Annotated in this window: 46 protein-coding genes, 1 tRNA gene and 2 other annotated features; of the genes, 40 read left to right on the top strand and 7 right to left on the bottom strand. The window is 28.2% G+C overall.

Annotation, left to right across the window (positions count from 1 at the left end; genetic code table 11):
• Positions 1-635: 635 nt before the first annotated feature.
• The 4 genes from AYC61_RS02485 (at position 636) to AYC61_RS02470 (ending at position 6,067) form a co-directional block, all read left to right on the top strand.
• Complete coding sequence (locus AYC61_RS02485) at positions 636-1,046, top strand: hypothetical protein (protein ID WP_066496419.1); 411 nt, start codon at positions 636-638, stop codon at positions 1,044-1,046.
• A 327-nt stretch (positions 1,047-1,373) separates the two neighbouring features.
• Positions 1,374-1,895, top strand: coding sequence for a transcription repressor NadR (locus tag AYC61_RS02480; RefSeq protein ID WP_066496416.1), 522 nt, complete (start codon positions 1,374-1,376; stop codon positions 1,893-1,895).
• Positions 1,896-2,082: 187 nt separating this feature from the next.
• Positions 2,083-3,102, top strand: coding sequence for a PTS sugar transporter subunit IIC (locus AYC61_RS02475; RefSeq protein WP_066496411.1), 1,020 nt, complete (start codon positions 2,083-2,085; stop codon positions 3,100-3,102).
• A gap of 199 nt (positions 3,103-3,301) precedes the next feature.
• Positions 3,302-6,067, top strand: coding sequence for a UPF0182 family membrane protein (locus tag AYC61_RS02470; RefSeq protein WP_066496407.1), 2,766 nt, complete (start codon positions 3,302-3,304; stop codon positions 6,065-6,067).
• Between the two features lie 193 nt (positions 6,068-6,260).
• Here the strand turns inward: AYC61_RS02470 and AYC61_RS02465 are convergent, their stop codons facing one another.
• Positions 6,261-6,452 carry a hypothetical protein gene (locus AYC61_RS02465; protein WP_066496404.1) on the bottom strand — a complete coding sequence of 64 codons (192 nt, stop codon included), beginning with the start codon at positions 6,450-6,452 and terminating at the stop codon, positions 6,261-6,263.
• A 487-nt stretch (positions 6,453-6,939) separates the two neighbouring features.
• On the opposite strand from AYC61_RS02465, the gene AYC61_RS22235 reads away from it, so the two are divergent.
• Positions 6,940-7,248 (top strand): transposase family protein, encoded by a 309-nt coding sequence (locus AYC61_RS22235; RefSeq protein WP_082759749.1) that lies wholly within the window; start codon positions 6,940-6,942, stop codon positions 7,246-7,248.
• Positions 7,249-7,853: 605 nt separating this feature from the next.
• On the opposite strand, the gene AYC61_RS02460 is transcribed toward AYC61_RS22235, so the two are convergent.
• Entirely contained in the window at positions 7,854-9,110 is a 1,257-nt protein-coding gene (locus AYC61_RS02460) for a radical SAM/SPASM domain-containing protein (protein WP_066496402.1), read from the bottom strand.
• 530 nt (positions 9,111-9,640) lie between these two features.
• On the opposite strand from AYC61_RS02460, the gene AYC61_RS21955 reads away from it, so the two are divergent.
• The 3 genes from AYC61_RS21955 to serS all read left to right on the top strand — a co-directional run bounded on the left by AYC61_RS21955 (position 9,641) and on the right by serS (position 12,037).
• Entirely contained in the window at positions 9,641-9,763 is a 123-nt protein-coding gene (locus tag AYC61_RS21955; RefSeq protein ID WP_275935210.1) for a hypothetical protein, read from the top strand.
• Between the two features lie 26 nt (positions 9,764-9,789).
• Positions 9,790-9,984, top strand: a complete 195-nt coding sequence (locus AYC61_RS20945; RefSeq protein ID WP_156456311.1) for a hypothetical protein — start codon at positions 9,790-9,792, stop codon at positions 9,982-9,984.
• A 524-nt stretch (positions 9,985-10,508) separates the two neighbouring features.
• Positions 10,509-10,696 (top strand) — a binding site (T-box leader).
• Between the two features lie 66 nt (positions 10,697-10,762).
• Complete coding sequence (serS, locus tag AYC61_RS02455) at positions 10,763-12,037, top strand: serine--tRNA ligase (RefSeq protein WP_066496400.1); 1,275 nt, start codon at positions 10,763-10,765, stop codon at positions 12,035-12,037.
• A 307-nt stretch (positions 12,038-12,344) separates the two neighbouring features.
• On the opposite strand, the gene AYC61_RS02450 is transcribed toward serS, so the two are convergent.
• A complete protein-coding gene (locus tag AYC61_RS02450; RefSeq protein WP_066496398.1) occupies positions 12,345-13,145 on the bottom strand; it encodes a MerR family transcriptional regulator in 801 nt (266 codons plus the stop codon).
• Positions 13,146-13,616: 471 nt separating this feature from the next.
• On the opposite strand from AYC61_RS02450, the gene AYC61_RS02445 reads away from it, so the two are divergent.
• The 17 genes from AYC61_RS02445 to AYC61_RS02365 all read left to right on the top strand — a co-directional run bounded on the left by AYC61_RS02445 (position 13,617) and on the right by AYC61_RS02365 (position 31,094).
• Positions 13,617-14,774, top strand: coding sequence for a trans-sulfuration enzyme family protein (locus AYC61_RS02445; protein WP_066496395.1), 1,158 nt, complete (start codon positions 13,617-13,619; stop codon positions 14,772-14,774).
• Positions 14,775-14,795: 21 nt separating this feature from the next.
• A complete protein-coding gene (locus tag AYC61_RS02440) occupies positions 14,796-16,067 on the top strand; it encodes an MFS transporter (protein WP_066496394.1) in 1,272 nt (423 codons plus the stop codon).
• A 310-nt stretch (positions 16,068-16,377) separates the two neighbouring features.
• The gene (locus tag AYC61_RS02435; RefSeq protein WP_066496392.1) at positions 16,378-17,781 is read left to right on the top strand and encodes a sodium:solute symporter family protein; all 1,404 of its coding nucleotides are present in this window, start codon (positions 16,378-16,380) and stop codon (positions 17,779-17,781) included.
• Positions 17,782-18,001: 220 nt separating this feature from the next.
• The gene (locus AYC61_RS02430) at positions 18,002-19,564 is read left to right on the top strand and encodes a M1 family metallopeptidase (protein WP_066496388.1); all 1,563 of its coding nucleotides are present in this window, start codon (positions 18,002-18,004) and stop codon (positions 19,562-19,564) included.
• 468 nt (positions 19,565-20,032) lie between these two features.
• Positions 20,033-21,304 (top strand): L-cysteine desulfidase family protein, encoded by a 1,272-nt coding sequence (locus AYC61_RS02425; RefSeq protein WP_066496385.1) that lies wholly within the window; start codon positions 20,033-20,035, stop codon positions 21,302-21,304.
• Between the two features lie 22 nt (positions 21,305-21,326).
• Positions 21,327-22,481, top strand: coding sequence for an ABC transporter substrate-binding protein (locus AYC61_RS02420; protein WP_066496383.1), 1,155 nt, complete (start codon positions 21,327-21,329; stop codon positions 22,479-22,481).
• 70 nt (positions 22,482-22,551) lie between these two features.
• Complete coding sequence (locus tag AYC61_RS02415; RefSeq protein ID WP_066496381.1) at positions 22,552-23,430, top strand: branched-chain amino acid ABC transporter permease; 879 nt, start codon at positions 22,552-22,554, stop codon at positions 23,428-23,430.
• 9 nt (positions 23,431-23,439) lie between these two features.
• Positions 23,440-24,444, top strand: coding sequence for a branched-chain amino acid ABC transporter permease (locus AYC61_RS02410; RefSeq protein ID WP_066496379.1), 1,005 nt, complete (start codon positions 23,440-23,442; stop codon positions 24,442-24,444).
• Position 24,445: 1 nt separating this feature from the next.
• A complete protein-coding gene (locus AYC61_RS02405) occupies positions 24,446-25,207 on the top strand; it encodes an ABC transporter ATP-binding protein (protein WP_066496375.1) in 762 nt (253 codons plus the stop codon).
• A gap of 8 nt (positions 25,208-25,215) precedes the next feature.
• Entirely contained in the window at positions 25,216-25,920 is a 705-nt protein-coding gene (locus tag AYC61_RS02400; RefSeq protein WP_338026013.1) for an ABC transporter ATP-binding protein, read from the top strand.
• A gap of 36 nt (positions 25,921-25,956) precedes the next feature.
• Positions 25,957-26,457 (top strand): L-2-amino-thiazoline-4-carboxylic acid hydrolase, encoded by a 501-nt coding sequence (locus tag AYC61_RS02395; RefSeq protein WP_066496369.1) that lies wholly within the window; start codon positions 25,957-25,959, stop codon positions 26,455-26,457.
• A 35-nt stretch (positions 26,458-26,492) separates the two neighbouring features.
• The gene (locus AYC61_RS02390; protein ID WP_066496367.1) at positions 26,493-26,987 is read left to right on the top strand and encodes an L-2-amino-thiazoline-4-carboxylic acid hydrolase; all 495 of its coding nucleotides are present in this window, start codon (positions 26,493-26,495) and stop codon (positions 26,985-26,987) included.
• Positions 26,988-27,251: 264 nt separating this feature from the next.
• Complete coding sequence (gene dhaK, locus AYC61_RS02385) at positions 27,252-28,241, top strand: dihydroxyacetone kinase subunit DhaK (protein ID WP_066496363.1); 990 nt, start codon at positions 27,252-27,254, stop codon at positions 28,239-28,241.
• Between the two features lie 10 nt (positions 28,242-28,251).
• On the top strand, positions 28,252-28,884 hold the full coding sequence (dhaL, locus tag AYC61_RS02380; protein WP_066496361.1) for a dihydroxyacetone kinase subunit DhaL: 633 nt from the start codon (positions 28,252-28,254) through the stop codon (positions 28,882-28,884).
• A 4-nt stretch (positions 28,885-28,888) separates the two neighbouring features.
• Complete coding sequence (dhaM, locus tag AYC61_RS02375; RefSeq protein ID WP_066496357.1) at positions 28,889-29,290, top strand: dihydroxyacetone kinase phosphoryl donor subunit DhaM; 402 nt, start codon at positions 28,889-28,891, stop codon at positions 29,288-29,290.
• A gap of 92 nt (positions 29,291-29,382) precedes the next feature.
• On the top strand, positions 29,383-30,804 hold the full coding sequence (locus AYC61_RS02370) for a sigma-54 interaction domain-containing protein (RefSeq protein ID WP_066496355.1): 1,422 nt from the start codon (positions 29,383-29,385) through the stop codon (positions 30,802-30,804).
• 29 nt (positions 30,805-30,833) lie between these two features.
• Positions 30,834-31,094 carry an HPr family phosphocarrier protein gene (locus AYC61_RS02365; RefSeq protein ID WP_066496353.1) on the top strand — a complete coding sequence of 87 codons (261 nt, stop codon included), beginning with the start codon at positions 30,834-30,836 and terminating at the stop codon, positions 31,092-31,094.
• A gap of 70 nt (positions 31,095-31,164) precedes the next feature.
• Here the strand turns inward: AYC61_RS02365 and AYC61_RS02360 are convergent, their stop codons facing one another.
• A complete protein-coding gene (locus AYC61_RS02360; RefSeq protein ID WP_066496350.1) occupies positions 31,165-31,674 on the bottom strand; it encodes a hypothetical protein in 510 nt (169 codons plus the stop codon).
• Between the two features lie 125 nt (positions 31,675-31,799).
• Complete coding sequence (locus AYC61_RS02355) at positions 31,800-32,315, bottom strand: hypothetical protein (protein WP_066496348.1); 516 nt, start codon at positions 32,313-32,315, stop codon at positions 31,800-31,802.
• A gap of 580 nt (positions 32,316-32,895) precedes the next feature.
• On the opposite strand from AYC61_RS02355, the gene AYC61_RS02350 reads away from it, so the two are divergent.
• The 6 genes from AYC61_RS02350 to AYC61_RS02325 all read left to right on the top strand — a co-directional run bounded on the left by AYC61_RS02350 (position 32,896) and on the right by AYC61_RS02325 (position 38,255).
• Positions 32,896-34,050: a D-alanyl-D-alanine carboxypeptidase family protein gene (locus tag AYC61_RS02350; protein ID WP_066496346.1), complete on the top strand. Its 1,155-nt coding sequence runs from the start codon at positions 32,896-32,898 to the stop codon at positions 34,048-34,050.
• 81 nt (positions 34,051-34,131) lie between these two features.
• Positions 34,132-34,374: a binding site (T-box leader), on the top strand.
• Between the two features lie 59 nt (positions 34,375-34,433).
• Positions 34,434-35,825 carry an asparagine--tRNA ligase gene (gene asnS / locus AYC61_RS02345; protein WP_066496344.1) on the top strand — a complete coding sequence of 464 codons (1,392 nt, stop codon included), beginning with the start codon at positions 34,434-34,436 and terminating at the stop codon, positions 35,823-35,825.
• 336 nt (positions 35,826-36,161) lie between these two features.
• Positions 36,162-36,238, top strand: a tRNA-Arg gene (locus AYC61_RS02340).
• A 484-nt stretch (positions 36,239-36,722) separates the two neighbouring features.
• Complete coding sequence (locus AYC61_RS02335; protein WP_066496340.1) at positions 36,723-37,079, top strand: DUF1801 domain-containing protein; 357 nt, start codon at positions 36,723-36,725, stop codon at positions 37,077-37,079.
• A 27-nt stretch (positions 37,080-37,106) separates the two neighbouring features.
• Positions 37,107-37,580: a tRNA adenosine(34) deaminase TadA gene (gene tadA / locus AYC61_RS02330; protein ID WP_066496338.1), complete on the top strand. Its 474-nt coding sequence runs from the start codon at positions 37,107-37,109 to the stop codon at positions 37,578-37,580.
• An 87-nt stretch (positions 37,581-37,667) separates the two neighbouring features.
• Positions 37,668-38,255, top strand: a complete 588-nt coding sequence (locus AYC61_RS02325) for a DUF2284 domain-containing protein (protein ID WP_066496335.1) — start codon at positions 37,668-37,670, stop codon at positions 38,253-38,255.
• Positions 38,256-38,319: 64 nt separating this feature from the next.
• Here AYC61_RS02325 and AYC61_RS02320 read toward each other — a convergent pair whose 3' ends face one another.
• Complete coding sequence (locus tag AYC61_RS02320; protein ID WP_066496328.1) at positions 38,320-39,138, bottom strand: N-acetylmuramoyl-L-alanine amidase family protein; 819 nt, start codon at positions 39,136-39,138, stop codon at positions 38,320-38,322.
• A 472-nt stretch (positions 39,139-39,610) separates the two neighbouring features.
• Between AYC61_RS02320 and AYC61_RS02315 the strand changes: the two genes are divergently transcribed.
• A complete protein-coding gene (locus AYC61_RS02315; protein WP_066496326.1) occupies positions 39,611-40,039 on the top strand; it encodes a hypothetical protein in 429 nt (142 codons plus the stop codon).
• A 202-nt stretch (positions 40,040-40,241) separates the two neighbouring features.
• On the opposite strand, the gene AYC61_RS02310 is transcribed toward AYC61_RS02315, so the two are convergent.
• A complete protein-coding gene (locus AYC61_RS02310) occupies positions 40,242-41,666 on the bottom strand; it encodes an NAD(P)/FAD-dependent oxidoreductase (protein WP_066496323.1) in 1,425 nt (474 codons plus the stop codon).
• A gap of 256 nt (positions 41,667-41,922) precedes the next feature.
• Here AYC61_RS02310 and AYC61_RS02305 point away from each other — a divergent pair, with 256 nt between their 5' ends.
• The 8 genes from AYC61_RS02305 to dagF all read left to right on the top strand — a co-directional run bounded on the left by AYC61_RS02305 (position 41,923) and on the right by dagF (position 49,435).
• On the top strand, positions 41,923-44,040 hold the full coding sequence (locus AYC61_RS02305; protein WP_066496321.1) for a sigma 54-interacting transcriptional regulator: 2,118 nt from the start codon (positions 41,923-41,925) through the stop codon (positions 44,038-44,040).
• Complete coding sequence (locus AYC61_RS02300) at positions 44,024-44,794, top strand: PRD domain-containing protein (RefSeq protein ID WP_066496318.1); 771 nt, start codon at positions 44,024-44,026, stop codon at positions 44,792-44,794. Before AYC61_RS02305 ends, AYC61_RS02300 begins: the two co-directional genes overlap by 17 nt.
• A gap of 73 nt (positions 44,795-44,867) precedes the next feature.
• Complete coding sequence (locus tag AYC61_RS02295; RefSeq protein ID WP_066496314.1) at positions 44,868-45,287, top strand: PTS sugar transporter subunit IIA; 420 nt, start codon at positions 44,868-44,870, stop codon at positions 45,285-45,287.
• A gap of 21 nt (positions 45,288-45,308) precedes the next feature.
• Complete coding sequence (locus AYC61_RS02290) at positions 45,309-45,797, top strand: PTS sugar transporter subunit IIB (protein ID WP_066496313.1); 489 nt, start codon at positions 45,309-45,311, stop codon at positions 45,795-45,797.
• A gap of 14 nt (positions 45,798-45,811) precedes the next feature.
• Positions 45,812-46,564, top strand: coding sequence for a PTS mannose/fructose/sorbose/N-acetylgalactosamine transporter subunit IIC (locus AYC61_RS02285; protein WP_066496312.1), 753 nt, complete (start codon positions 45,812-45,814; stop codon positions 46,562-46,564).
• Positions 46,564-47,376, top strand: coding sequence for a PTS system mannose/fructose/sorbose family transporter subunit IID (locus tag AYC61_RS02280; RefSeq protein ID WP_066496311.1), 813 nt, complete (start codon positions 46,564-46,566; stop codon positions 47,374-47,376). Before AYC61_RS02285 ends, AYC61_RS02280 begins: the two co-directional genes overlap by 1 nt.
• A 185-nt stretch (positions 47,377-47,561) precedes the next feature.
• Entirely contained in the window at positions 47,562-48,683 is a 1,122-nt protein-coding gene (locus tag AYC61_RS02275) for a DgaE family pyridoxal phosphate-dependent ammonia lyase (protein ID WP_066496308.1), read from the top strand.
• A gap of 2 nt (positions 48,684-48,685) precedes the next feature.
• The gene (gene dagF, locus AYC61_RS02270) at positions 48,686-49,435 is read left to right on the top strand and encodes a 2-dehydro-3-deoxy-phosphogluconate aldolase (RefSeq protein ID WP_066496304.1); all 750 of its coding nucleotides are present in this window, start codon (positions 48,686-48,688) and stop codon (positions 49,433-49,435) included.
• Positions 49,436-49,941 lie beyond the last annotated feature (506 nt).

Here is a 49,941-nt window from a genome sequence, read left to right as displayed (position 1 = left end):
TGGGAGAGTAGGACGTTGCCAGATTATTTTATTTGGACGCTTTAGAATGGCAAAATGCCGCGTTACCAAAATTTTTAGTTCATTCACGTACACAAGTACGCTCATTCACTAAAATATTTTGGTGCCTTGCATTTTACTTATTCTAAAGCGTCTAGTAGTTTTTTGGTTAATAGTGTTATTTGCTTCTAAGAAAGGTATTGTTAAAAATTCTAATAATTAATCACGTACACAAGTACGTTCATTCTCAAAATTTTAACGGTGCCTTGCATTTCACTCATTCTAAGACGCCCAGTTAGTTTTTGAGGGTTCATTATGTTTTTTGTAGATTAATTAACTGCTGCGTTAAGTAGAGAACCCAAATCTATGATTTGGTGTGAATCACTTACTCCTAAGAACGAAGTGAGTAGTGAGTTACATTAATTAGAACCCAAATCTATGATTTTGAGCAGGAAACTAAAATCTGTAATTTTATGTGAGTCGCTTACTCCTAGGAACGTTAATGATTAAAATTTGATAGTTAGCAGTTAACATTTAAAGAGACTTTTGTCCTAGTTTTCATTATAAATAAAAAAATGAAGGATTTAATAAAATTCTGTTGAAATTATTAATAAGAATAGTCTAGGAGGTTGAAAATAATGATAAAAATACTTTGTGGTTTAAAAGGTACAGGGAAAACAACAAGACTAATTAATATTGCTAATGAAAGTAAGGAAACATGTAAGGGTGATATTGTATTTATTGAGGCAAGCAACAAAAAAATATATGATCTAAAAAATAATATAAGATTGATTAATGCCATGGAGTTCAATATAAAAAATATTGAAAATTTCTATGGTTTTTTATGTGGAATAATTTCAGAGAATTTTGATATAAAAGAGATATATATAAATAGATTGTACAAGCTATTTGATTTTAATATTGATGAAGTATCTTGTCTAATAGAAAAACTAGAAAAATTGTATTCTAAGTATAATATTGACTTTATTTTGAGTATGAAATGTAATGTAGAAGATTTACCACAAGAATATAAAAAATATGCATTATAAAAATGTTTGACAGATATTTTTAAATGAATATATCAAAGGTTTAAAGAAAGATATATCCTGTGATATAAATATAAAAAAATTAGAAATTTCATTATTAAAAGGTTATATAATAAATAATATTATCTATTATATAACCTTTTTAAATAATAAACATAGAATTATAAAAATATTGTGGATAAAATTATACGTTATTAAATTGTGGATAAAATATAAATTAATAATTAGAAATTAGTTTTATAAAATAAATAATTGTTTAAGTAGCTTGAAAATATATAATAATAAGTATAAAATTTAAATTGTAAATACTAAGATAGAAAGGAATTAGTTATGGAATCAAAACAAAGAAGAATTCAAATATTAGAGCAATTAAAATCGTCTAAAAATCCTATTAAGGGCATAAAACTAGCTAATAAGTTTAATGTAAGCAGGCAAGTGATAGTTCAAGATATAGCAATTTTGAGAGCAAAAGGTGAAAACATATTAGCAACACCACAAGGATATATTAATGGTATAGAAGAAAATAAATATATAAAAAAGAGAATAGTATCTAAACATAGTGGCTATGAAGCAATAGAAGATGAACTAAATACAATTGTAGATAACGGTGGAAGAGTGTTAAATGTTATAGTAGAACATCCAGTCTATGGTGAAATAGAAAGTCCTTTAATGATTAGTTCAAGATTAGAAATCAAAAATTTTATGAAAAATTTAAAGGAATTTAATGCTGAGCCATTATCAACATTAACAGATGGAATACATATACATACTATAGAAGTTTTAGATGAAAGTATTTATTGTGAAATAGAAAAAGAATTAAAACGAAAAAAATACTTGATTAATAGCATATAAAATGCTATATTTTTTTTATACAGGTGACAAGACAGAAGTATATACATATAAAATTATATTAGATATCAAATGTTAAATAATTTTATATTATCACAGTTTTTATTTATATGTATTATAAATCAGATAAATTGTGTTTATATTTATGATAATAATTTGTTTATAATACATAAAAGAAAGGAGATATGATATGAAGAAAGCTAATATTAAAGATTATTTTGTTAAATTTTTAAATGGTATGGCCTTAGGCTTGTTTTCATCACTTATTATAGGGTTAATTTTAAAACAAGTAGGTCTAAAGACAGGAATTACTATTTTGACTAATTTTGGACAAATTGCTCAGTATTTAATGGGTCCAGCTATTGGAGCTGGTGTTGCTTATAGTGTTGGAGCTTCACCATTAGGTATATTTGCTTCAATTATTACAGGTGCTATTGGTGCAGGTACTATGTCATTAAATGAGTCAGGTTTATATGTAATCAAAATTGGAGAGCCAGTTGGTGCATTGATTGCTGCATTAGTAGGTGCAGAATTTTCAAAATTAATTCAAGGTAAAACTAAGGTTGATATTGTTTTAGTTCCAGCTAGTACCATTATAATAGGAGGTTTAGTAGGTGTCTATATAGCACCTTCAATTCAAAAAATGATGACTTTACTTGGAATTATGATTACGAAAACTACTGAAATGCATCCTTTGCCAATGGGAATAATAATATCTGTTTTAATGGGAATTATGCTTACGTTACCTATAAGTAGTGCAGCATTAGCAATTTCTTTAAAATTGAGTGGATTAGCAGCTGGAGCTGCTACTGTAGGTTGTGCAGCACAAATGATAGGTTTTGCAGTAGCCAGCTATAGAGAAAATAAAGTTGGTGGATTGATTGCACAAGGATTGGGAACTTCTATGTTACAAATATCTAATATAGTTAAAAACCCATTTATATGGATCCCTCCAATTATCACATCTGCTATTTTAGGACCTTTATCAACAGTTATATTTAAAATGACTAATAGTAAGATAGGAGCAGGAATGGGTACAAGTGGATTAGTTGGTCAAATTGCTACACTTGAAGTAATGGGTAATAAAGCTTGGTTAGGTATATTGTTATTACACTTTATACTACCAGCTATAATTACTTATGTTATATCAGAGTTAATGAGAAAAAAAGGATATATCAAATTTGGTGATATGAAATTAAATAATAAATAGATTGATTCTATTATTATCTTAGGATGATATATATAAATGTTATTAAAAAATTAAAAAAATTTAAAAATAATACCTTTAAAATAAATATTATATAAGAAAAGTTTGAAAAAATATCAATTGGGTAGTATAATTTAAATAAATGTATACAATACTTAAAATTTGTACATTCTTATATATAGATGTGTGAGGAGGTAATTATTTGAAAAATAAATCAATGTTCATATTCATAATAATATTCAGTATCCTAATCATATTGGGAAGTTCATTTACTAGTCTTATTAATTTTATTACTGATTATAAATGGTTTAGTGAATTAGGATATCAAAAGACATTTATGACTAAACTTTTAACACAACTTAAAGTTGGAATACCTGCGTTTATTATTATATTTGCTTTATTAATTTCATATGTAATGTCTATTAAAAAGAATTATTATAAAGAAGCCAATATTATAACTGAAAAACGCAGTGAAAAAACATTAAATACAATATTTGTAATTGTATCAGGTGTAATATCATTATTTATTACTACCACATTAGCTTCTAATTTATGGTTTACAATATTAAAGTTTATAAATGGACAAAAATTCAATGTTGCAGATCCAATATTTAACAAAGATATATCTTTTTATGTATTCAAGCTACCATTAATAAAAGAGATTGTTAGTATAGTTCTATTATTAGCTTTCATACTAATTATAGCAACAGTAATAACATATGCTATATTATTAAGCATAAGAAGACCAGCACAAGATAATATTTCAAATGTATATGAAATTTCTAGTGGCAGAAAGATGTCTAGTATCTTTAACAAAAAAATATTTAACATAGCTTTATTACAAATAGGATTGATTGGATTTGTTATATTTATAATGATTGGTATCAACTTGATGTTAAATTCATATAGCTTGTTATATTCAGCTAGAGGGGTAGCTTATGGTGCAAGCTATACAGATGTACATGTAACATTATGGATATATAGAATAAATGCAGTAATTGCTGTATTATCAGCTATAGGTTTTTTAATAGGCGTAATAAAAAAGAAACCAAAATGGGCAATAGCTGGTCCTGTTTTATTGATCGCTATAACTATTGTAGGTAATATTGGAGGCGGCTTAGTTCAAAGATTTATAGTTGAGCCAGATGAAATTTCAAAAGAAAAAGAATATTTACAGTATAATATAGAATTTACTCAAAAAGCATTTGGTTTAGATGATGTTAAGCAAGAAGATTTTAAGATAGAACAAAATCTAACAAAACAAGATTTAGATGAAAATCTAGAAACTATTAAAAATATAAAAATAAATGATTATAGGCCATTAGGTCAAGTATATAATCAACTTCAAGGTATTAGATCATATTATCAATTTAATGATATAGATATAGATAGATACAATATAAACGGTGATTATAAACAGGTATTCTTGTCAGCAAGAGAACTTGATCAAAATAAATTAAATGAACAAGCTAAAACTTGGATTAATAAGCATTTAAAGTACACCCATGGTTATGGTGTTGCTTTATCACCAGTTAATTCAATAACTCCAGAAGGACAACCAGAATTACTTATAAAAAATATACCGCCAGTTACTGATACAAATTTAAAAATTAAAAGACCTGAGATTTATTTTGGTGAATTAACTAATGATTACGTTATAGTTAATTCAGATGAAAAAGAATTTGATTTTCCACAAGGTTCAGACAACAAAGAGACAGTATATGAGGGAACAGCTGGTATAAAATTAGGTTCTTTCAATAAATTACTTTTTTCTATTAGAGAAGGTAGTATGAAAATTTTGATTTCTAGCAATATAAATTCTGATAGTAAAATCATACTAAACAGAGATATACATGAAAGAGTTGAAAAAATAGCACCTTTTATTGGTTATGATGGAGATCCTTATCTAGTTATTAATGAAGAAGATGGAAAGCTATACTGGATTATAGATGGATATACAACAACTAATAAATATCCATATTCACAAAAATACAAGAATTATAATTTTAATTATATTAGAAATTCAGTTAAAGTTGTTATAGATGCTTACAACGGTACTACTAAGTTTTATGTGTTTAATGAAGAAGATCCTATTATTAACACATATAAAGAAATTTTTAGTGACTTATTTGAAAGTAAGGATAAAATGCCGAGCTTTATAAAAGTTCATACAAGATATCCTCAATTTTTATTTGATATACAATCAGATGTTTACAAGGTATATCATGTAGATAATCCTATGGTTTTCTATAATGGAGAAGATATTTGGGATAAGGCTGAAGAAATATATATGGAAGGGCAACAAGAAATAGAATCTAACTATTTGATGTTTAAAATTCCAGGTGAGACTAAGGAAGAATTTTTAATAACAGTTCCTTATACTCCTAAAGGTAAACCGAATCTAACTGGATTATTTATTGCAAGAAATGATGGAGATAACTATGGAAAACTTTTACTATATAAGTTCTCTAAAGAGAAAACAGTACAAGGACCAAATATGATAGAAGCAGTTATAGACCAAGATTCTAATATATCTCCTCAATTAACACTATGGGGACAAAAAGGTTCTAAAGTGCTTAGAGGTAATCTTGTTATTATACCAATAGAGAATTCATTATTATATGTTGAACCTATATATATACAAGCAGACACAAATAATAGTATACCCCAAGTTAAGAAGGTTATAGTATCATATAAAAATAAAATAGTAATGGAAAATACATTAGATGCTGCTTTAGCTAAGGTATTTAATTATAAGCAAGTAATACCTGATGATGGGCAACAAATTCAACCTGGTGAATTACCAGATATTACGGATGATTTTGAGACATTAATAAAAACAGCTAATGAATATTTCGAAAAATCTAAAGAAGCTTCACAAGCCGGAGATTGGGCTAAATATGGTGAGTATATTAAGAAGCTTGAAGAAGTGTTAAACAAATTAAACAGTATATCAGTAAATCAATAAATATAATAAAAAAATCACATACTCAAGAAGTATGTGATTTTTTTATAAAATAAGTTGCAAAGCTAATTAATGGTTATTGCTTTTCTAGCTAAACAGCTATTATCATTAGTAAATGATGATAATGGATTTTGATATATTCTTTTAAAAACTAATCAAAATTAAATATTCACAGACATTAATGTTATATTTTTAATCAATGAGCATATTTTTTTGAGCGTACTTCTTTAATTGTAAGAGAATCGAGTTCTTGTGATTTTTTTACAATATCATCTTTTGCAATAATTTTTTTCTCAATAAGTATCTCTATTATACTAGCTATTGCTAAAGTATTCCTATAATCTATTTCCTTAAGTTCGCTTAATTGAGCCAATAAGTTGATTTTCATTTTGTTACCTCCATACTTCAAAGTTAATATTGATATTATTGTCATTATGAATTTATATATACAATAAAACTTGGATTTATAAAAAACATTGTGTTTAGTATTGATATAATTTAATTTATCGATATATGATATTACATTTATTCTTTATATTAATATAAAATTTTTTGGTGAAATTAATTTAATAAAATTGAAATTAAAAAGAACTTTATGCTTAAGTTTTTTTTAGAAGTTTAAAAATTATATTTTGATTAAAATAAATAACTGAAATTTAGATTTAAAATTTTAAAAATATGCACGGCTATCGCATGAAAAAAATATTTTTTGCGAAATCAAAAAGGAGTTTGTAAAGTTATCAAGAATAATACTAAGAGAGGGTAAAATCCTAATATCTTTGGAGAATTAATATGACAACAAACACTTTTACAGAATCATTTGAAAATATAACTGATTTTAGATAACTATGGAAAATAAAACATAAACTCATTATATTTTATTCATAGCAGTAGTAGCTACTATTGCAGGTGCAGACAATTGGATAGATGTTGGTGATTTTGCTGATGATAAAGAAGAATGGCTAAAGAAATATATTTCATTAGAATATTTAACTGACGATTTATCTAATAAAGAAATTTACATAGATTCAGAATATACCAATTGGTATATAGCAATTAACAAAATTACTCTCAATAAAAATATTATAAATATAACTACTAATTATAATAATACTTTTAATAGTGAGAAACTAGTAATACTTAATGAAAATGAATTTGAAAAAATATTAATTTTAGATATCTAAAAGATGATAAAATTATAAATAGAGAAATATGAAATTAAAAAAAAGATATATGCGGTAATTTTCTACCAAATATAGATTAATTAAAGTTATAAAATTTGATGAGTATTTAGCTACATTAATTAATTTAGATGGTTTATATTCAAAACAATCCAATAAAAAACTATGATACTTTAAATGCATTAACAAATACTTATATTAAAAAAAGTAATTACGATTTCTTTACTTTAAAACTCACTTTGTTCATATTGTCATAAAAACGCTCCTTTCTGGCTTGAATTTTATTTAGATTCTTACCAGAAAAGAGCTGATTTTTATTTGTTCACAAAGTAATTTACATTACTGTAAATTACTCATTGTAATATTAGGTGGACATAATACCACATGCCTATAACAGCTGCCATGGTGGACATAACAGGTTTCCGTCATAGCAATATTTTATAGCATTTTCGTTAGCTTTGTATGTTAAAAATTCATTTTTATCCAATTTTTTCACCTCCTTTACGATATTTTTATTAGTGAGTAAAAAAAATATGTAATGGTTTTCAGCAAAACCAAACCTCTCTAATCAGGTAACCTTGCAGCAAATTTTATTATTTTATAATTTGTTAAATACAATTTTCTTTATAATATCTTCCCATAGTGTCACATATATCTTTCATTTCCAAATCAATTCTATTTAAATCTTTCTGCCATCTTTTCATACCTCGTGCAAGCTCATTAAGATTACATATGTCTAGTATATTTTCTATCTTTTCATCTTCTATTGACCCCATAGAAAAAATTTCATCTGGTACAAATTCACACGGCTTTATATTTCCATATTCGCTTATACACCATTGATAGATTCCACCACCACAGTCAAAACAATGAAACTCTTTAAAACTGTTATTACTGCTACTTTCGTCTTTATCTTCCCATTTACCAATATGAATTTTATCTTTGTTTTTTTCACATAAATTACTTATAGTTTTAGCAACTTCATCTTTTTCATCACTTGATAATATTATTTTATTCTTTAATGTAATCGCCCTACCAAATGGTCTTAACGTGCCAAATTTTAAAAATTTCACATCATGTTCTAAAGCTAAGTCGACAATATCTTGCAATTTATTTTTATTATTTTTTGTAACAATAGTCGAAATAGAAACTGGTATACCTGCTTTTACTGCTACATCTATTCCATTCATAGTAGCATTAAATGATCCATCCAAATTTGTAAAAGCATCATGCTCTTTAGGAATATTAGAATACACAGAAACTTGAATATCTTTAACCTTTTTGAAACAATCAATATTATTTTTATTTATCAATACAGCAGTTGTTGTTACTGTAGTATCAAAGTTTTCCCCGCAATAATCTAATACATCTAAAAATCTATGATAAACCATTGGTTCTCCACCAGTTAATTGTATTGACATTGCTTTTCCTTTTAAGTACTTAAGCGTGTCCATTAATTTATCATAATTTATGAAAGTATTATTTTCTGTACTACAGCTTTTAAAGCAATGTTTGCAACTCATTATACATTTATTGGTTAAACTCAAAACAAGATATATCGGTATATTTTTAGTTTTTATTCCGTTCTTTTTTATAATGTGATTTTTAGGATTCTTACTAGTTTTAATTAATAATGATTTACTTTCAATGAATTCTTCTAAAATACTACTTATTTTTTCAATATCCTCTATCTCTAGTTCAGTTGATATTTCATTAACTATTTCATCTTTAGTCCTTATTCCATCGATTTTTTCTAACATATATACTTCAATATTGTTTAACATATATCTTTGATTATCCCTAAACAATATGCCATTCTTATTTAAATAATGTAATATTGTATTTTCCAATATATATGGATACATAAATTTTTCTACAGAAAAAGTTCTTTCTGTAACTCCTCCTATCTGTTTTTTAGTGAACTCTCACTCCACTTGTTTCATTCATCTCCAACTTATAGAAGATGGGAGATAAATGATAGGTACGTAATAATTAATACTATTTTCCTAGATTATTCATATAACCGTGGATAATAGGATTATTATTTTTAATTATAAGCTTTTAGTAAGCTTAAAAAATAGCGAGTTGTTATATATAAAACTTAATTTTTTATGAATAATCTTTGAAGATATCAAAAATTTAACATATTTAAACTTTATAATGTAATTATATCACATTTATTGTAACTATGGTACAATTTATCTTAAAATGTATTATATGTACAATTATTATTTGACAATCTTTTTTATATTATTATTTAACTTGAAAAACCTTCTTGTTATATAGATCTTTACTAAGAAGGTTTTTAGTTACATTTTACTTAATTCTGCTCATTCCATTAACATTGCGAAACTCCCACTGTAAATCAATGCAACGTCCCTATTACACCATTTCAATGTTACGCTATGGGCACGCAAAAAAAATAGCTGAGAAAATAATAAAAAAAGAAGCTAATTATGTTTTAGCTTTAAAAGGGAATCATGGTACATTTAATAAAGAAGTAAAAGATTATTTTTAGATGCCATAGCTAAAAAATTTTAAAATATGAATTACAGCAAAAAAGTTACGCGAGAAAAAGGTCATGGACGAATAGAAAAAAGGGAGTACTTCCAGACTGATGATATAGACTGTTTTTTTGTAGAAAAACATTTTTGGAAAAACTTGACTAGTATTGGTATGGTAAAAAGAACTGTTACAACAGAAAAAAATAACAGAAGAGAATTTTTATTATATATCTAGTCTCAGTATACCCCAAAATGCAGAGTGTGACTTATTTGAAAAAGCAGTAAGAAATCAATAGGGAGTAGAAAGTTGTCACTGGATTTTAGATGTTGTTTTTAGAGAAGATAATAGTAGAGTAAGGAAAAATAATGGCGCTGTAAATCAATCGATGTTAAAGAAACTCGCTTTAATATATATTAAAGAAGAGAAAAACTGCGAGAAAAAAATTAGCTTGCGACGCAAGAGATGATAAGCTTTTAGATGATATAGTTGGAATATAATAATATGAGTTGAGATATACTTTTTATAGTGTAAATCGGTTAGTAAATTAAATAGGTTTATTTGTTATACCATTAAAACAATATATGTTTTAAGTTACACAAATAAAAAAAAATCACATCAAATATTTAACAGAACAAGTCTATTTTTGAAAACTTTATGTAAAAGTTTTAATTAGAATATATTTTCATTCGATTGCCGTTAAAAATATGTATTTATACTTGAAAAAAAGGATATAATATGCTATAATCAATTCCAAATTAATAAATATACTGATAGGAATAGTAGATAATATAATCTTTTAAGAGAGTTAATGGTTGGTGTGAATTAGCATGATTAATTATCGAATCCATCCTAGTATTAGATGTATACCATTGCATGGTTTATAATGCACTTAAGTGAGCTATTTGCTAAGTAGGGTGGCAACGCGGGAAAAACTCTCGTCCCTAAGTTTTATTGGGATGAGGGTTTATTTTTTTATTTAAAAATAGATAATTATAAAAGGAGGTTTTTAATAATGCTAGATATTAAAAAAATAAGAAGTAATACTAAAGAAGTTATTGACGGATTAAAGAGCAGAAATGGTGATTATGATATCGAAGGAATATTAAAACTTGATGAAAGAAGAAGAGAACTACTACAGAATACAGAAAATAAGAAATCTGAACAAAATAGTGTATCAAAACAGATACCAAAACTTAAAAAAGAAGGAAAAGACGTGACAGAAATATTAGCTAAAATGAAAGATTTGTCACAATGTATTAAAGAACTAGATGTAGAGGTAAAAGAAGTTGAAGAGGAATTAAATAAAAGACTTTTATCACTTCCTAATATACCTAATACTAAAGTTGTTGTTGGAAATAGTGATGAAGACAATGTTGAGATTAGAAGATATGCTGAGCCAACTAAATTTGATTTTGAACCTAAAGCTCATTGGGATATTGGAGCAGAATTAGATATACTAGATTTTCAAAGAGCATCTAAAATAACAGGTGCTAGATTTTCTCTATATAAAGGATTAGGTGCTAAACTCGAAAGAGTATTGATAAATTTCATGTTAGATACGCATACATTAGAACATGGATATAAAGAGATATTACCACCATTTATGGTAAATAGGGATTCTATGACAGGTACAGGTCAGCTTCCAAAATTTGAAGAAGATGCTTTTAATATTCCTAGTAAAGATTACTTTTTAGTTCCAACAGCTGAGGTTCCAGTTACAAATATTCATAGAAATGAAATACTAGATGAAACTGATTTACCAATATATTTTACTGCTTATACTCCATGTTTTAGACAGGAAGCAGGTTCAGCAGGTAGAGATACTAGAGGATTAATAAGAAACCATCAATTTAATAAAGTAGAATTAGTTAAATTAGTTAAGCCAGAAGAATCATATGATGAGTTAGAAAAACTTACTGAAAATGCAGAAAAAATTCTTAAACTATTGAAATTACCTTATAGAGTAGTAGAGCTATGCACTGGTGATTTAGGATTTTCATCAGCTAAAACTTACGATTTAGAGGTATGGATGCCAAGTTATAACAGATATGTTGAGATATCTTCTTGTAGTAATTTTGAAGATTTCCAAGCAAGAAGAGCAAATATCAAATTTAGAGATGCTAAAACAAATAAAACTAGATTAGTTCATACGTTAAATGGTTCTGGTTTAGCAATAGGAAGGACAACAGCAGCAATATTAGAAAACTATCAACAAGAAGATGGATCAATTATTATTCCAGAAGTATTAAGACCATATTTTAGAGGTTTAGATAAGATTACTAAATAATCAAATTAATATTATATTTCTATAAATTAGTTTATTAAAGTAAATACAAATTTCATTAATAAAGCTAGTATATAAGAAAAAATAAATTTTTGAATTAACTCAATATCTGAAACTTACTGAAATAAAATGCTATTTTGATTAAGCTAATCACACTAAATTTAGAGTGATTAGCTTAACTATATATCATATTAATTAAGTATTTCTATAACTTTTTTGTTTATAATGAACGCTATAGATTAAACTATTTAATAAAGTTTGTTCTATAGCGTTTTATGTTCTTTTATGCTAGAAATTCATTATATCTTTTCTAAATTAATACTTGTATTTCATAAGGACAGTTTTCAAATTTATAAGTACCGTTAGGTATAAATTCTTCAGCAATAATTAACTTAGGAGTTAAGTTGTTTTGTTTAATATAGTCAATTAAAGGTGTAATATCATAATTATCAGATAAAATTTTTGAGCTGAAACAAACATAAACTCCTTCAGGAGCAGTATATAAATATTCTGTTTCAAAACTTGGAGGTTCACCTACAGTAACTGTAGACTGTAAGAAAGTAAGTTTACCATTTAAAAAATCATTACTATCCAAAATATATCCGTAAGGGTTTAATACAGATATATTTACAAATTGTGGTGAATTAATAATTTTTCTCAGTTCTATGTCTATACCTGATATACTAGTAATATTATCAAAAGGATGAGAAATATAATGGCGTTTTTTTATGTGTCTTACATAAACATTGTTATTCATTTGAACTATGTCATAATAAGAGAAATAATTTTCAAGCATATCTAGATTTTTTTTTAACATTTCGATTCTCTTTGTTTCAGAATCAAGATATTCTCTTTGTTTTCTAAAAAATTCTTTTAATTTGGTATTATCTTCATCATATATAATATCTTTAAGCTCATTTAAAGGTATATCCCAATATTTGAATTTTTTAATCTTATCTATAATTAAAAATTGGCTGTAACTATAATATCTATAACCATTTGTTTCATCTATGTATGCCGGTACAAGTAGACCTATCTTATCGTAATATCTCAAAGTTTTAATAGTAATATTATTAATTTTTGAGACTTCTCCAATAGAATATAATTTCATATTTAATCCTCCATAAATTATGTAGATAGTTATCCAGATTATTTATATAACTCTTATGATATGCTGTATATTTCTGAATTATGAGTATAGAACTAAAATACATTTATGTAAAAGTCCAAACTCATTCGAATGAGTTTCATTAATAAAGAGTATTTAATTTTTCTAAATAATTTGAGCTTATATATTCTAACTTTTGTTTATCTTAGTTTACTTGTTTTAGATAAATTTTATGAAAAAATATAATTTTATTTAATCATAATATATTCGGGTATTATGCGTCAAATTCTTTCTTATTAAAAATGAAGTTACTAATTAATTATATTATTGACACTCCCCTAAGGTAATAGTATATCATTCTAATTGTAATTTTGATGCAATATTTTAAGTTTAATAATTAATATTAATTATAAGTAATGATTTAATTATAAAATATTTGGAAATTATATATTTTAAACAAAGGAGGAAGTCACAATGGATAAACATGATTTAAGTAAATCAGATCTAGAAACAAAATTAATTCACACTGGACATAGTTTTGATCCCGTAACACATTCTTTAGCATCACCAATATATCAAACAGCAACTTTTGGATTTGATACAGTTGAACAAATGGATGAGGCTTGGAATGAATTAGGTTACCTTTATACAAGAGAAGGAAATCCGTCTACAATTCAACTAGAAAAAAAACTTGCTGCTCTTGAAGGAGGAGAAGCTGCCGTTACAATGGGTTCAGGAATGGGAGCTGTTTGTTCAACAGTTTTAACATTACTTGAAAAGGGAGAACATATTCTATGCTCTAAAGGATTATTCTTTCACAGTGACATTTTTTTCAGAGAATTAATTGACAAGATGGATGCAGAAGTAAGCTTTGCAGATTTTAAAGATATGGAAGATGTAAAACAAAACATTAAAGAAAATACAACAATAATTTTTATTGAAACACCTGAGAATCCAAAGCTTGGTGTTGTTGATATTAAAGAGGTTGCTGAACTTGCAAAGGAAAATGATTGCATTTTAATAGTTGACAGCACATTTGCACCACCACCTATTCAATATTCATTACAACATGGAGCAGATCTTGTTTTGCATAGCTTAACAAAATATATTAATGGTCATGGCGATGCACTTGGAGGAGCAATTATAGGAAGAAAAGATCTTATAGAAAAAATAAAATACCCTGGTATGCCTTGTTATACAGGTGCAGCACTTTCACCATTTAATGCATGGTTAATTATGAGAGGCATGGCTACTCTTACAATGAGAATACAAAAACATTGTGAAAACGCTTTAGCAATTTCAAAATTCCTTGAATCACATGAATATGTAGAAAAAGTTATTTATCCAGCTCTTGAATCTGATCCATCATATGAACTATGTCAAAAACAAATGAATGGTCTTGGTGGTGGTATTGTTTCATTCTGGTTAAAAGATGGCATTAAAGGAATGACAGTAAGAGAAGCTGACTATAAGCTATGCAACAATATGAATTTACTTTCAATTGCTACAAGTTTAGGTGAAGCTCATACACTGATTCAAGTAGAAAACAGTAATATGATTAGAATTGCGGTAGGACTTGAAGGTGCACAGGATTTAATAGCAGATATAAAACAAGCTTTTGATAAATTATAAAATTTGAAGGGAGAATTGTCTATGGATAATAAAATAAGCTTATTCAAAAAATATAAATGGTTGATGATGATCACAGTATTGTCATTTGGTACGTATGCAATGTATGGTTTACCATATATGAAATCAGTATTCTATGACCCAATGAGAACAGCTCTTGGTCTTTCACATGAACAATATGGACATGTAATTGGTTTATACGGAAAAATTGCTCTGTTAATGTATTTTCCAGGTGGATGGATGGCAGATAAATTTGACCCAAGGAAACTTATGCTATTCTCTTACGTTTCTTCTGGTGCATTAGGTATTTATCTGTCAACATACCCAAGCTACGCTGGTGTACAATTTACATTTATTGCATGGGGTGTGACAACAATCCTTACATTCTGGGCAGCACAAGTTAAAGTAACTCGTTCACTTGGTGATGACGATATGCAAGGTAAAATTTTTGGAATAGCTAATGGTATTGAAGGTATTTCTGGTATGATTATTTCTTTTATTGCCCTAACAATCTTTAATATGGTTGCCGTTGAAGAATTAGGACTAAGATTTGTTCTTATATTCCAATCAAGCTTAACAATTATTGTAGGATTCATTACATTTTTCGCTTTAAGAGATGTTAAATTTAAAGACAGTGATGATGTGAAATATACAGTCCATGATTATATTAAAGTACTAAAAATGCCAGAAGTTTGGTTAATTGGTATTGCTATATTCAGTTACTACACAGTATTTTCATCACTATCATACATTAGCCCATATCTTGAAACTGAGTTTATGCTTTCAGCAGCAATGGTTGGTACAGTTTCAATATTAAGACAAACAGGTACTAAAATAATTGGTGGTCCAACCTTTGGTACGCTAGCTGACAAATGTGGATCAACATCTAAAATGTTTATCGTAGGATTTACTCTAGTAACTGTCTGCGTGGGTGCATTTATGCTTATTCCTGTTAATACAACATATACAATACTGGCAGTAGCGTTAATGTTACTTCTTGCTTTTGGTTTATTTGGTCTAACAGGTATAGGTTATGCTACAATATCAGAAAGTAAAATACCAATGAAATATACAGGTGCAGCAGTTGGACTAATATCATTAATTGGTTATGTTCCAGATGCTTTTTACTACAATATTGCTGGTAATTGGCTAGATACACACGGGAGTAAAGGCTATACTTATATTTTTACTCTTTCATTAATAATGGCAGTAGTTGGATTAGCGGTTAGCATTATACTATATAGTCGAAATAAAAAAAGTAAACTGGATAGACAAGTTAATAGTAGTGTAAAATAAATCATATATAAAAATCTATAAGTAATTAATCAACAAATTTGGAAAAATTTAAGCAACACACTATAAATTGAGCAGAGAATGGATAATTTAAATTTGTGCTAGTAGACACTATTAAAGAATAAGTTTAAGTATTATTATTAAAACTTATTCAAAGAATATAGTAAGTAAGTGAATCTGCATAAAATTATGGATTTTGGTTCTCTGCTTAAAGTGTATAATTCTATAAATAATCAAGGTTAAATATTAAACACAAATTTAATGGATTTTGAAAGATTTATATTAATAGGACTATTAGAATAGGAGCTAAAAAATGAAATTATTAGACATCATTGGAGTATTATTAGTATTCATAATTACTGGTTATATAGGTTACAGATCATCTAAGTCTGTAAAATCAATGAATGATTTTACTCTTGGAGGTAGGAATATTGGTAAGATAAAAGCTGGGTTTAGTATGGCAGCAACAGAGTTTGGAGGAAGTAGTTTTATAGGAGCTATGGCCTTTTGCTATACTGTTGGGCTTTCTGGAGTATGGTGGGATTGGTGTGCTGTTCCTGCTTTTCTTTTATTAGGAATATTTTTTGCAGCAAAGATTAAGCTTCCAAATCTTGTAACCATCACAGATTTCTTTGATCAAAGGTATGACAAAAAGACAAAATATTTATGTTCTTTTTTGCATATATTAGCTACTGTAGCACAAATAGCTGCACAATTTACTGTTGGAGCAGTTGCATTAAATGGTATAGTTGGTATACCTATTAATGTTGGACTATTTCTAACCTTGACTTTTGTTGTGTTATATACAATAAGTGGAGGGTTTATAGCTGTTGTAAATACAGACATTGTTCAATTTGTATTTATAATTGGCTCAATATTAATTTCTGTTCCGATAGCTATAGTATCATCAGGTGGAGTTGAAGGTATTATGACGACTTTACCAGAAAACCTTTTGAGGTTTGACCAGGTTTCATTTTCTACTGTAATTTCATGGACACTTTTTAGTTTATTTTCATATGCAACAAGTCAACATTATATTCAGAGAATATTTGCTTCAAAAGATAAAAGCACAGCAAAATTTTCTTTTATTTTTACTGGAGTGATGTACATATTTTATGGTCTACTCATTGCAATAATTGGAATTTGTATTATAGTATTAATACCTAATCTTGACAATCCTAATTTAGGATATGCTCTATTTGTTAAAAATTATCTACCAGTTGGAATATCTGGGCTTGCGTTAGGTTCTATATTTGCTGCTTCTATGTCAACAGCGGATTCTATGATTTTAGCAGCATCTACGCTTTTTGTTAATGACATATATATACCATATAAAGAAAAGAAGGATAAGAATTTAAGCCAAAAGCAGAAAATAAGAGTAACAAGGATTATCACTGTTCTTATTTCAATCGGTGGTGTTATTATATCTTTTATTTCAGATAACTTAATAGATATAGCTTACTTAGGGGGTTTATTTTACTCTACCGCTGTATTTATGCCTTTAATATTAGGTTTATATTGGAAAAGAGCTACTACAAAAGGGGCATACTATTCTATTATAACGGCATTAATCGTAGGGTTGTATTCAAATTTTTTCTTAGTTGGAAAAACGAGTGGAATATTAAGTATGCCATCAAATATTCTAGCTGTTATTGCAGGAACATTAGTATTAATATCCATTTCAATTGCTGATAGTAGAAAAAAATTAAAGCTTTAGGAGATTGAATTGTATCTACTAATTTATAAAAAAACAAAAACCAAACAAGAATCAATCATATTTAACTTAAAATAGTCTAAATATGATTGATTTTTTTGTTATTTATAACAAGAGATTATAAACCTTCTAAGAAGTATAATTAATTAACTTATTTATAAATATTAAATAAGAAAAAGGAAACCATAAAATTGTAACAAAATAAAAAAACAGGTGGTATGATATGAAACTTTCAAAATCTAAAAAACTGTTTTTAACACTTTTTTTATTAATGCTCGTAATAGCCTATTTTGATAACAATATAAATAATAATGATATTCTAGATAGAATAAATAATGAAAAAAACAAACTTCCAACTTCACTAAACACTCGTAAAGATAAACCAATGATTTTAGCTAAAGATTATAATGGTTTAGATTATAATAAGATAAATAGTTATAATATTGATGTTCATCTACTAGAAGAAGAAAAAAAATTAAAAGTCAAACAAAAAGTGAAATATTTCAATAATGAAAATATCGATTTAAGTGAATTGTTTTTTCATATTTATCCTAATGTTTATAAAACTAAAAGGACTGCACCTAGTATATATAACACTTATGAGGAATCTTTTCCTAATGGATTTTCAGCTGGATATATAAAATTCCAAAAAATCTGCATTAATAATAAAAAAGTTAATTATTATATTCAAGGAATAGACGATACTATATTAAAGATAAAATTGTCAAATAAACTTAAAAAATCAGAATTTGTTGTTATAGATTTAGAATATGAAGTGTTTATCCCTTGTAGTAATGGTAGATTTGGCTATGATAATGAAATATATAACTTTGGCAATTGGTACCCTATAGCAGCAGTTTATGATGATAATGGCTGGAATTTAGATCCTTACTATAATATAGGTGATCCTTTTTACAGTGATACCAGTAATTATTATGTAAACATATATACACCTAAAAATATGGTAGTAGCATCATCAGGTGATACACTTAAAAAACAAGTACAAAACAATTATATGCATTGGGAAATAAAGGCTGATTTTAGACGAGATTTTGCCTTTGTAGCAAGTAGAAAATTTTTATTAAAAGAAAAATATGTAGATGGTATTTTGATAAAGTGTTATTTATTAAAAAATAATAAAGAAGCTAATGAATATGCTGTCAAGACTGCATGTAACAGTATAAGAATTTTCAATAAGGTTTTTGGATTATATCCATTTAAGACTTATTCAGTAGTAGCTACAAATTTTCCAACAGGAATGGAATATCCGGCAATAGTATTTATCAGTCAAAAATTATACGATTCAAATAAATTAAGAGATTTAGAAATTGTTATAGTCCATGAAACAGCGCACCAATGGTGGTATTCAGCAATAGGGAATGATGAAATTGACGAACCATGGCTTGATGAGTCTTTAACTACTTATTCAGAGGTGATATACTTTGATGAAATGCTAGGAGAAGTAGCAGGAGAAAAATATTTTGATGAAAGTATAAAACAGCCATATGATTTTACAAAGTCAAGAATTAAAAATAAAAGGGTTTTAAGACCATTAAGCGATTTTAATGGTTGGTTAGATTATGATGGTTTAGTTTATAATAAAGGAGCTATATTTATACATGAAATAGAAAAAAATTATGGAGAAAGTGTTTTATATAATATACTCAAAAAATATTATAAAGAATACAAATTTCATAATGCTACTTCTGACGAATTTTTAGATTTATGTCAGCAAATGACTAATCATGAATTTAAACAACTAGTTGATAAATGGTTATACAATTAATAAAAATAAATCTTAGAATGTTGTTTTTGGTGTGAATGTTTACTCATTATAAAACAATCCAATAGAGCGACTTTAAAAAATATTTTGAGATAATCACAAACTGAAATATAGAATCAAACATTTTAGTTCATTTTTTAAAATTACTATCAAAATAAGAAAACGTTCTCATAATGATAGTAGCAGAGTTTAATAGTAAATTAGATAGCTATAATATGTTTATGGGAATAAATACATTCTCAAAATGATAGTAATATATAAGAAATTAATAAAAAATTGGAGTATTAAACTAGCATTTTTGCTAGTTTTTTTATTTATTTATAAAATTCTCACTTTTTTAAGGTAGAGTAAAAAATATTAATTTAAGTTGTAATGGAGTATTTATCTAATGTATCAATGATTTACTTTAGAAAAGCATATTTACTTGGCATACAACTTGCTTTTTATAATGTCAACGAAGGGAGGGATAATGTGACTAATCAAGAAATACTAAAGTTATTAAAAAGAGAGGTAGTACCTGCACTTGGATGTACTGAACCCATAGCAGTAGCTTTAGCAGCAGCAAAAGCTAGTGAAGAATTAAAAAATAGACCTGAGAGTGTAGAAGTGTATGTAAGTGCAAATATACTAAAAAACGGTATGGGTGTTGGTGTTCCTGGTACAGGTATGACAGGATTATATATAGCAACTGCATTAGGCTGTATTGGTGGAAAATCTGAAAAAGAATTAGAAGTGTTATCAGATGTAACACAGCAAGATGTAGAAGATGCTAAAAAGATGGTCAAAGATAATAAAATAAAAGTTAATTTAAAAGATATAAAAGAGAAATTGTATATTGAAGTTATAGCTAAGGAAAACGATAACTATGCAAAAGTAGTTATAAGAAAACAACATAGTAATATAGTTTTAGTTGAATTTAATGATAAGGTAATATATAAAATTGATGAAGAACCAGAGAATGTAAAAGCAGACAATAGCAAATTAAAACTTACAGTAGATGAAATATACAATTTTGCTCTTTCAGTAGATATTGAAGATGTAAAATTCCTTTTGGATGGAGCTAAAATGAATAAAGATTTAGCAGACGAAGCGCTTAATAATAATTACGGTTTACAGGTTGGGAAAACGATTCTTAAAGGGATTGAAAGTGGTTTTTATAGTGATGATATACAATCTTATGCAAAGGCTTTAACTGCAGCAGCTGCAGACGCAAGAATGTCAGGATGTATGCATGCAGTGATGAGTAATTCAGGCAGTGGAAATCAAGGTATAACAGTATCATTGCCAGTTTATGCAGTTGCATTGAAATTAAATGCAGATGAAGAAAAAACAATAAGAGCTTTAACTATTAGTAATTTAATAGCAATACATATTAAAACCTATCTAGGAAGACTATCAGCTTTATGTGGTTGTGTAGTTGCATCAACTGGATCAAGTTGTGGTATAACCTATCTATTAGGAGGAGAATTAAAAAATATAAAATATTCAATAAAAAATATGATAGGTGATATATCAGGTATGGTATGTGATGGTGCTAAATGTGGATGTGCATTAAAGGTTTCAACAGGAGTTAGTTCAGCTATACAATCAGCAATGCTTGCAATTAATGATATTGAAATATCTTATCATGATGGAATTGTCGATGATGATGTAGAAAATACTATTAAGAATTTATGCATGCTTGGTATCGAGGGAATGAATAATGCAGATAAAGTAATGCTTGATATCATGGTAAGCAAATAATAAAGAGGAGTGTATTTAAGCTATGAAAAGAAAAAAAGTATTTACATTGATTTTGGTAGTAACGTTAATAACTTCCTTATTATTAGTAGGTTGTGGAGATTCAAAGAAAGGTACTGCTGATAATGGCAATGCCTCTAATACTATTAAGATTGCAGTAGCAGGACCTATGACTGGTGACTACGCCCAATATGGAGAAGCTTTTCAAAGAGCAACATCATTAAAAGCTAAAGAAATAAATGATGCAGGTGGAATTGATGGTAAAAAGATTGAATTAATTGTTTTAGATGATAAAAATGATGCAAAAGAAGCGACAAACGTTGCTCAAAAGTTAATATCAGATGAAGATATAGTAGGTTTAATAGGACATTTCTCTAGCAGTGCATGTCTAGCAGCAGCTCCAGTTTATCAAAAAGCTGGACTAGTTGAATTTTCACCAACATCTTCTCATCCAAGATTTACAAAACAAGGAACATATATGTTTAGAAATGTAAACACACAAGAAGTAGAAGGACCAATAGCAGCAGAATTTGCAATCAACGATCTTGGTAAAAAGAAAATAGCTATTATTTATATAAACAATGACTGGGGAATTACAGCTAAAGATAATTTTATAAGTAAAGCTGAAGAACTAGGCGGAGAAATAGTAGCTTGTGAAACATTTATAGGTGGACAAACTAAAGACTTTACTCCAACTATTACAAAAATAAGAGAAGCTGAACCTGAATTAGTATTCCTTGCAGCTATGTATTCAGAATCAGGAATGATAGCACAACAAATAAAACAAATGAATTATGATGTACAATTACTTGGAACAAGTGCATTAAATAATGAACAATTCTTGAAATTAGCAGGTGATTCAATAGAAGGCTTATACTTGACAAATAACTTCTTTGCACAAGATCCTAAACCAATGGTACAAAATTTTATTAAAGAATTTAAAGATGAATTTGGTGTTGAGCCTGATCAATTTGCGGCTCTTGCATATGATTCATTAGGGATGATGGCAGAGGCTCTTAAAGTATCAGGCTGTGATAGAGCAAAGCTTAGAGATGAGCTTGCAAAGATAAAAAATTATGAAGGTGTAACTGGAAATACAACATTTAATGAAAATCGTGATGTTATTAAAGAAATGGTAATTCTTCAAGTTAAAGATAATAAGTTTACCCTATATAAATAATAACATATAATACCCAAAGGTAGTGCAGCATATTGCTGTACTGCCTTATAAAAAGAACGGGGGGAAGTAGATGATAGTACAGCAGTTAATCAATGGCCTTACTATAGGAAGTACATATGCATTGGTTGCTATAGGGTACACAATGGTTTTTGGTATATTAGAGCTAGTTAACTTTTCACATGGATCTGTTTATATGACAGGAGCATTTTTAACATTAATTTTTTTAACATCATTTGGTGCAAATTTTTTCTTAGCTTTTGTAATTAGTATAATATTAACCGGTTTATTAGGGGTTATGGTTGATAGATGTGCATTAAAACCATTAAGAAAAAAGAATGCTCCAAAAGTTAGTTCGCTTATAAGTACAATAGGTGTATCTATATTTTTACAAAACTTAGTAATGATGATATGTGGATCAGAAACTAAAAATTTTCCACTAATAATAGATTTAGGAAGCTTTAATATAGGAGAGGCTAGTATTTCTTATTTACAAATAATAATTTTTAGTATATGTATTTTACTACTAATAGCTCTTCAAATACTAGTAAACAAAACAAAAGTTGGAAAAGCTATGAGAGCTACTGCACAAAATATGGAAGCTGCAAGACTTATGGGAATTAATGTTAATACTATTATTACCTTAACATTCTTTATTGGTGCAGCATTAGCATCAGTGGCAGGAACAATGGTTGGAATGTATTATCAAACAGTTGATTATGCAATGGGCTTTATGGTAGGTTTAAAAGCATTTGCAGCAGCAGTATTGGGTGGAATAGGTGTTTTGCCAGGAGCTATGTTGGGCGGTTTAACTATTGGAATTATTGAAACAATAACTGCAGGTTATTTCAATGCAGGATATAGAGATGCAGTAGCATTTGCTATATTGATTATAGTTCTTATATTTAAACCATCAGGTTTACTTGGTAAACAAGCGCCAAAGAAAGTGTAGGTGATAATCTTGAATAGTTTAATAAATAGATTATTTAAATTTATATTAGAAAAGAACAAACTAATTTCAACAATTTTAATAATACTTATAGTTGCTATACCATATTATGGATTCAGTCCATATATAATGAGAATAATAATATTAACAGGGATATATATAATTTTAGCATCGAGCTTAAATTTATTAACTGGTTTTACAGGACAAGTTTCATTAGGCCATGCTGCTTTTTATGGAATTGGAGCATATGCTTCAGCATTAATAGCCATAGATTTAGGGATGCCTTATATGGTAAGTTTAATAATGGCAGGTATAATAGCAGGTTTAGCAGCATTTCTAATAGGTGTACCTACACTTAAACTGGAAGGAACATATCTATCTATCGTAACTTTAGGATTTTGTGAAATTATGCGACTTACTGAATTAAACTGGATGGATGTTACAAGAGGACCGTTAGGATTGCCTGGAATACCTTGTCCGAGTATTTTTGGATTTGCAATTGATACAGATACAGAATATTTTTATTTGATATTAATATTAGTAACTATATGTCTTGTAACTATATATAATATCATAAATTCAAGGACTGGTAGAGCATTAATATCTATTAAAGAAGATGAGCTTGCATCAGAAGCAATGGGTGTAAATACTTTCAAATATAAAATGATAGCATTTACAACATCAGCATTCTTTGCTGGAATAGCAGGTAGTTTCTATGCTCATTATGTAACATATATTGATCCTCAGTCATTTACATTTGATGAATCTATTCAAATATTAAGTATGGTTATACTAGGAGGAATGGGTAGTATACCTGGAGCTATAATAGGTTCAATAATACTAGTATCTGTACCTGAAGTATTGCGTTCAGTGCAAGAATATCGAATGGTTATATATGGATTAGTATTAGTGGTAATGATGCTTACAAGACCACAAGGTATATTAGGAAATGTTAATATAACTAAATGGATGAAGGAAAAATTAAATAAACAAAAATCTCAAAAGGAGGTTGCTTAATATGCATAAACTACAAACTAGTAATCTTACAATGAGATTTGGTGGACTAACAGCAGTAGGAAGTGTTGATATGCATATAGATGAAAATGAAATAATAGGTTTAATAGGACCTAATGGTGCAGGGAAAACAACTTTCTTTAATATGCTTACTGGAATGTATGCGCCTACAGAAGGAAAAATTACTTATAAAGGCGATGATATAACAGGATTAAAACCTTATAAAATTACTGATATAGGTTTAGCAAGAACATTTCAAAACATAAGATTATTTAAAAAAATGACAGTGCTTGAAAATGTTATGCTTGGAATGCATACGAGGACAAAAAGCACTATGTTCAATTCAATATTCAAAACCAGGATACATAAAAAAGAAGAAATTGAAAATGTAAAAAAATCTATGGATATTTTAAAAATGGTAGAGCTTGACCATAAAAAAGATGAATTAGCTCAAAATTTACCATATGGAGAACAAAGAAAGCTTGAAATAGCAAGAGCTATGGCTAGTAATCCAGGGATATTGCTTTTAGATGAGCCAGCAGCAGGTATGAATGAACAAGAAACTATAGATTTAAAAGAATTTATTGGTAAATTAAAAAAAATAGGCATGACAGTTTTACTAATCGAGCATGATATGAAATTAGTAATGAGTATATGTGAAAGAATTTATGTTTTAGACCATGGAAAACTTATAGCACAAGGAAATCCAAAAGAAATACAGTCAAACCCAAAAGTAGTAGAAGCATATTTAGGAAAGGGGGTTTAGACATGGCTTTGTTAAAACTAACTGATTTACATGTAAGTTATGGTAGTATAAAAGCTGTTAAAGGTATAGACATAGAAATAAATGAAGGTGAGATAGTATCTTTAATAGGTAGTAATGGTGCTGGTAAAACAACCACAATGAGAACAGTTTGCGGCCTTATTAAACCTGTTCATGGTAAAATCGAATTTGATGGAAAAGACATAACTAAAACAGGTACATCAGATATAGTAAAAATGGGAATTAGTATGTCACCTGAAGGAAGACAAGTTTTTCCTAAAATGAGTGTTAAAGATAATTTAGTAATGGGTGGCTTTATAAAGACTAGTTCTGAAATTGATGAAATGATAGAGAAGGTATTTAATTTATTTCCAAGATTAAAAGAGAGAATTAATCAACAAGCAGGAACACTTTCAGGCGGAGAACAACAAATGCTTGCAATTGGTAGAGCTATGATGTCTAAACCAAAGCTATTACTTTTAGATGAACCTTCATTAGGATTAGCTCCAATAATAGTACAAGATATATTTAATTTAATTCAAGAAATAAATAAAATGGGAACAACAATAATGCTTGTTGAGCAAAATGCCAGAATGGCTTTAATGATTGCAGATAGAGGATATGTACTGGAAACAGGTAAGATTACATTATCAGACAATGCAAATACACTATTAAATAGTGATGAAGTGAGAAAGGTATACTTAGGTGAAAACTAAGTAATATTATAAAAAGATTAAAGGAGGATATATAAAATGGGAGAAATGATGTATACACAAAAAGAATTTACAGATGCTTTTAGATCAGCAATAGAGGATAGAGCAACATGGTTTTATTTATTATTAAATGCAGCAGAGGAATTAGGTGGAGATCCAGATAAAATTGCCGAAATAGCAATAACTAGATTTGGTAAAATGAAAGGTAAAAAAATGGAAGATAGTTTAGGAAGAGTTACAGACGCAGGAGATTTTGTAAAGAAATTATCTGAAGGACCAGCTTTCAATGCTTTTGAAATGGAAAGAGTTAGATTTGATGAAAAACAAGGTGAATTAAAATTCAGATATTGTGCATTAGTTGAAGCTTGGAAAAAACTAGGATGTTCAGCAGAAGAAATTTCTAGATTATGCAAATTAGCAAGTTATGGAGATTTTGGAGTAGTTAGCTGCTTCCCATCACTAAACTTAGAATTCAAACAATTATTAGCTAATGGTGATGAGTGCTGTCACATGGTAGTAACACCAAAAGAAGAAAAATAGGATAACAATTAATATAGATTGAGGAGGAAAATAAAATGGGAGAAATGATGTATACACAAAAAGAATTTACAGATGCTTTTAGATCAGCAATAGAGGATAGAGCAACATGGTTTTATCTATTATTAAATGCAGCAGAAGAAACAGGAGTAGATCCTGATAAAATGGCTGAAATAGCTATAACTAAGTTTGGAAAAATGAAAGGTAGAAAAATGGAAGAATCAATGGGCAAAATCGAAAATGCAGGAGATTTTGTTATGAAATTATCAGAAGGTCCTGCTAATGAAGCATTTGCTATGGAAAGAGTAAGACATGATGAAGAGCAAGGTGAATTAAAATTCAAGTATTGTGCATTAGTAGAAGCTTGGAAAAAGTTAGGATGTAATTCTAGTGAGATAGAAAGATTATGTAAATTAGCAAGCTATGGAGATTTTGGAGTAGTAAGCTGTTTCCCAGAATTAAACTTAGAATTTAAAAAGTTATTAGCTAAAGGAGAATGTTGCTGTCATATGGTAGTAACACCAAAAAAATAACTTTTAAGCCTGATTATTCATATAACTTTGAATAATATGCTGTAAGTTTCTGAATTAGAAGATTCCAGTGAAATCGAAGGCATACCGAGTTGGTATGTCGAGAATTTAATGGACATCTTATAATCAGAAGGAATACTTACTAATGAATCTCCTATTCCGCTTCTTCATAGGAGTAAGCGATTCACATAAAATCATAGATTTTAGTTCACTGCTCATAATTTTCTATGAATAATCTGGGTTTAATTATATGTAGGAGGAGATAGCATGAAAAAATTAATCAATAAAACTCAAGATGTAGTTGAAGAAATGCTTCAGGGTATAGCATTAGCACATTCTGATAGAGTAAAAAGAATAGAAGGTTTTAATGTTATTGCAAGAAATGAAAAAGGAAATAAAGTTGGTTTAGTAAGTGGTGGAGGAAGTGGTCATGAACCTTCACACGCTGGATTTGTTGGACAGGGAATGCTAGATGCAGCAGTAGCGGGTAATGTATTTGCTTCGCCAAGTCCAGATCAAATAATAGAGGGAATAAAAGCAGCTGATAATGGAAAAGGAGTATTATTAGTAGTAAAAAATTATTCCGGAGATATAATGAATTTTGAAATGGCAGCAGAGTTAGCTGAAATGGAAGGAATAGAGACAAGAACTATAGTAGTTAATGATGATGTGGCAGTAGAAGATAGTACCTATACAACAGGAAGAAGAGGTATAATCGGAACAGTTTTTGTTCATAAAATAGCAGGTGCTGCCGCACAAAAGGGTTTAAACCTTGATGAGGTTAAAAGAATAGCAGATAAAGTTGTTGACAATGTCAGATCAATGGGTATGAGCCTTACACCATGCATTATACCGGAAGTTGGCAAACCTGGCTTTGAATTAAAAGACAATGAAATGGGTATAGGTATAGGCATACATGGTGAACCAGGAGTAGCAGTAAGCGAAATCAAAACTGCTGATGAAACAGCGGAGATTCTTGTTAATAAAATACTAGAAGACAAAGACTATTGTAAGTCAGAGGTAGGTATTATTATTAATGGTTTGGGAGCAACACCACTAATGGAGTTATATATCGTAAATAGAAAAGTTCAAGAATTATTGAAAGAAAAAAATATTAAGGTATACAAGACTTATGTAGGAAATTATATGACAGCACTTGAAATGGCTGGATTTAATATTAGTTTAATAAAATTAGATGATGAACTTAAAGAGTTATTAGACTATCCATGTAATACACCCGCTCTAGTACAGATTTAGGAGGGAAAAAATGAAAGCAGAAAATGTTTTAGAAATACTAGATATTTTTAGTGAAAAAATAATAAAAGAGAAAGATTATTTAACTGAATTAGACGCTGCTACTGGAGATTCTGACCATGGAATAAACATGGAAAAAGGGATTTTAGCATATAAAGAAAAAGCTACAGATTTTAAAAATGAAAGTTTGCAAAACATTTTTAAAAATTTTGGTATGATAGTAATGTCAAAAGTAGGAGGCGCTTCAGGTGCATTGTATGGAACTGCATTTATAAAAAGTGCTAAGGCGGTTGGAAATGCAGATAGTATAGATAATAAATTACTATTGACTATTTTAGAAGAAGCCTTAGCTGGTATAAAAATGAGAGGTAGAGCAGTTGTAGGAGAAAAAACTTTAGTTGATACTTTAGAACCAGCGGTAGAATGCTATAGAACTCATCTTGAGAGTAATTGCGAAATAGAAAAACTAATGACAGAGTTTAAAGAATCTGCAAAAAAAGGTATGGAATCAACAAAAGATATGGTAGCAAAAAAAGGAAGAGCTCACTATCAAGGTGAAAATAGTAGAGGTCATCTAGATCCGGGAGCAGTTTCATTATATTATTTATTAGAAATAATTGCAGACTATGTTCTTAATAAGAGGTGATTAAATGGTAGGTATAGTAATAGTGTCTCATAGCTATAAGGTAGCAGAAGGTATAAAAGATATATTAGATCAAATGGCTCAAAAATCAGTACCTATAGCAACAGCAGGAGGAACATCAGACTTAGATATTGGTACTGATCCATTTAAAATTAAAGATGCTATAGAAGAAGTGTATTCAGAAGATGGTGTAATAATATTTATAGATATAGGTAGCGCAATAATGAATACAAAAATAGCAATAGAATTTTTAGATGATGAAATGCAAAGCAATATAGTTATAGCTAATGCTCCAGTATTAGAAGGAGGCTTAGTAGCTGCTGTTGAATCAAAAATAGGCAGAGATTTAATGAGTATAAAGGAATCAGTAGAGCAATCAGTTAAAGAAATTGATAAATTCATGGATTAGTTTACTAATCCATGAATAATACAGAATATTGTCTAGTTTAGTCGAATTCTGATATAATACATGTATCTTATAGAATTGTTTGAGGTGATTTTTTGAAGCTAAAAGATATTGGAAAATACGTGCAAAAAGTTTCAGAAAATATTGCTAAGGTAATAAATGCTGATGTAACCGTTGTTGATGTTGATAGAACTAGAATAGCTGGAACAGGTCGGTTTGTTTTAAAGATTGGTTCTAAAATAGATAAAAATTCGTTTTACAATGAAATATTAAAAACAGGGCAGCATAAAATATTTAAAGGGAAATATTCAAATGGTTCTTGTAAAGTTTGTGCACATAATAATAATTGTGAAGAAGTTTTTGATATTTGTTGTCCTGTAAAAAAAGGTGATTTAGTAGTTGGTGTAATAGGTATTGTAGCGTTTAATGAATCACAAAAACATGATTTGGTTCAAAAAAAAGAGGATCTTATAAGTTTTATTTATAATATGTCAGATTTGTTGATTTCTAAATTAGAAAATAAAGGTACAAATATAAGTACCATAAAAAAAACATATAATGCAATAACATTTGACGATATAATTGGTAATAATAAACATATGCAAAAAGCAAAAGATAGAGCTAAAATAGCAGCCCAATCTTGTTCTAATATTCTAATAACAGGTGAAAGTGGTACTGGAAAAGAAATGTTTGCACAAGCAATACATAATGAAAGTAAAAGAAGTGGCCATCCTTTTGTTGCAATTAATTGCGCTGCTATTCCAGATGGTCTTCTTGAAAGTGAATTGTTTGGCTATGAGCAAGGTGCATTTACAGGTGCTAAAAACAATGGTAAAAAAGGTAAATTTGAAGTAGCAGCAGGAGGAACAATTTTTCTGGACGAAATAGGAGATATGCCTTTATATTTGCAATCTAAATTATTAAGAGTACTACAAGAAAGATATATTGAACATATAGGCAGTAATAAAATAATAGACATAGACGTTAGGATAATTTCAGCAACACATAAAAACTTAGAACAATTAGTTAAAGAAGGCATTTTTAGAAATGATTTATATTATAGATTAAATGTTATTCCTATTTATATACCTTCTTTAAAAGAAAAAAATGATGATATATGTTCATTAATGGAAAAATTGTTAATTAAATGCAATCATAAATTAAATAAGAATGTAGAAGCTTTTTCAAAAGATGTGTATGAAATATTTAATAGATATGACTGGCCAGGAAATGTAAGAGAATTAGAAAATGTTATAGAATACGCTATAAACATGGAAAAAAGTAAAGTAATTTCAATTGATAGTTTACCTGATAAAATCAAGAAATTTAAAGATACAGAGGAATTATATAATGATGAAAGAATAAAAAATATACATGTATTAGAAAAGGAAGAGATTGTTAAAGCTTTGTATTTCTATGGTTCAAATACAGAAGGAATAAAAAAGAGTGCAAAAGCACTAGATATTGGAGTTGCAACACTATATAGAAAAATAAAAAAATATCAAATTAGTATTTAAGACAAAATAAAATTGAGAAGGTGATAAGTTTGGTAGAAAACACTGTTGTTATACATAATGATGATGGATTACATGCAAGACCTGCAACAAAGATTATAGAAATAGTAAACAACCATAAATCAAATGCCTTTCTTTGCTATAATAATAAGAAAATAAATTTAAGAAGTATAGTATCTATTATGTCATTGTCGATAGAAAAAGGAACTGAAATTAAGTTCATGACAGAAGGCGATGATGAACAAGAATTATTAGATAAGTTAATTCATTTAGTAGATTCAAAATTTGAATAAATAAGAGCTCTTTTCTTTATATTAGAGGAAAGAGCTCTTATAAATTTAATATTAGTATAATTATTCATAACTAATCAAAATTTCCAAAAAATTCATAATATCCATTGTATGAATTAAATTGATACCAATCAATTTTTTGTGTTTCTTTATTAAAGATACATATGCCGTAGTCATATTTAATTAAAATATTTCTAGGCTTATCAAGACGGATTCTTCCTCCTGTAATAGGTATTTTATTATTGTCTGATTCATAGAAAGATGAGTCTATAATTTCATTTTCATATTGTAATTCAGCATATATTTTTTCTTTAGCACTTTTATAGGTATATCTAGGAAAAGTAATTACGAATATTATTATAATTCCTAGAAGAATACATGAGTTGACAATAAAAAAGTTTTTTTGTTCATAATTTTTAAAAAATATTACATATACAAATGATGCAATCATCAAAAACATACTTAAATATTCAAAATGTATTAATATTTCTTCATATACGTGTTCGTTAGCGACTAAATAAAATAAATTTAGAAATATATATAATTGAACTATTGTTAAATTGTATTTTTTAAATTTAGGCATAAATTCCTCCAATTTTTAATCAAATATAATACATATAAATACAGTTCAGCTTCATAAATATAAGTTAGTGGAATTCTAGATTTGAATAAATAAGAGCTCTTATAATTTAACATTAGTATAATTATTTATAACTCATCGACAGTTTTAAAAAGTTCATAATGTCCATTATATGAATTGAATTTATACCAATCAATTTTGTGTGTGTCTTTATTAAAGATACATATAGCGTAGTCATATTTAATTAAAATATTTCTAGGCTTATCAAGGCCAATTCTTGTACCTATAATAGGTATTTTATTATTGTCTGGTTCATAGAAAGATGGGCTTATAATTTCATTTTCATATTGTAATTCAGCATATATTTTTTCTTTAGCACCTTTATAGGTATATCTAGGAAAAGTAATTAAGAATATTATTATTATTCCTAGAAAAATACATGAGTTGACAATAAAAAAGTTTTTTTGTTCATAATTTTTATAAAATATTACATATACAAATGATGCAATCATCAAAAACATACTTAAATATTCAAAATGTATTAATATTTCTTCATATAAGTATTCATTAGCGACTAAAAAAAATAAATTTAGAAATATATATAATTGAACTATTGTTAAATTGAATTTTTTTAATTTAGGCATAAATTCTCCATTTATTTTTATCAAAATACATATAAATATAGCTATTTTTTGTTAACAGTAAGGTGTTGATTTTTCATTTCCACTTTTATATTATTTTATAATTACTATGATATCATATGTTGTTTAAAAAAATGTATATTATTGTTATAAGTTATAAAATTAAGAAATAATACAATTTAAATACTTATTATTACTAAGTTTGATTAAATATTAAATTTTAGTAATATACACTATCTTGAATTCAATAAAACACTATTATATAAATATTGGCTACATAAGTTTAGATAATACATATAACTGAAATTAAGTTTATAACAGAAAGTGATGATGAAAAAGAGTTATTAGATAAATTAGTTGAATTGGTTAATTCAAAATTTGAATAAATAAGAGCTCTTTTCTTTATGAGAAGAGTTTTTATTCGTTATATTTTTAAATTGTATAAGTTAAGTCAAATATGTAAAATATAAAAGTATTATTTACTTTGATTTTTTTAGAATATTTTTATAGCATATTATAACAAGAGTATGAAGAAATATTAAATAATAATCAAGAATTATACAATAATTATGTAGGTGATATTTTGAAGAAAATTAGTATAGCGTTGGTTTTATTAATATTTATTAGTAGTATAGTATATAGTGATGATTTAAATACAGGGTTAAAAGGAGCATTATTAGCTGATTTTGAAAGTGGAAAAATAATATACAGTTACAATATAGATGAACCTATAGAAATTGCCAGTATAACAAAATTAATGACTTATACTGTAGCAATGGACGAAATAAAAAAAAAGAAATTAAATTTAGACGAATATGTTGATATAGGTGAAAATCCTCCAAAAGAATATGGTTCAACATATAGACTAAAAATAGGTGAAAGAATAAAGCTACAAAAACTTATAGAATCAATGTTAATAGCTTCTGCAAATGATTCATGTGTAGCATTATCAGAGCATATAGTTGGAAGTGAAGAAGAGTTTGTAAATTTAATGAATAAAAAAGCAAAAGAGATAGGGCTAAAAAACACTAAGTATATAAACTCAAACGGCTTACCAGAAAATGAAAAACAAAATCTTATGAGTATGAAAGATATATTGACACTTACAAGATATGTTTTAAAAACCTATCCAGAGATATTAGATATCACCAACAAAGAAGTATTGAAAAAAGGGAAAATAGTTTTTAAAAATACTAATCCATTGTTAACTAGAATTGAAGATGTAGATGGATTAAAAACAGGATATACAGAAATGGCTGGCTATTGCTTAGTATCTACAATGAATGTACCTAAATCTCAAAATAATGATAAAGAATTTAGATTTATTGGTATTACAATGGGAGCGAAAAGTAAACCAGAAAGAACCAAAAGAAGTTATAATTTATTAGACTACGGTTTAAAAAATTATAGTTATAAAAAGCTGGTAGAACAAGGACAAAATGTACAAGAATCAGTAGTTGTTAATGGTAAAAATAAGACAATAGAAGCTATAGCAAAAGAAGATATATACGCTTTAGTAAAAAAAGATTCTATTATTACTCAAAAAGTTGAAATCATAGAAGAATGCAAAGCACCCATTGACAAAGGTCAATATTTAGGAAAAGTTTTGTACTATTTAGGAGAAGAAAAAATTGCTGAGGGAGATTTAATAGCTAAGAGTGATGTAGAAAAAAAATCATATATTACTGATATACTTAACTATATAAAGGGTATTTTCTGTAATGTATGTATATCTTAGTTATCAATAACAAAAAAACTACAAATTTTCAAAATAAATTTTTGACATAATAATATATATGTATTATAATGAGTATAATATTAAAAGACTATGAAGAGAAGAGTAGTAATGGAAGGTAGTTAAAGCGAGTCGGTAAAGGTGAGAGACCGATACGAGAGCCATTTACGAAGAACATCTCTGAGTTGCTAACCGAAATCCTAACAGAGAGTAGACTTAGCCGGAACCAAACCGTTATAGATTGGACAGTATGTAAGTACTGATAAAGTGATTATGTTTAGTAATAAACAGGGTGGTACCGCGGAAGATATACCTTTCGTCCCTATATAGGGATGAAAGGTTTTTTATATTTTTTGAACAATAAATAATATAAGGAGGTAAAAACAATGAGTTACACATTAATAAAAGACATCTATGGGAAACAGCAAGATTACAAAGATCAAACTATCAAAATAGCTGGATGGATAAGGACAATAAGAGCATCAAAGAAATTTGGGTTCATAGAATTAAATGACGGGACGTTCTTTAAAAATATTCAAGTAGTATTTGAGGAAGACTTAGAAAATTTTGATGTAATCAAAAAACTTTCAATTAGTTCATCAATCATAGTTGAAGGTAAATTTGAACTTACACCAGGAGCAAAACAACCATTTGAAATAAAAGCTCAAAAAATAGTAGTAGAAGGAACTTCTTCAGCAGATTATCCGCTACAAAAGAAAAGACATACATTTGAATATCTTAGAACAATAGCACATTTAAGACCAAGAAGTAACACATTTTCAGCAGTATTTAGAGTACGTTCATTAGCTGCTTATGCAATTCACAAGTTCTTTAATGAAAGAGGGTTTGTATATACACATACACCAATTATAACAGGTAGTGACTGTGAAGGTGCAGGAGAAATGTTTAGAATAACAACACATGATCTAAACGATATTCCTAGAGATGAAGAAGGTAAAATAGACAACACATTAGATTTCTTTGGAAAAGAAACAAACCTTACAGTTAGTGGACAGTTAAACGCTGAAAGTTATGCGCAAGCATTCAGAAGAGTTTATACATTCGGACCAACTTTTAGAGCTGAAAACTCAAATACAGCTAGACATGCGGCAGAATTTTGGATGGTAGAACCAGAGATAGCATTTGCTGATTTAGCGGATGATATGAAGCTAGCAGAAGATATGCTTAAATTCATAATAAAATATGTTATGGAAAATGCAAAGGAAGAAATAGAGTTTTTTAACAAGTTTATTGATAAAGGATTAATAGAAAGATTAAACAATGTAGCAAATTCTGATTTTGCTAGAATAACATACACAGAAGCTGTAGAAATTCTAAAAAAAGCAGATGTCAAGTTCCAATATCCAGTAGAGTGGGGAACAGATTTACAAACTGAACATGAGAGATATATTACAGAACAAGTGTATAAAAAACCAGTATTTGTAACAGATTATCCAAAAGAAATTAAGGCTTTCTATATGAGATTAAATGATGATGGTAAAACAGTTGCAGCTATGGATTTACTAGTACCGGGAATAGGTGAAATAATAGGTGGAAGCCAAAGAGAAGAAAGATTAGACGTATTACAGCAAAGAATAGATGAACTAGGCTTAAATAGAGAAGATTATTGGTGGTATTTAGAGCTTAGGAAATTTGGTACAACTAAACATGCAGGATATGGCTTAGGCTTTGAGAGAGCTATAATGTATCTAACAGGAATGGGTAACATAAGAGATGTAATACCATTCCCAAGAACAGTAAAATCAGCGTTATTCTAAAGGTAAAATAAGAAGGTATCTTTTTTCATTAAAACATGAGAGAAGATACCTTTTATTTTAAGCAGAGTAATATATATTTATTTAAAAGCTAGTCTGCTTACTTCTAGGAATATAATGAGTGTAGTTTCACTAATTGTACTAAATAATTGCAAACGATTATTGTATGGTTTTGTATAAAAGTATTGTTTAATGTACTTTTTCTAGGATTACTTTTATATGACTGTAATATGCTTTACAAACTAATATATATTTAGAATACATAGAGGAAAGCCTTAAAATTAGATAATTTGACAAATATAAAAAAATATTATATCATATATAAGTATCGATATATGTGCATCTGTAGCTCAGTAGGATAGAGCAGTGCCCTCCTAAGGCATGTGTCGGGGGTTCGACTCCTCTCAGGTGCACCATTTTTATGTCTTAAAATAGATAGTAGTTACAATGAAAATAATAGGTAAGGATTTAAATTATTAGATTCTTATAAAGATTATTCTGTTCTAAAGTGACAGAATTTTTTTGTTCTCAGGTATAATTTTTTTGGGTACAAGTATAATCTCTTCATTTGGAATGTTTTTAAAAGGTAAATTGTATTGCAAAAAATCATTTAGCAGTTGAATGGTTAAGCGATTGTTAATAAAAATTATAAAAATTATATTCTACCAAATAAGAAAAGAATTTGGTGGGTATTTTAAAAAATATATATGTATGATAGAATTAATTCACATACTATTAACAGTAATAATTAATGAAATAATCATGGTTTGAAGCTAACTAAAGAAACTTTTTCATAATAACAATAACTGGGAAAGAGTTAGAATAGGTGAAACAATGGAAATGAATAAAATTGATATCGCAAAGTAAAATAATTAAAAACAAATCGGCAGGTGTTTAAATATGAACGAAGTAGACGCTTATATAAGTAAATTGTCTTATGAAAGAAAGAAGAAAGTAGAAGACATAGTACAATTTATCAGATTTAAATATCCAAACATAATAGAAAGCTGTAATTACGGACCCAAAACTAAATTTCCCGTATTTAGGCAAAGTGGAAGCAGGATATATGTAGGTATAGCAAGTCAAAAATCATATATATCAATACATTTTGGCAAATACGATTGTGTAGATATAGTAGCTCAGGCGGACAAAAAAATAAAAACAGGCGTTGGATGTGTCAAAATACCAGATAGTATACCATTTCCTTTAGAGTATATTAAACAAGCTATTTATTTTTGTTTGAATGACAAAGAATAAAGTATTTAACAAATTAGGAGAAATAAAATGGATGAATATTACATGAAGCTAGCGATTGAAGAAGCATACAAAGCTTATGAAATTAAAGAAGTGCCTATAGGAGCTGTTATAGTAAAAAATAACGAAGTAATTTCAGAAGGATATAATTTAAGAGAAACATCAAAAGATGCAACGACACATGCTGAAATGATAGCAATAAGAGAAGCATGTGAAAAGCTAGGTGGATGGAGACTTTCTGGATGCTGCATGTATGTGACAATAGAACCATGTCCAATGTGTGCAGGAGCTATAGTTAATTCTAGAATAGATAGACTTGTAATAGGAGCGCTTGATCCAAAAGCAGGGGCTTGTGGTTCAGTAATGAACATAGTCGAAAATCCAAAGTTGAATCACAGAGTAGAAGTAGTAAAAGGTATTTTAGAAAATGAATGTTCTAAAATTATGAAAGATTTCTTTTCAGAGTTACGTAGTAAAAAAGGAAAGAATAAAATAAATTTATAAGTTTAGGCTTTGAATTAATACATAGAAGCTTTGTTGAAATATCAACAATGTTGTAAGATGCATAAATTTGATGAATAAGGTGATTATGTGGATATTATAAATTTCATTGAGGTTAAAACAGATGAAGTTAGTATAGAAGATTTAAATAAATATCATGAACCTGAAAAGATCTTTGGATTTTGTAAAAGATGTCCAAATTACAATAAAATATGGTCGTGCCCACCTCATAAATTTGAAACATCTGATTACATAGACAGCTATAATTATTGTAGTGTAGTAAGAGTTAAAATACACATAAAGGAAGAATCGAGAGCCAATAAAGAGGCAAAAAAATTATCTAGAAAAATATCTGATAACATCAGGCTATATTTTGACAAAAGCCTTATTGATATTGAAAGAAACTTTAAAGATACAAAAGCTTTATACGCGGGAAGTTGTTTGTTATGTAATAATTGTACGAGGACAAATAATAGTCCTTGTATAAAACAAGATAAAATGAGATATTCACTTGAAGCATTAGGTTTTCAAGTTAGTGGAATATGTGAGATGTTTAATGACAAAATATTGTGGAGTAGTGATAAGCTTCCAGAGTATTTGATGTTTGTAGGAGCAGTACTAAGCAAAGGTAAATTGGATAGTGAATTAATAAAAGCTTATATAAAAACAGGCAGATAAAAAAAGTACATCCTATAAGTAATTATGAAGTTTTTACGATACCTATAGTGATGTACTTTTAATTTTATTTTTTCACATCTACATCATTATTATCTTTAATAGAATCTCTATATTCAATAATAGCTTTAGCTATAGCATTAGCACACTCATCTTTACCCTTTTCTGATTTCAAAAATATAGTATCATCAGTGTTGCTTAAATAACCTAGTTCAATAAGTACAGCTGTAGTATTTGTATTTTCTAAAACATGAAGTTTATTATCTGATTTATATTTCAAACCTCTGTTTTTAGTAAAATTAATCATACTAAGATTATCACTTATTTTTTTTGCTAATTTTTCATCTTCGGTATCCTTAAACTCACACCAGACTTCAGTGCCCTTAATAGAGGATGAGTTTTTATAATAATTACAATGAATTGATATAAAAACATCTGCATTACTCGTATTAGATATCTCACATCTTCCCTTCAAAGAATCGAGTTGGGTTGTCCAAGGAATATCGTCATTAGTGCGGGTATATATAACGTTTATACCATTGTCTTTTAATACTTTTCCTACCAAAAGAGATACATCCAAGACTATATCTTTTTCAAAAACATTGAAGGTCTTAGAATCAGCTCCACTGTCAAAGTCACCGTGCCCCGGATCTATGCAAACGGTAAATACATCTTCACCTGTCAATGAATTATTAACTGATGTTTTACTAACTACATTAGCTTCAGAGTTATTATTACAACTTCTGATTACTAAAAAACAACTTACTATAATTAAAACAAATAATAAACTAAAAAAGCGTCGTCGTCGTTTCATCATAGCTTTCCTACGTTTTTTTCTTAAGTAAAGCTTATATTTTTCTTCAGAACTAAGTTGATTATATTCCATAAAATTATCTCTCCCGTAATACATTTTATATTAATAGCTAGATTTTACTCAGTTTGAGTATAAATACAAAGCTGTTTACGTAAAATTATGAATAAATTTATTATATAGCTATTTTAATACTATTATTGTATTTTAAGTATATATATAAAGTATATATTATTTGTAAACAAGTTGTAAAATAGTATTTAATTATTTATTGTTAAAAATTTGATGAATTTTAAAATTTGTATCTGAGGTATAGAATTATTTAATTAAAATCTAACCTATTGAAACTAATAGGGAGTTATATTATAATATTTGTAGAAAATTATAACAAAAATAATAAAACAAGTAAATCAAAAAATTATTAATTATTTTTAATATGCAATAAAAATAAAAGAAATTGAGTATTGAATATGGTGTTGTACAAAGTATAATGCAAGTTGTTTTTATAAAAAACTATACTAATTTTTAAATGGAGGAAGATTAATAGATGCGCAGAGCAATAATCTGTATATTTATAGGATTGATTGTTATATTTGCCGGTGTTCAAATATACAATCATTTTGAAGAATACAATTCTTTCAAAAACAAAAAAATTAAAATTCTCAAACAAATAACAACTAATGGAAAGAGCTATATGGACAGGTCAACAGGAAACAGAGAGTTTACTATTTTAAGTAAAGAAGATAGAGAAATAATTATTCATGCAATAGAAAATGCAAAACCATTCCGTAAAGATATTATGCTAAAAACATCTGATATTCTTATAATAATTGGAGATGCTAGACTAGCATATAACAAACCATTTATTATTTTTGATGAAGAGCCGCAAAAGTTATATAAGCTTAACAAAAAAGATATACTTAAAGTTGATAAACTGCTTTTAAGGTTAGAAGAAGATTATAATAAAAAGCAATGATTTGAACACAAGAAAACGTATAAGAGATAGTAAATATACAGTTGAAGAAAATATAAAGAGTATTTTATAAAGATTTTTAAGGTTATCTTATTTGAAAACATAACGAATATTAAAATTTATCCACAATTTCAAAAGTTTTTGACTTCCCAATGTATTATAAAAAAGCTTATATCATAAGATACAAGCTTTTTATGAACAGTTATTATTTAACAGCATCCATCAATATCCTAGCCATTTGTACACCAGAACATGATGCCATCATCAAGCCTCTAGTTAATCCACATCCATCACCAAGGAAATGTAGATTTTTTATATTTGCTTTAAATTCTTTATCTATAGTTACTTTATTAGAGTAAAATTTGATTTCAGGTCCGTATAACAGTGTTTCAGTACTAGCTATACCAGGAACAATAACATCCATAGCTTTTATAAAGTTTATAATATTTGTCATAGGTCTGTATGGTATTGCAGATGTAAGATCACCAGGAACTGCATCAGTTAATGTTGGTTTAACATTAGATCTGTGTAGTTCTTTTTCCCAAGTCCTTTTTCCATCTAGTATATCTCCAAAACGTTGTACTAGTATTTTGTTGTTACCTAACATGTTCAAAAGTTCCGCTACCTTTTTACCATATTCAATTGGTTGGTTAAAAGGATACCTAAAATTATGAGAGCTCAATATAGCAAGGTTTGTATTCATGCTTTTTTTCTCTTTATAAGAGTGGCCATTAACAATAGAAAGCTGGTTATCATATCTTTCCTCAGAAACAAAACCACCCGGATTTTGGCAAAATGTTCTAACTTTATCTTTAAATGGATTAGGATACCCTATTAGTTTTCCCTCATAAAGAACATTATTTATTTGCTCCATAATTTCATTTCTTACTTCAACTCTTACTCCAATATCAACAGTACCTGCACTATGTTCTATGCCATGTTTTATACACATTTGCTTTAACCAATCAGCACCTTTTCTTCCAACACATAAAATGACTTTATTACCATAAACTATTTCAGATTTATCAGTATTACCTTTAACAAAATCATAAGAACTAAGGAGCTCAATTCCTTTTATCTCATTATCTTTAATTATTAAATCTTTAACATAAGTAGTATCTCTTAATTCTACACCCTCAGCAATAATATAATCTTGAATTTTTCTATATATTTCTTGAGATTTTTCAGTACCTAAATGTCTGATTGGACAATCAATTAATTTAAGTCCTGCTTTTATTGCTTTTCTTCTTATTTCTTGAACCATTGTACTTTCAACTAAACCGTTTACTTCAGTGTCAGCGCCAAATTTTAAGTATATATTATCTACATAATCTATCAAGTTTTTTGTATTATCATAGCCTAGATATTCAGGTAAAATTCCACCGACTTCAGGACTTAAACTTAACTTTCCATCTGAAAATGCTCCTGCTCCTGAAACACCAGCTGTAATATTACAGTAAGGTTTGCAATCTACACATTCGTGTGTTACTTCTTTAGGACAATTTCTATTTTCTACTTTTTTTCCTTTTTCTATTAATAATATTTTTTTATCTTTATTTAGGTTAACTAATTCCAATGCTGTAAATAAGCCAGCAGGACCAGCACCTACTATAATAACATCATAGTTCATTATAAAACCTCCTTAGTAGAAAACACATTAATACATAATAATTATACCACAAAATACGAATAATTCAAAGAAATACATCAACAACATTCGATTTTAAGACGTGAAACACATTATATATTACAAAAATTCACATATATAATTCGGACATTTACATAAATGTTTAAAATATATATTAAACAAACAAATATCGACATAATAATTAAAAATATGATATATTTATTAGTAAATTAGACATCATAAAAAAGGTGGTGTTTTTATGAAAAGAAAAGAAAAAATTTACAATGAAATAAAGGTATTATCGAGTAAAATAACAAAACAAGATTTGCAATATAATTTAAATATTGGAACTTCAGCACAAGAAATTAGTGATAAATTAAAAATTGCTAGAAATGCTGTAAGTCAAGAATTAAACACATTAAATAAAGAGTATAGACTTATAAAAATCAAATCAAGACCAGTTCTGTTTATTGATACAGATAGTTTCGAAAATCTATTAGAATGTAAAATAAGAAAGTGTGATTATGAAGTTAAATCATTTGAACGTCTCAAAAATAAGTACTTAACTACATCTATTAGTGAAGCGGAAACAAAGACTAAAACAGAGGAAGATCCATTTAATAGATTAATAGGCAACAATAAAAGTTTAAAGGAAGCTATTGATAAAGCTAAATCAGCTGTTTTGTATCCACCAAATGGACTACATGTGTTATTGACAGGTGCATCAGGTGTTGGAAAAACTTTTTTTGCAGAGGTTATGCATCAATACTATGAAAATTATAAACATTCTCAGACTTCAATTCCTTTTGTGTATTTTAATTGTTCCGAGTATTATAACAATCCAGAGTTATTAACAGGGCAACTTTTTGGATATACAAAAGGAGCTTTTACAGGAGCAACAGCAGATAAAGAAGGGTTAATACAAAAGGCAGATGGAGGGTTTTTGTTTCTAGATGAAATACATAGACTTCCCGCCGAAGGACAGGAAAAACTGTTTTCTATACTTGATAAAAATCAATATAGAAAACTAGGAGCTTCAGGAAACCTAAACAAGGTTAATATTAGATTAATAGGAGCTACAACATGCGATGTCAACTCATCCTTATTAAGAACATTTTTAAGGAGAATTCAAGTAGTAATAGAAATTCCTAAGTTATCTAATAGAACGCCTAAAGAAAGATTAGAGATAATATTGAAATTTTTACAGCACGAAAGTATTAAAACTGGATTAAAAATTAAATTGTCATATGAATTTGCATATTACTTGATGACACATGAGTTTGAAGGAAATATAGGTGAACTTAAAAGTGAAATACAATACAAATGTGCACAAGCATTCCTAAATGTAATGACAAAAGGATATGAGTATATAATACTGGATGACACTTTTGTGACAGAAAAGAATATATATGATGATTTAAAAGTAAAAAAATTACTTGATGCATTATTTAACAGATTGGAATATACAGATATAACACCAGAAAGTAATTATATATTTGAAAAAGAATTAAATTTACAAGATAATGACAGTAACGGTATCAATTTTTATTCTTTGCTTACAAAAGAATATAATGCATTGAGAGAGAAAGATTTATCATATATTGAAAGCAGATTATTATTAGAGAATAAAATTCAGACATTGTTTCAATATACTTTTTATTATAAAATTCAAGAAAATAAAAACAATGAACTATCTAGAAAACTAATAGATGGTCCAATGACAGGAAAGATAAATAAGATAATAAACAAAATTGAAGAAATAACACACATAGAATTTGATGATGCAACTAAAAACAATTTTTATCTTCACATATATACTTTTTTATCATATGTAAGAAACGGAGAAAGTACACCGGTTTACAACACATCATATATAGTTAAGAATTATAAAAAAGAGTATGATGAAGCAAAAGTGATATGCACATATATGAGTGATGTATTTAGAGTTTCATGTCCAAAGAGTGAGCTTATATTTATCACATTATTTTTAAATGCATTATATAATAGCAATCCAATTAAAAATGAGAATAGAAACTGCGGTGTTGTCATAATTGCACATGGAAATACAACTGCATCAAGTATGGCTGGTTTTGCAAATACCTTATTTAAAACAGAAATAATTCAGCCAATAGATATGCCTTTAGAGCAGTCTATTAGCGATACATTAGATAAACTCATAGAATTAATAAAAGATAAGAAATATGAAGAAATGATATTATTAGTAGATATGGGATCGTTAGTTTCTTTTGGCCAAGTTATTGAAAAAAATTTAGGAGTAAAAAATATAGTTATAAAGAATATAACGACAGAAGTATTGTTGGAAATAACAAGGAAAGTTGTATATGACTTAAAACCGCTTAATGGTTCAATTTTTTAAAGAAATATCTAATAAACAAGTGCTTTTAGTTGAATCAACTAATGCAATTAATAAAAATACTAAAGTATTAATAACATCATGTATAACAGGAATAGGTACAGCTAATAAAATAAAAAAATTGATAGAAAATACATTCAAGGATTTTCTGCCTCAGGATTTTAAAATTGAGTCAAAAGAATACCATCTAATAGATACTCAGGAAAAACTATTAAAACAAATAAAAGATGACGAAGAGATAGTAGGGATTATAGGGACCTTTAATATTAATGTATTTGATATTCCATTTATATCACTAGAAGAGTTATTTTCAGAAAATGGTATTGATCTTCTAATGGATATTATTGGCATAAGAGAGCAGTTAAATAATTTTGAGGGTAGTTTAAAAGAAATAACTGACAAGTTTGTTAGTTCTATTACATTACAAAGTATAATAGACTATTTAACAATACTAAATCCTAATAGAATATTATCTGAAGTTGAAGAAGCATTAACTTTAATAAGCGAAAAATTAAGAATCAATATATCAAAGCAAATAAGGTTAAGATTTTTAATACATTGCTGCTGTATGGTAGAAAGAATAATAATAAATAAAATTCCAATAGAATATGAGATAAAAAAATATGATAATGTAATAAAAGAAGCTTTTTCTGTAATAAAACTGTCATTTTCTAAAATAGAAAACAACTATGGGATAGAATTATCTAATAGGGAAATCGCTTGTATTTATGAGCTTTTATATCAAAAAACACCTTAGGGTGTTTTTTTTATGACACAAATTTGGCATGTTAATTGCGATATACATAAGTACTTGAAAGGAGGTGGCATAATTGTCCACAGAGAATGCAGAAATATTACTTTTAACCCATGGTGGATGGGGTGAAAAACTTATAGAGAGTATGAAAATGATTCTAGGAGATACTCCTAGAGTTTCTGAAATTGCATTGACTGCGAATGAAACTTTTCAAGAATTCTATGAAAAAGTTGAAAATAAAGTATCTCAATTGGCTGATAATTCCGTTATAATGACAGATTTATATGGAGGAACTACATCTAATGTATCAGCAAAATTAAGTCAGTTGTATAAAATAAGAGTTATTTCAGGGTTAAATGCACCAATGCTACTAGAAGCAATTTCTTCTATAGATAGCTTAGAAAGTGAAGAAACAATAGAAAGAATAGTTTCTTCTGCGCAAAATGGATGTAAGGATGTAATTAAATTATTAGAAAAAGCAATGAATAAAAATTAAAAAATAAAAGGAGGAAGCAATATGGCAGAAATAGTGCTTTGTAGAATTGACAGCCGTTTAATTCATGGGCAAGTTGTTACCAAATGGGTAAATCAAGCAGGAGCTAATAGAATAATTGTAATTAGTGATATGCTTGCTAGTGACCCATTCATGAAAAATGTGTACTTAATGGCAGCACCACCAAATGTAAAAGTAGATTGTTATGGAATAAATGAAGCATGTGAAGAATGGAAATCAGATAAGTTTGGATTAGGTAATGTATTGATACTTTTTGGTGATTTAAAATCATTAAAACTGGCTTGGGAAAAAGGATTTAGCGTTGAAAGAATTCAAGTTGGTGGTTTGGGTGGAGGACCTAACAGAAAAACTGTTTTTCAAAATATTACTCTTGATGATGCTGATGTAAAAAGGTTAGAGGAACTTGATGGGAAAAATGTTGAAATATATTTTCAAACAATACCTGAAGACAAGCCTCAGCCTTTAAAAGACATATTAAAAAAATATAAATAATAGGAGGTTTTATTATGGGATCATTAGGTATCGCTATTTGTATGGGCTTATACTATTGGTTTGCTAGATTAAGATTTGGTTATACTTTTTCTGGAATGTTAATACAACCAGTATGTGTAGCTGTAGTAGTTGGACTGTTATTTGGAGACATGGCTGGGGCTATGATAATAGGTGCTGGAGTTCAATTAGTGTACTTAGGGGTTACATCTACACCGGGTGGAAATGTTCCTTCAGACCCTGCTTTAGCAGCTTGTATAGCTATACCAATAGCACTGCAAACAGGATTAGAACCAAATATGGCAGTAGCATTAGCTGTTCCATTTGGAATATTAGGAGTATTTGTAGATCAATTAAGACGTACTACAAACGCTTTCTGGGTTCATATGGCTGATAAACATGCCGAAGAAGCAAATACTAAAGGAATTTATAGATGTGCATTTTTATACCCTGCAATATTAGGTTTTATTATTCGTTTTCCAATAGTATTTATATCAACTTATTATGGAGAAGCTGTAGTAAATAAAATACTAGCTATATTACCAGTTTGGTTAACACATTCATTTGAAATAATGGGTGGTATATTACCAGCACTAGGTTTTGCAATTACAATTATGGTTATAGGTAAAAAACGTCTTATTCCGTTCTTTATCATGGGTTTTTTTGCAGTAAAATTCTTAAATATAAATGTTATGGCAGCAGCAATATTTGGTACATGTTTAGCATTATTGTATAGAGGAACAGCAAATAAAGGAGGTGCAGAAGCATAATGCCAGATAAAATAACTAAAAAAGATATACGAAAAGTATGGTTAACATATTATCTTGGAGCAGAATTGTCAAACTCCTATGAACGTTTGCAAAGTTTAATATTTTGTTCAAGTATGATTCCTGTACTAAAAAAACTTTATACTACTAAGCAAGAGTTAAGTGAAGCACTAAAGAGACATTTAGACTTTTTTAATACTGAAGGTATATTTGGAACAATTATACATGGTATAACAATAGCTATGGAAGAACAGAAAGCAAGTGGTGAAAATGTTCCTGATGCAGCTATTACAGGTATCAAAACAGGTTTAATGGGACCGGTTGCAGGTATGGGAGATTCAATAGTATGGGCAGGTATTATGCCATTAATTATAGCTATATTCTTACCTTTTGCAACACAAGGAAGTGCTATGGGAGGTATAATGCCATTAGTGACATACACAGCAGTAACAATGATAATAAGTTACGGATTATGTATAAAAGGATATTCTTTAGGTAGAGAATCAATATTAAGTTTACTTCAGGACGGAAGAGTCAAGGAGTTAATAACAGGTGCCAGTATACTAGGTCTATTCATGATGGGTGCACTATCAGCAAGTTATATAAACATCTCTACACCTCTTGAAATAAATTTATTGGAGGGCAGTCCAATAGTCATTCAAGATATCTTAGACTCAATGGCACCAGGATTATTACCCCTAGCAGCAGTGTTTGGTATATATTGGTTTTTAAAGAAAAAAGGTCCGCGTTACAATATTATTTTAACATCAATTATAGTAATTAGTATAGTATGTTCTTTATTAGGAATTTTATAACAAGGTGAAAGATAGTCCCATTTTTATAGGCGCGGGTACCGATTAGATTTAATAGGAGTGTGCAATTTTTTGTTTTATTGAAACGGTGTGCTGCAATTAATATGTAATTGCTTCGGTTGTTATAAAGTTATATTAATAAGAAAATGGGAGTTTATTCTCCTTTTTTCTTGTTAGGAGGTTAATATATGAGTATATATGAATCAATAGATTTAAGAAAAGTTATTAATGCAAGTGGTAAGATGACAATATTAGGAGTTTCTACACCAGCAGATGAAGTATCACAAAGCGTATACGAGGCTTCCAGAGATTTTGTTGTAATAGATGAACTTATGAAAAGAGCAGGGGAGCTTATATCAGATCATACTGGTGCAGAGGCTAGTTGTATAACTTTAGGAGCATCATCAGGCATAGCAATATCTACCGCAGCTGCTATAACAAAAGGTAAAATTTCTTTGGTTGAAAAATTACCAGATAGCACAGGTTTAAAAAATGAAATAATAATTCAAAAAGGACATTGTGTAAATTTTGGAGCTTCAATAACTCAAATGATTAAGATTGGTGGAGGAAAAATCATAGAGGTTGGATGTGCTAATAAAGTAGAAATAGACCATATAAAAGAGGCAATAACTGATAACACTGCAGTACTTTTTTATGTCAAATCCCATCATGCAGTTCAAAAGGGCATGGTTTCATTAGATGATATGATTAAAATAGGACAGGAGTTTAATCTACCGATAATAGTAGATGCAGCAGCAGAAGAAGATTTGAAAAAATATGTTAGATTGGGTGCAGATATGGTTATATACAGTGGAGCAAAAGCCATAGAAGGACCTACATCTGGTTTTATTACAGGTAAAAAACACTGGATAGATGCTTGCTACAAACAGTACAAAGGAATTGGACGAACAATGAAAATCAGTAAAGAAAGCATAATGGGATTAATAAAAGCATTGGAATTGTATGAGAAAAAAGATAACAAAGCACTATGTGAAAAGCAGATAAAAATTGTCGAGTATTTAAAAAACGAAGTAAGTAAAATAGATGGGCTAACAGCTGACATAGAGCAAGATGAAGCGGGTAGAGAAATTTTCAGATTGAAAGTAAAAGTAAACAATGATATTTTAGGATTCGATGCAAGAGCTTTAATAAAGGAATTAGAAAATGGTAATCCAGCAATATACACAAGGAACTATTATTCTAACTTAGGTTATATACATTTTGATCCAAGACCTCTTCATCAAGGAGAAGAAGAATTATTATTAGATAGATTAAAAGAAGCGGTAAATTATTTGAAGGAGGCAAAATAACTATGGATTTTGAACGTTTTAATTTTTATAAAGGGAAAGTAGCAGTTAATTATTTAGCTAAAGATGCAGACAATGCAAAGGAAGTATTTGATGCAATGGATGGGAATACTGTCATTGGATTATTATCTAAAAATTTTGATACAGTAGAAGAAGCAGTAGAAGAAGGGAAAAAATATTTAGAAAAAATTCCGGTGATATCAATTGGATTAGGAGCAGGAGATCCAAAACAATGGAAGGTAGTAGCAGAGATAGCTTCAAAACTTGATCCAGGTCATGCTAATCAAGTATATACAGCTGCAGGATATACAGCAGGAGTATTAAATGCTAGTGGATGCAATAATACCTTTGTAAATGCACTTATTAGTCCAACAGGTGTAGTTGGTAAAGTTAAAATATCAACAGGACCAGAAAGCTCTAATATGGAAGATGCAGTTGTAGATGTAAAAACAGCTATAACTATGTTAAAAGAGATTGGAGTTAAGTCAGTTAAATTTTTTCACATGAAAGGAATAAAGCATATAGATGAACTTAAAGCTGTTGCAGAGGCTTGTGCTGAATTAGATATGCCAGTTATAGAACCAACTGGAGGAATAGATGCTAGCAATGTTTATAAAATAGTTAAAGTTTGCTTAGATGCAGGATGTAATAAAATAATACCTCATGTATATACATCTGTTATTGATAAAGAAACTGGATTAACTTCTGTAGATATGGTAAAAGAAGTTTACAATGAAATTAAGAAGCTTTTTTAATTATATAAATATTTAGACAATTTCGCAAAATAAAGTGATAATTCGTTGACAAGTGACAATAATCTGCTATAATGAATATTAATATATTTATAAACAGTGAATTTGATGGAGGATATTAAAAATGTTAGAGCTTAATAGAAAGAATAGTTCAGTACAATTTTATACATTTTTTAACTGGGGTTATTATTTTAACGCTGGTTGTTTGTATTGCAAAAAAATTAAACTAATTCTTTCTAATGAGGTATAACTTAAATTATAATATCTACACATTTATATAAGTGTAAAAAAAGACTCATTAGAAGAGTCTTTTTTTTATGTGTGCCCAGCATGGGCATAATCTATAGGGTGAAAGTCCCGAACACCGAAGGTGATTAGGTGTTAGCCAAGAGCAAGGGTGTCCACCGTGAGGTGGAATCTGAAGGAAGCTGGAGGCAAATTTCCGGTCTGAGGAATACGAATCACATATGAGGCTGAATATAGTTGGATGAGTTTGCATAACAAAACAA

The organism is Abyssisolibacter fermentans (assembly GCF_001559865.1).
Taxonomy (GTDB): Bacteria; Bacillota; Clostridia; order Tissierellales; family MCWD3; genus Abyssisolibacter; species Abyssisolibacter fermentans.
The sequence above is the reverse complement of the archived record's forward strand: the minus strand, read 5'-3'. Positions and strand labels throughout refer to the sequence as shown.

Coding starts and splice junctions, on each gene's coding strand:
- AYC61_RS02310 (WP_066496323.1), bottom strand. CDS start 41,666: ATGAACTATGATGTTATTATAGTAGGTGCTGGTCCTGCTGGCTTATTT.
- AYC61_RS02405 (WP_066496375.1), top strand. CDS start 24,446: ATGCATAAACTACAAACTAGTAATCTTACAATGAGATTTGGTGGACTA.
- AYC61_RS02450 (WP_066496398.1), bottom strand. CDS start 13,145: ATGAAATTATATTCTATTGGAGAAGTCTCAAAAATTAATAATATTACT.
- AYC61_RS02465 (WP_066496404.1), bottom strand. CDS start 6,452: ATGAAAATCAACTTATTGGCTCAATTAAGCGAACTTAAGGAAATAGAT.
- AYC61_RS21955 (WP_275935210.1), top strand. CDS start 9,641: ATGTTACGCTATGGGCACGCAAAAAAAATAGCTGAGAAAATAATAAAA.
- asnS (WP_066496344.1), top strand. CDS start 34,434: ATGAGTTACACATTAATAAAAGACATCTATGGGAAACAGCAAGATTAC.
- AYC61_RS02485 (WP_066496419.1), top strand. CDS start 636: ATGATAAAAATACTTTGTGGTTTAAAAGGTACAGGGAAAACAACAAGA.
- AYC61_RS02460 (WP_066496402.1), bottom strand. CDS start 9,110: ATGTATCCATATATATTGGAAAATACAATATTACATTATTTAAATAAG.
- AYC61_RS02360 (WP_066496350.1), bottom strand. CDS start 31,674: ATGCCTAAATTTAAAAAATACAATTTAACAATAGTTCAATTATATATA.
- AYC61_RS02335 (WP_066496340.1), top strand. CDS start 36,723: ATGAACGAAGTAGACGCTTATATAAGTAAATTGTCTTATGAAAGAAAG.
- dhaL (WP_066496361.1), top strand. CDS start 28,252: ATGAAAGCAGAAAATGTTTTAGAAATACTAGATATTTTTAGTGAAAAA.
- dagF (WP_066496304.1), top strand. CDS start 48,686: ATGGATTTTGAACGTTTTAATTTTTATAAAGGGAAAGTAGCAGTTAAT.
- AYC61_RS02435 (WP_066496392.1), top strand. CDS start 16,378: ATGAAATTATTAGACATCATTGGAGTATTATTAGTATTCATAATTACT.
- AYC61_RS02315 (WP_066496326.1), top strand. CDS start 39,611: ATGCGCAGAGCAATAATCTGTATATTTATAGGATTGATTGTTATATTT.
- tadA (WP_066496338.1), top strand. CDS start 37,107: ATGGATGAATATTACATGAAGCTAGCGATTGAAGAAGCATACAAAGCT.
- AYC61_RS02285 (WP_066496312.1), top strand. CDS start 45,812: ATGGGATCATTAGGTATCGCTATTTGTATGGGCTTATACTATTGGTTT.
- AYC61_RS02430 (WP_066496388.1), top strand. CDS start 18,002: ATGAAACTTTCAAAATCTAAAAAACTGTTTTTAACACTTTTTTTATTA.
- AYC61_RS02420 (WP_066496383.1), top strand. CDS start 21,327: ATGAAAAGAAAAAAAGTATTTACATTGATTTTGGTAGTAACGTTAATA.
- AYC61_RS02475 (WP_066496411.1), top strand. CDS start 2,083: ATGAAGAAAGCTAATATTAAAGATTATTTTGTTAAATTTTTAAATGGT.
- AYC61_RS02280 (WP_066496311.1), top strand. CDS start 46,564: ATGCCAGATAAAATAACTAAAAAAGATATACGAAAAGTATGGTTAACA.
- AYC61_RS02395 (WP_066496369.1), top strand. CDS start 25,957: ATGGGAGAAATGATGTATACACAAAAAGAATTTACAGATGCTTTTAGA.
- dhaM (WP_066496357.1), top strand. CDS start 28,889: ATGGTAGGTATAGTAATAGTGTCTCATAGCTATAAGGTAGCAGAAGGT.
- AYC61_RS02440 (WP_066496394.1), top strand. CDS start 14,796: ATGGATAATAAAATAAGCTTATTCAAAAAATATAAATGGTTGATGATG.
- AYC61_RS02300 (WP_066496318.1), top strand. CDS start 44,024: ATGGTTCAATTTTTTAAAGAAATATCTAATAAACAAGTGCTTTTAGTT.
- AYC61_RS02445 (WP_066496395.1), top strand. CDS start 13,617: ATGGATAAACATGATTTAAGTAAATCAGATCTAGAAACAAAATTAATT.
- AYC61_RS02390 (WP_066496367.1), top strand. CDS start 26,493: ATGGGAGAAATGATGTATACACAAAAAGAATTTACAGATGCTTTTAGA.
- AYC61_RS02480 (WP_066496416.1), top strand. CDS start 1,374: ATGGAATCAAAACAAAGAAGAATTCAAATATTAGAGCAATTAAAATCG.
- dhaK (WP_066496363.1), top strand. CDS start 27,252: ATGAAAAAATTAATCAATAAAACTCAAGATGTAGTTGAAGAAATGCTT.
- AYC61_RS02415 (WP_066496381.1), top strand. CDS start 22,552: ATGATAGTACAGCAGTTAATCAATGGCCTTACTATAGGAAGTACATAT.
- serS (WP_066496400.1), top strand. CDS start 10,763: ATGCTAGATATTAAAAAAATAAGAAGTAATACTAAAGAAGTTATTGAC.
- AYC61_RS20945 (WP_156456311.1), top strand. CDS start 9,790: ATGAATTACAGCAAAAAAGTTACGCGAGAAAAAGGTCATGGACGAATA.
- AYC61_RS02320 (WP_066496328.1), bottom strand. CDS start 39,138: ATGGAATATAATCAACTTAGTTCTGAAGAAAAATATAAGCTTTACTTA.
- AYC61_RS02305 (WP_066496321.1), top strand. CDS start 41,923: ATGAAAAGAAAAGAAAAAATTTACAATGAAATAAAGGTATTATCGAGT.
- AYC61_RS02290 (WP_066496313.1), top strand. CDS start 45,309: ATGGCAGAAATAGTGCTTTGTAGAATTGACAGCCGTTTAATTCATGGG.
- AYC61_RS02355 (WP_066496348.1), bottom strand. CDS start 32,315: ATGCCTAAATTAAAAAAATTCAATTTAACAATAGTTCAATTATATATA.
- AYC61_RS02275 (WP_066496308.1), top strand. CDS start 47,562: ATGAGTATATATGAATCAATAGATTTAAGAAAAGTTATTAATGCAAGT.